Here is a 57,671-nt window from a genome sequence, read left to right as displayed (position 1 = left end):
CGCTGGCCAGGGCGGCGCGGTTGGCCGCGGCCAGTTTGTACTGCAGCTGCGCCAGATCATCCCCCTGCCCCAGCACCTTGCCGGCCGCGTCGGTGACGGTGAAACCGAAACGCAGGTGGGCCGGCAGGGCGGAGAAGTCGAATACCTCCGGATCCACCACGATGCCCCGCAGCCGGCGCAGCACCAGCGCCAGCGAGGGCGCCAGATCGTCGGTGTCCGCGTCGAAGTCGGACTCGAGCATCGCCAGCGCCTTGCCCGCCACATCCGGGGCGGGCACAAAGTTTTTGCGGATCGCCTTGGGCATGGAGCGAATCAACGCGGTGAGCAGTTCGTGGCGCAGCCCCGGGATCAGCCAGGCAAAACGCGCCGGGTCCAGCTGGTTGAGGAACACCACCGGAACGGTGAGGCTCACCCCGTCGCCCTCCGCGCCGGCCGCGGCCGGGTTGTACTCGTAACTCAGCGGCAGGTGGATCCCGCCCAGCGCCCAGCTGGTGGGGAAGGCGGTTTCATCCAGCGCCCGGGCGTCGGCGGCCAGCAACGCCTCGGGATCGAAATCCAGCAGTGCCGGCTCCGCGGTGCGGGCCTTTTTCCACCACCGGTCGAAGTGCCGCTCGGAGAGGATCTCTGCCGGCAAGCGGGCCTCGTAGAAGTTGAACAGGTCCTCATCGCTGATGCGCAAATCGTGCCGGCGCATGCGGGTCTCAAGTTGCTCGACTTCTTCGAGCAGGGCCCGGTTTTTCGCGAAGAACTTGTGGTGGGTTCTCCAATCGCCCTCCACCAGCGCATGGCGGATGAACAGCTCGCGGGCCAGCGCCTGGTCCACCCGCCAGTAGTGGAACTGCCGGCGCGGCACGATCGGCAGCCCGAAGAGCGTCACCTTCTCGTAGCCCATCACCGAGCCATTGCGCTTGGACCAGTGCGGCTCCGAATAGGTGCGTTTGATCAGGTGCGGGGCCAACTCCTCGACCCACGCCGGGTCGATCACCGCGTTGGTGCGCGCCCATAGCCGGGAGGTCTCCACCAGCTCGGCGGCCATCACCCAGGTGGGGGACTTCTTGAACAGCCCCGAGCCGGGGAAGATCGCAAAGCGGGTGCCCCGCGCGCCCACGTAATCGCGTTTGCGCTCGTCGTACAGCCCGATGTGCCCCAGCAGGCCGGACAGCAGCGCCTTGTGCACTGAATCCTCGTTCGCCGCCGGTTCGATCGGGGCGGCGGCCACGGTGATGCCCAACGGCTTGGCCAGCTGGCGCAGCTGGGTGAACAGGTCCTGCCATTCGCGCACCCGCAGATAGTTGATGTGCTCGGCCTTGCACAGCCGGCGGAACGCGGAAGAGGACAACTCGTTCTGCTGTTCGCGCACGTAGGCCCAGAGGTTGAGCAACGCGGTGAAATCGGACTTCTCATCGGCGAAACGTTTGTGCAGCTGCGCGGCGCGCTCACGCTGGCCGGTGTCCTGGCTGGGGCGTTCGCGCGGATCCTGGATGCTCAGTGCGGCGGTGAGCACCATCAGCTCCTTGGCCACCCCACGCGCCGCCCCCTCGACAATCATCCGGCCCAGCCGGACGTCCACCGGCAGCTGCGCCAGCTGGCGGCCCACCGCGGTGATCTTAGCCCGCTTGTCGCCTTCCAGGGCGCCGAGCTCACGCAGCAGGTTCACCCCGTCGGCGATCGCCCGCGATTCCGGCGGCTGCACAAACGGGAACTCGGAAACCTCAGCCGCCGAGGCCACCACCCCCATGGAGATCATCTGCAGGATCACGCTGGCCAGGTTGGTGCGCAGGATCTCCGGATCGGTGAATTCGGGGCGGGCCTGGAAATCGTCTTCCGCGTAGAGGCGGATCGCGATGCCTTCCGAGACACGCCCGCAGCGGCCCGAGCGCTGGTTCGCGCTGGCCTGGGATACCCGTTCGATCGGCAGCCGCTGCACCTTGGTGCGGTGCGAATACCGGGAGATACGCGCCGTTCCGGTATCGATCACGTACTTGATCCCCGGCACAGTCAGCGAGGTTTCGGCCACGTTGGTGGCCAGGATGATGCGCGGTGCGGACCCCGGGTGGAACACCCGGTGCTGCTCGGCCAGCGAGAGCCGGGCGAACAGCGGGAGCACCTCGTAGCGCGGCAGGCGTTTATTGGCGGCGACCAGGGCGCGCAGGGCGTCGGCGGCGTCGCGGATCTCGCGTTCGCCGGAGAAGAAAATCAGGATGTCGCCCGGGGCCTCGCCGGCCAGCTCGCGCACCGCGTCGGTCACCGCGTCCAGCGGGTCGCGGTCGTCTTCCAGCGAGCTGGCATCCGCATCGTCATCCAGTTCGTCCTGCGCCTCCAAGGGGCGGTAGCGCAGTTCAACCGGGAAGGTGCGCCCGGAAACCTCCAGGATCGGCGCGGGTTTCAGCTCGCCATCGGCATCCAGGGTCCCGAAGTGGGCCGCGAAGCGTTCGGGGTCGATGGTCGCGGAGGTGATGATGATCTTCAAATCCGGGCGCCGGGGCATGATCTGCTTGAGGTAGCCCAGCAGGAAATCGATGTTCAGGCTGCGCTCATGCGCCTCGTCGATGATGATCGCGGAGTACTTCTTGAGCAGTTTGTCGCGCTGGATCTCGGCCAGCAGGATGCCGTCGGTCATCACCTTCAACTTGGTCTGCCGGGAGACCTCCCCGGTGAACCGGACGTGGAAACCAACCTCGTCGCCGATGCTGGTGCCCATCTCCTCGGCAATACGCTCGGCGACCGTGCGCGCGGCCAAACGCCGCGGCTGGGTGTGGCCGATCATGCCCTTTTCGGCAAGGCCCAGTTCGATGAGCATCTTGGGCAGCTGCGTGGTTTTGCCTGAACCGGTTTCGCCGGCGATCACAACCACCTGGTTATTGGCCACGGCGTCGAGGATGTCCTCGCGGCGACCGGAGACGGGCAGGGCTTCGGGATAGGAAATGGTTAGCGCCATGATGCACCTATTCTATTCGCGCCGGCACCACCTTGTCCGCCGCGGCGCCGTCAGGGCTTGAGCACCGGGTCGACAGGCCCGGCGGCGCGGGTTCAACGCAAGTCAAGTTCGCAATTTGTCCACACAATCGTCGCCAGCTTGGGGCGCTCAAATACAAAAAGTGTGAATCTGATGGCGTTGAACATAAAAATGTGCGGCGATTGCGCCAATTCAACACACAAATGTCTGCGATACCGCGTTGATTGTAGTCAAGGTGAGGTCCTTCACATGTAAGATCGGTGGTAATCATCGTCATCTGGTCCGAATTGTTCCCTCAGCCGCACGCGCACCGCGTCGGCTCCCCGGAATCAGCGAAATCTCGGTGGTTATTACTCGCATTGGGAACTTTGAAAGGAAACTTCATGAAGCGCTTTACGGTTATGAAATTTGCGGCGATCGCCGCGACCGGTGCCCTGGCATTAACTGCCTGCGGCAGCAACGACTCCGGCAGCAACGACGCCGCCCAGAACGACGAGCCGGTCAAGATTGGCCTCGCCCAGTACGTTTCGCACCCATCGTTGGACGCGGTGGCGACCGGCTTCAAGAAGGGTATGGAAAGCGCGGGCTACACCGGGGATAAGATCTCCTACGATGAGAACAACGCCCAGGCCGACCAGGCCACCAACACCTCGATGATCGGCAAACTCGCCTCGGACACGGATATCGACCTGGTCCTTGCCATCGCCACCCCAACCGCTCAGGCGGCCGCCCAGGCAATCACCAGCATTCCGGTGGTCTTCTCCGCCGTCACCGATCCCGTTGATGCAAAGCTGGTCGCTTCCAACGAGGCACCGGGCGGCAACGTGACCGGCACCTCGGATAAGAACCCGGTGAAGGAGCAGCTGGAGCTGCTCAAGGAAATCTCCCCGGATGCCAAGGACGTCGGCATCGTGTACTCCTCGGGTGAGGCGAACTCCGCCGTGCAGGTCCAGTGGGCCAAGGACGCGGCGGCCGAGCTGGGCCTGACCATCAAGGAAGCGGCGATCTCCGCCTCGAGCGAGGTGCAGCAGGCCGCCAGCTCGTTGGACGTCGACGCCTTCTACGTGCCAACCGACAACGCAGTGGTCTCAGCGCTTGAAGGCCTGCTGCAAACCGCAGAGTCCAAAAAGGTGCCGGTCATCTCCGCCGACGGCGAGTCCGTCAAGCGCGGCGCCACCGCCACCTACGGCATCAACTACGAGAAGCTCGGTGAGCAGACCGCAGCGATGGCCGTGAAGATCCTCAAGGGCGAGGCCGAGCCTGCCACCATGCCGGTTGAGACCATCTCCGAGGTTGAGCTGTACCTGAATGAGACCGCCGCCAAGAAGATCGGCATCGAGTTCTCCGATGACATGAAGGCCAAGGCCGTGCAGACCTACTAGGGTTTGCCTGACACAACCTGCGGCACGAAGGCGGGGCGCGCACCATGCCGCCTCGCCTTTCTCGCGACCACCAACTTATTTTGACAACTCAAGGATCCGAACATGATCACCGCAGTTGAACTCGGGCTGATATACGCCATCATGGCGCTCGGGGTGTACCTGACCTTCCGTATTCTGGACTTTCCCGACCTGACCGTCGACGGCAGCTTCACCACCGGTGCCGCCGTGGCCGCGGTCAGCATCGTCAACGGGGTCAACCCCTGGTTGGCCACGCTCCTGGCCTTCCTCGCCGGCATGGCCGCCGGCACCATCACCGGCCTGCTGCACACCAAGGGAAAAATTGACGGGTTGCTGGCCGGCATCCTGACCATGATCGCGTTGTATTCGATCAACCTGCGCATCATGGGCAAAGCGAATACCCCGTTGCTGGGTGAAGAGACCCTCATCAGCCCCATGCGGGCCGCCGGCATCCTGGGCTCCTGGACGTCCATCGGAATATTCTTCCTGGTAGCCCTGGTGCTGGTGGCGGCCGTGGTCTGGTTCCTGCACACCGAGATGGGCATGGCCATGCGCGCCACCGGCGACAACCCGGAAATGATCCGCTCCTTCGGGGTGAGCACCGACAACCAAAAGATCTTGGGTCTGGCGCTGTCCAACGGCTTGGTCGCCGTGTCCGGTGCGGTGGTGGCCCAGTACCAGGGATTCGCCGATGTCGGCATGGGTATCGGCGTGATCCTGATCGGTTTGGCCTCGGTCATCGTCGGCCAGGCGATCTTCACGCAGCGCTACATTTGGCTAGCGGCCCTGGCCGTGGTGATCGGTGCGGTGCTGTACCGCATGGTCATCCAGCTGGCCCTGGTCGCCGGCCTGGAAGTGAATGACATGAAGCTCATCTCCGCCGTGCTGGTGGTTGTCGCGTTGCTGCTGCCCAAGTGGAAGGGCTTCCAGAAGATCGTGAAGTCCTTCAAACGCACCCCGGCTCCCGTCGTCGACTCCAAGGAAGAGGTTCGCTCAGATGCTTGAAATTAAGGACCTGTCCCGCACGTTCTTCCCCGGCACGGTGAACGAACGCAAGGCACTGCGCAACATCAACCTGACGCTGGATAGCGGCGAGTTCGTGACGGTCATCGGCTCCAACGGCGCTGGCAAATCCACCGTGTTGAACATGGTCGCGGGCAAGCTGCAACCGGATGTCGGCGCGGTCGTCATCGACGGGAAAAACGTCACGAAAATGCCGGATTTCCGACGCGCCAAGTACATCGGCCGGGTGTTCCAGGATCCGATGGCCGGCACCGCGCCGACCATGACGATCGAAGAGAACATGGCGTTGGCCTACGCCCGCGGACGATTCCGCGGTTTGGGCGCGGGAGTCAGCGCGAAACGCCGCGAGCTGTTCATCCACGAACTCAAGTCCCTTGAGCTGGGGCTGGAGAACCGTTTGAAAACCAAGGTTGGCCTGCTCTCCGGCGGTCAGCGGCAGGCGCTGAGCCTGCTGATGGCGACGTTCTCCGAGCCGAAGATCCTGCTGCTCGACGAGCACACCGCGGCCCTGGACCCTCAGCGCGCGGCGCTGGTCTCGCGGTTGACCAACCAGATCGTCGAGCGCTACCAGCTGACGACGCTGATGGTCACCCACAACATGGAGCAGGCACTGCAATTGGGTACGCGCCTGATCATGATGCACGACGGGCAGATCATCCTGGACCTGAACTCCGAGCAGAAGAGCCAGATGACGGTCAAGGACCTGCTCGGCGAGTTCGAAAAGATCAAGGGTGCCCAGCTTGATGACCGCACCATGCTGCAGTAAAACACCACACTGCAGCACTAACTGAGCAACATGATCACCCAGGCCTTGCCCCCAGATCCGTCGGGGCAAGGCCTGGGGTGGTTTAACACGTTGTTCAATCCAACATCGCCGTGCGGTGATGCCGCGGTGTCTGGCCTCGATCGTACTTGTACCCAGTTCGATGAAACTGCGCGATAGTGTCCTGCGACAACCAAGTCGTGAATCCGGCATCGGCAGTGCAGGCGTTTAATATGCGTGAAGATGCCGCTTTGCATCCAGAAAAGCTGAGCCGGACGATCTTGCGTGGACAGCATCCAAGCTCGTTCCCTGCAGTTCCCGGCGTACAGGCTGCCGAACCTAGAGAGGGATAACAACCGGTTCAACTAAGAGTGTCGTCAGGAATTTAAGTCATACAAAAAAGCGCTAAAAGCGTACACGCGCGACAAGCCAGACCGGTGGCGGATCAGTTCCAGGGAGGAACGGCTTCAAATGCAAATTTCGCAGACGCTTGCGTTCAGGGTCATGAATGAGGCGTAAGGTGACATCATCGAGAGTCGGCTCAGCCCTTACGAGCAAAAACGAGAAGGTGGTGACTTAGTGATGGGCAACGAGGTGGCAAGCCAAAACGCGAATCTTGTCTTGGACTTCAAAGACGGCAAATACTCAGTCATCGATGCTGCAACAGGGATACGGCATACGAAATGGATCACTCGCAGTGAGCTGAACCGCGCTATCGACAGATCGGCCACGGCAGTAAAAGTTGCGCAGGCCGTTGGCGAGGAACCTAATCCGATCCTCAAGATGGTTTCCGAGCAGCAACAGGTTTAGCATCCATCGGGCATTTCCTGATTGCACCGGCAGCGTGACCAGCTACCTTGTTGGTCAGGCTTATTTCGTGCGCCGGGTTAGGGTCTGGTGTTTTCCAGCGGCGGGACCTATATGCTGCAAATGTTTTGCTGCCGCTTCATGCCCTTGCGAGTGTCTCGCAGCTCGGTGAAGTGCAAATCCACGGGTTTTTGGGGCGCCCCCACACGTCACAGGGTTCGCGCGAGTGCAAAAAAGCCACAGGTCCTGGAAAAACCAGGACCTGCGGCTATTGGTGCCCCTGAAAGGAATCGAACCTTCGGCCTTCTGCTCCGGAGGCAGACGCTCTATCCACTGAGCTACAGAGGCGTGTTGCGAGGCAACGAAAAAATACTATCAGGTCGCCGGGGCAAATGCGCAATCCGCGTCAGGAGCCCGCGAGGCGCCCAATGCCTACATGATCACAGCCTGCAGCGTCATCAATGCCCGGCAGGCGCGCGAAAAACCGGTAGTCTTGATGCGTGACTCCTGAAGAACTCTCCGCAGCAATATCCGCATGCCTCACCCAGGCCGTAGCAGCCGGCGACATCGCCGTCGAGATCCCCGACGTTGTGCGAGTGGAGCGACCCAAGAGCCGTGAACACGGCGACTGGGCGACCAACATCGCACTCCAACTGGGCAAAAAGGCCGGCATGGCCCCGCGCGAATTCGCGCAGCTGCTGGCTGACCGCCTGCGAGAGGTCCCAGGAGTTGGCGCCGTGGACATCGCCGGCCCGGGCTTTTTGAACATCACCCTCGATGCCGCCGCCGCCGGTGAGCTGGCGCGCAGCATTGTCGAGGCGGGCAAGGCCTACGGCAGCAACAACTCCCTGGCCGGCCGCGTGGTCAACATGGAATTCGTCTCCGCGAACCCGACCGGCCCGCTGCATATCGGCCACACCCGCTGGGCAGCGCTGGGTGATGCGATCGCCCGCGTCTTGCGCGCTTCCGGTGCCGATGTCACCAGCGAGTACTACATCAACGACGCCGGCAACCAGATGAACGTGTTCGCCCGTTCGGTTTACAACCGCATGCACGGCCTGCCGGTGCCAGAGGGCGGCTACCCAGGCGAATACATCAAGGAGCTGGCCGATATCGTGGTGGCTCAGGCCCCCGAACTGGCGCAGCAGGACGAGGACACCGCCCTGCCGCAGATCCGCGAGCTCGCCTACAAGGCCCAGATGGCCGACATCAAAAAAACCCTGGCCGACTTCGGTGTCGGCTTCGATGTGTTTTTCTCCGAAACCTCGCTGCATGAGGGCGGCGCCGTGGCCGACGCGGTGGCGCGATTGCGCGAGCAGGGCCACATTTTCGACCAGGAAGGCGCGGTCTGGCTGCGCACCACCGACTTCGGCGATGACAAGGACCGGGTGCTTATCCGCGCCAACGGCGAGCCAACCTATTTCGCGGCCGACGCCGCGTACTACCTGTCCAAGAAGGATCGCGGTTTCACCGAGAAGATCTACCTGCTCGGCGCCGACCACCACGGGTACGTGAATCGCCTGAAGGCCATCGCCGCGTGCGCGGGGGATGGCAAAGAGCAAAACATCGAGGTGCTGATCGGCCAGCTGATCAGCGTCAACGGCGCGAAGCTCTCCAAGCGCGCGGGCAACATCATCGAGCTGCGCGATTTGATCGACTGGCTTGGCGCGGATGCGCTGCGCTACTCGCTGGGCCGATTCCCCGCCGATTCGCCGATCGCGCTGGATCCGGAACAGCTGAAAAAGAACACCAACGACAACCCGGTGTTCTATGTGCAGTACGCCCATGCCCGCTCTGCGGCTGCGGCGCGCAACGCGGCGGAGAAGAACGTGACCGGCGAAAACTTCGACGCGAGCCAGCTGACCGATCCCACCGAAAACGAGCTGCTGGCCGTGCTCGGGCAGTTCCCGTCGGTGGTTGCCGGCGCCGCGGAATTCCGCGAACCGCACCGCATCGCCCGCTACCTGGAGCAGGTCGCCGGCGCGTACCACTCGTGGTATGCCGCGACCCGCATCACCCCGATCGGCGAGGACACCGTGGTTCTTCCGGTGCACAACGCCCGCCTGTGGCTGAACAATGCAACCACCACCGTCCTGGCCAACGGCCTGGATCTGCTGGGCGTTTCCGCCCCGGAGAGGATGTAACCACCAATGACCGCTTCGCCGTTGGCTCCCGCCTGGCTGGACCACCCCGAGAATGTCAACACGCTGCGTCCCGTGCAATGGGCGGCCGGCGTCGCCCGCACCGCACACGGCGAGCTGGCGATGCAGGGGATCCCCGTCTCCGCGCTGGCCGAGCAATTCGGCACACCGCTGTTTGTGCTCGACGAGAACGACTTCCGCGCCCGGGCCGCCGGCTTCAAGACCGCGTTCGACGATGCGTTCCGGGGGCTGTGCGGCGGCGTGGACGTGTACTACGCGGGCAAGGCCTTTTTGTGCACCGAGGTCGCCCGCTGGGTGGGTGCCGAAGGCCTGCGCCTGGACACCTGTTCCGGCGGGGAGCTGGCCGTGGCCGCCGCCGCCGGGGTTCCGGGGGCGGACCTTTCGCTGCACGGCAACAACAAGTCGGTCGCGGAGATCACCCGAGCCATCCAAATGGGCGTGGGGCGCATCGTGGTTGACTCGCTGGACGAACTTGAACGGGTGATCCGCACCGCCGATTCGCTCGGACAGCGCGCCAACGTGATGCTGCGCATCACCCCGGGGGTGCACGCCTCCACCCATGAGGCCATCGCCACGGCACACGAGGACCAGAAATTCGGCCTGTCCATCCTGGCCGATCCTTCCGGAACCTCGCCGGCACTGGCCGCGGTGGACCGCGCCCTGGCGGCGGCGAACGTGAACCTGCTGGGCCTGCATGCGCACATCGGCTCGCAGATTTTCGAGGCCGAGGGTTTCGCCATGGTCGCCCGCACGATGCTCGGCATCTTGGCGCAGATCCGAGAGCTGCACGGCGTGGAACTGGGTGAATTGGATCTGGGCGGCGGTTACGGCATCGCCTATACGGAGCAGGATCACCCCTCCACCCCGGCCAAACTCGCCGCGCAGATGGCCGGCGTCGTGCAAGAGCAGTGTGCGCTGCTGGAGATTGCCTGCCCGCGCATCTCCATCGAGCCGGGCCGAGCCATCGCCGGCCCCTCGACCTTCACCCTCTACGAGGTCGGTGTGCGCAAGGACGTGCAGGTGGAAGACGAAGCCGGCGCCCTGCATCCGCGCCGTTACATTTCGGTGGACGGCGGCATGAGCGACAACCCCCGCCCCGTGCTCTACGACGCGCAGTACACCGCGGTGCTGGCCGGCCGTATGACGCAAAACGACGCAATTATTTCTCGCGTAGTTGGGAAACACTGCGAGTCAGGTGACATAGTCGTGAAGGACGTTTACCTGCCCGAGGATGTCACCGCCGGCGATCTGCTGGCCGTGCCGGCCACCGGAGCCTACTGCTGGGCGCTGTCGAGCAACTACAACTACCTCACCCGCCCCGCGGTGGTAGCCGTGCGCGACGGCCAAGCCCGGTTGATCGTGCGCAGGGAAACTGAAGCTGATTTGTTGGCCCGCGACATGGGAGTTTAATTGACCGCTGAAAAGAGCCTGAAGGTTGCCCTGCTGGGTTGCGGCACGGTCGGCGCCCAAGTGGCGCGGATCCTGCGAGAGGACGCCTCGGCGTTGGCCGATCGCAGCGGGAGCACGCTGGAACTGATCGGCATCGCCGTGCGCAATACCGCCGCCACCCGCGACGTCCAGCTGCCCGCAGAACTGTTCACCACCGATGCGAATGCGCTGATTGACCAGGCCGACGTGGTCATCGAACTGCTCGGCGGGTTGCAGCCGGCCGGGGACTACATCACCCGTGCGTTGGCCCGCGGAGCCAGTGTGGTGACCGGGAACAAGGCGTTGATCGCCGCCCAGGGAGCGCAGCTGAACGCACTGGCCGCCGCCAACGGCGCCCAGCTGCGCTACGAAGCCGCCGTGGCCGGAGCCATCCCGATCCTGCGCCCGATCGCCGACTCGCTGGCCGGAGACCACATCACCAAGGTCATGGGCATCGTGAACGGCACCACCAACTTCATCCTGGACGCCATGGATTCCACCGGCGCCGCGTTCGACGACGTGCTGGCCCAGGCCCAGGAACTGGGATACGCGGAGGCCGATCCCACCGCCGACGTGGGCGGGCACGATGCCGCCGCGAAGGCCGCCATCCTTGCCTCGTTGGCGTTCCACACCACGGTGTCCTCCGACCAGGTGTACACCGAGGGCATCACCGAGGTCTCCGCCACCGACGTGGCAGCCGCCGCGGACGCCGGCTACGTGATCAAGCTGCTGGCGATCGCCGAGCAGGAAGCGGCCGGGGTGTCGGTGCGGGTATACCCGTCGCTGATCAAACGCAGCCACCCGCTGGCCAGCGTGCGCGGCGCCTTCAATGCGGTGTTCGTCGAAGCGCACAACGCCGGGGACCTGATGTTCTACGGCGCCGGCGCGGGCGGAAACCCCACGGCCTCGGCCGTGATGGGAGACGTCGTCTCGGTGGCCCGCCAGCTGGCCGCCGGTGCACCGCTGCCCAACGGCTCGGCCGACCAGCCGGTGAGCCTGCTGGACTTCGCGGACATTACCACCAGCTACTGGATCGGACTGTCGGTGAAAGACCAGCCAGGCGTGCTGGCGAGCATCGCCACGGTGTTCGGGCAGCACGGCGTGTCGATCGAATCCATGAGCCAGCACAGCGACGCGGATTCCGAAGGTTCCGCGCTGCGCATCCTGACCCACCGGGGCACCGAATCGGCCCTGCGCACCACCGTCGACGCCGTCGCGGCGCTGGATGCGGTGCACTCTGTTACATCCGTTATGCGAGTTGAAGGAAACTAACGTGGCCCACCAGTGGCGCGGAGTCATCCGCGAATATGCCGACCGTCTGCCAGTAGACGAAAACACCAAGGTCATCACGCTCGGGGAAGGCGGCACCCCGCTGGTCTTCGCCCCGGCGCTCTCGGAGCTGACCGGCAATGAGGTCTACCTCAAGGTCGAAGGCATGAACCCGACCGGCTCCTTCAAGGATCGCGGCATGACCATGGCGATGACCGCCGCGGTCGCCGCCGGGGCCAAGGCCGTGGTGTGCGCGTCCACCGGCAACACCTCCGCCTCCGCCGCCGCCTACGCCACCCAGGCCGGGCTGAAGTGCGCCGTGCTGGTGCCGGACGGCAAGATCTCCATGGGCAAGCTCTCCCAGGCGATCGCCCACGGCGCGGACATCATCCAGATCGACGGCAACTTCGACAACTGCCTTGAGGTCGCCCGCAAACTGAGTGAAAACTACCCGGTGTTCCTGGTCAACTCGGTGAACCCGGCGCGTATCCAGGGCCAGAAGACCGGCGCGTTCGAGGTTGTCGACTTCCTGGGCGACGCCCCGGATTACCACGTGCTGCCGGTGGGCAACGCCGGGAACATCACCGCCTACTGGAAGGGCTACAACGAGTACGCCTCCGAGTTCACCAACCAGGCCGGCGACGTGCTCGCCCCGGTGTCCACGAAGACCCCGATCATGTGGGGTTTCCAGGCCGCCGGCGCCGCCCCGATCGTGCTGGGCCACCCGGTGACCGAACCGGATACCATCGCCACCGCCATCCGCATCGGCAATCCCGCCTCCTGGGCCCAGGCCGAAGAAGCGCGCGATGAGTCCGGCGGCCAGATCGATTCGGTGACCGATGAAGAAATCCTCGCCGCCCACCGCTGGCTCTCCTCCCGCGAGGGCGTGTTCGTGGAGCCAGGTTCGGCCGCAGGTGTGGCCGGGTTGATCAAGCACCACGCCGCGGGCAATGTGCCAACCGGCAAAAAGATCGTGATCACCGTGACCGGCCACGGCCTGAAGGATCCGGACTGGGCGCTGAAGCAGGCCGACGGCTCGGCCGTTGCCCCTACCAAGGTCGGTTTCGACGTGGTGGAAGTCGCCACCGCGCTGGGCCTGTCCTAGGCATTCTCAGCAGTTCCCCGGCCCGCCGCGCCCGCACCACTACCCGGTGCGGGTGCGGCGGGCCGTTGCCTGTTCACTCGCACCCGCGCCGCACCCCGGCCGCCGCGTTCATTGAACTCCTCGCGATAACTTTTCATCGTCCGTTCCTCACCGTCCGCGCACTACCTCAAGGAAGCCATGCAGCAGATCGCCCTGGGTCAGCACCTGATCGTCTCCCCGCCCGCCACCACCGCCAACCTGGGGCCGGGTTTCGACTCGCTGGGCCTGGCGCTCGAATTCCGCGACCAGCTGGAGATCCGAACCGCGGAGCAAACCGTGGTGAGCATCAGCGGTGACGGTGCCGACAGCCTGCCGCGCGACGAATCGCACCTGATCATCCGCGAGATGCACGCGTACTGGGCCGCACGGGGGTTCGCCCCGGCGGGGATCGAGCTGAGCGCGGTCAACAACATCCCGCACGCGCGCGGCATGGGATCCTCGGCGGCCGCCATCGTGGCAGCCTACGCGGCGGCCGACGCGTTGCTCCCGGAGGAGGCGCGCGGGGGACTGGACGCCGTATTCCAGGCCGCCGCCGCCTGGGAGGGCCATCCGGACAACGTGGCTCCGGCCGTTTACGGCGGGCTGAGCATCTCGGCCACCAACCCCGACGGTTCCTTCAGCTGCGCGCTGGTGCCGGTGCACGATCAGGTTCGCGCGGTGCTGGCGATCCCGTCCAACGGGCTTTCCACCGAAGTGGCCCGCGGGGTGCTGCCCTCGCAGATCGCCCACGCCGACGCGGCGGCCAACACCGCCTCCGGCGCGCTGCTGATTCACGCGCTGAGCAACGACCCGGCCTACCTGCTGGGCGGCACCATCGATTATCTGCATCAGTCCTACCGGGCCGACTCGATGCCTGAAAGCAGCGCCCTGATCGCGCAATTGCGGGAGCACTCGCTGGCCGCGGTGGTTTCCGGCGCGGGTCCGACGGTGCTCACGCTGGTGGCGGGCGACGAGCAGGCACGCCGCGCCGGGGAGCTCATCAGCGCCTTTTCGGCACAATCTTCGGTGTCCTGGCGTGCTGAATTTCCGCCGCTGGCCCTGAACGGTGTTACAGTAGAGATGCTGTAGCACTCAAGGCAGACCGGATCATGTGGGCGTCAGCCCCGTGATGAACCAAATGGCGAGTGCTGACGCGGACGCGATCGGCGAACCAAGCCTATTGCGATCGCCCGGCCGTTCCGGATTTTTCCTGCAGCTCGCAGCACCCTTGATATCCCACGTTCATGCACAGTCGTGCCGTCGAGATATCAGTTCTAAACCCACATTCCCGCCACCACCGGATAGACCCGACGGCGGGCGGGTTGCGGTGGAACAGCCTCTCATTCTGGGCTGCGCCACCTCCCATAACGGCACAGTGGACTGCCTTCAGGCAGCCCATCCTACGAGTCAGAAGGAACTTTCGTGACCGAAACCACGAGCCTGAACGAAGGCGTGGACACCAAGACTTCCGAGACCAAGAGCGCGGGCCTCGCCTCTTTGAAGATGACCCAGCTGCAGCAGCTGGCCTCGCAGCTCGGTATTACCGGGGGATCGCGGATGCGCAAGGCCGATCTGGTCTCCGCCATCAGCTCCCACCAGCGCGGCGGCTCGATCGCCGCCAAGGACGCCTCGGCCAAGGCCGCGGCGCCGAAGGCCGAAGAGTCACCTGCCCCAGCGGCCAAGGAAACTCCGGCGAAGACCACCCGTGCCCGTCGCGCGCCGAAGGCCGCCGAGGCACCGGCAGAGACGGCTCCGGCTGCTCCGGCCGCCGCGAAGCAGGCAGCTGCCGCAAAGGCCGAGACCCCGGCCCCGGCAGCCGACGCTCAGGCAGCAGAGCCGCAGGCACAGAAGCCGGTTCGCGCCCGTCGGACCTCGCGTCGGGTGACCGACTCGGGCAAGATCGCGGCCAAGAGCACCGCCACCTTGGAGAACGCCGCCCAGGATTCGGCTCCAGCGGAATCGAACACCGTGGAGTCCGGCAAGGGCGGCGCGGCCAAGCAGCGCAACGCCAAGCAGGGCGCGGCTCGGAACGCAGGCTCCAAGGCAGCGAAAAACCAGGCCGAAACCGCCCCGGTGCAGCCGGTGGAAACCGCGCAGCAAAACCCGGCAGAGGACAGCGATCCGGCACCGGCCAAGGAACGTGCGCCGCGTCAGCGCAGGAACACCCGCGCCGCGAAGGCCGAGCAGGGTACCGAGGCTCCCGTGCAGGAAAGTCCGGCACCGGTCGCCGAGGCCAAGGCCTCGGCTGCTGACCTCGATTCGGCACAGGGTGTTGCAACAGAGGCTGAGAAGTCCGGCGATCAGCGCGAAGAGCGTCGTGAGCGCGGCAACCGCCGCGAGCGCGGGAATCGCCGTGAGCGCACCGATCGTGCAGAGCGCACCGATCGCGCTCAGGATCGCAACGAATCCGCCGAGCAGGATGCGGCCGAGCCGTCCGAGGAGCGTCGCGAGCGCACCAACGAGCGCGCCGAGCGCAACAACAACCGCCGCGAACGCACCAATGACCGTGCGGAGCGCACCGAGCGTAACGACCGTGGTGATCGTGCAGAGCGTACCGAACGCAACCAGGATCGCAACGAGCGCGGCAACCGCCGCGAGCGCAACGACCGCAACGACCGAAACCAGGATCGCAACGATCGCAACAACCGCAACCGCCGCGGTCGCCGCGATGACGACGAGCCGCAGCTGAGCGAGGACGATGTCCTGTTGCCGATCGCCGGCATCCTGGACGTGCTGGAGAACTACGCGTTTGTCCGCACCGCCGGGTACCTGCCCGGCAGCAACGACGTGTACGTCACTCTGGGGCAGGTCAAGAAATACAACCTGCGCAAGGGCGACGCGATCGTCGGCGCCATCCGCGCTCCGCGCGAGGGTGAAACCCCGAACCCGCGCCAGAAGTTCAACGCGCTGGTGCAGCTGACTTCCGTGAACGGGCGCAAGCCGGAGGACAACCGCGAGCGTGTTGAATTCAACAAGCTTGTGCCGTTGTACCCCACCGAGCGCCTGCGCCTGGAAACCGACCCGAAGCTGGTCGGACCGCGTGTGATCGACCTGGTCGCCCCGATCGGCAAGGGCCAGCGCGGCCTGATCGTCTCGCCTCCCAAGGCCGGCAAGACCCTGATCCTGCAGTCAATCGCGAACGCGATCACCACCAACAACCCAGAGGTGCACCTGATGATGGTGCTGGTGGATGAGCGTCCCGAAGAAGTCACCGACATGCAGCGCACCGTCAAGGGCGAGGTTATCGCCTCGACCTTCGACCGTCCGGCCGATGACCACACCACCGTGGCGGAACTTGCCATCGAACGCGCCAAGCGTCTGGTGGAAATGGGCATGGACGTGGTGGTCCTGCTGGATTCGATGACCCGCCTGGGCCGTGCCTACAACCTGGCCGCCCCGGCCTCGGGCCGTATCCTCTCCGGCGGTGTGGACTCCGCGGCCCTCTACCCGCCCAAGCGTTTCTTCGGAGCCGCGCGCAACATCGAAAACGGCGGCTCGCTGACCATCCTGGCCACCGCGCTGGTGGAGACCGGTTCCAAGATGGACGAGGTCATCTTCGAGGAGTTCAAGGGCACCGGCAACATGGAGTTGCGCCTGAGCCGCCAGCTGGCGGAGAAGCGCATCTTCCCGGCTGTCGACGTCAACGCGTCCTCGACCCGTCGTGAAGAGCAGCTGATGAGCGCCGAAGAGGTGCGCATCATGTGGCGTCTGCGCCGGATGCTTTCCGGCATCGATCCGCAGCAGGCCCTGGAGGTGCTCACCGGCAAGATCCGCGAGACCCAGTCAAACGCGGAGTTCTTGATGCTGGTGAACAAAACCACACCGGACAAGCACTAGCGATCAAAAAACCCATGGCGTTCAGCCGGCCGGCACCCCTGCCGCCGGCTGGGCGCCATCGGTGCGTCAATCACCGCGACGCTTAAGACTTAGAATTTAACCCGGCCCAGTGTGGCCGCTGGCCAGAGCCGCGTGGCACCAACGCGGAGAATAAGGAAGAGCTGCCCCATGTTTGAATCCGTCAAGTCGCTACTTGAGGAGCACGCCGAGATTCAGGCGAAGCTCTCCGACCCGGCGGTCTACGCCGACCAGGCCCTGGCCCGCAAGCTCGGACGACGCTCCGCGCAGCTCAACGGCATCGTCGAGGCATACAACAAGTGGCACACCGCCACCGATGATTTGGAAGCGGCCAAGGAGATGGCCGACGAAGACCCGGATTTCGCCCAGGAAGTCGACGATCTCACCCAGGCGCTGCCGGTCCTGGAGGAGAAGCTGCGCCGCCTGCTGATCCCGCGCGATGAGAACGACGTGCGCGACGTGATCCTGGAGGTCAAGGGCGGCGAAGGCGGCGATGAGGCTGCGTTGTTCGCCGCTGACCTGTTGCGGATGTACACCCGCTTCGCGGAGGCCAAGGGCTGGAAGGTCGAGATGATCTCCTACAACGAGTCCGATCTGGGCGGCTACAAGGACGCCCAGGTGGCCATCAAGGGCAAGTCCAACGACCCGGCCGAGGGCGTCTACGCGCACCTGAAGTTCGAGGGCGGGGTGCACCGTGTGCAGCGTGTGCCGGTGACCGAATCCCAGGGCCGCATCCATACCTCGGCCGCCGGCGTGCTGGTGCTCCCCGAGGTCGACGAGCCCGAAGAAGTGGACATCCACCAGAACGATTTGAAGATCGACGTCTACCGTTCCTCGGGCCCCGGCGGACAGTCCGTGAACACCACCGACTCCGCGGTGCGCATCACCCACCTGCCCACCGGCATCGTGGTCGCCATGCAGAACGAGAAGTCGCAGATCCAGAACCGCGAAGCCGCCATGCGCGTGCTGCGCTCGCGCCTGCTGGCGCACCAGCAGGAGATCATCGACGCGGAGAACTCCGCTGTGCGCGCCAGCCAGATCCGCACCATGGACCGTTCCGAGCGCATCCGCACCTACAACTACCCGGAGAACCGCATCGCGGATCACCGCACCGGCTACAAGGCCTACAACCTGGACGCGGTGATGGACGGCGACCTGCAGCCGGTCATCGAATCGTGCATCCAGATGGATGAGGAAGAGCGCCTGGCCGCGCTGGGCGAGTAAGCAGCGCCCGCGTAGCCGTGCAGAATTCCGAACCTGAGCGTAAACTATCCGTGGCGCGCCGCGCGGGGCTGGCACAGCTGGCCGCCGCCGGGGTGCCCAGCCCCGGAGCCGACGCGGACCTGATTTCCTGCCATGTGCTGGGTATCAGCCGAGCCGAACTGAAACTGCGTGAATTACGCGGGGATGCGTTCACCGCCGCGCAGCACACCCGGTACCTGGATTTGCTCGCGCGCCGAGCGGCGCGCATTCCCTTGCAGCACCTGACCGGCGAGGGGCATTTCCGCTACCTGACCCTGAAGGTCGGGCCAGGGGTGTTCTCCCCGCGCCCGGAAACCGAGACAGTGGTGCAGCTGGGCCTGGATTTCCTGCGAGAGCATGGCATCCAGGCTCCGCGCTGCGTGGATCTGTGTTCCGGCTCCGGGGCCATCGCCGCGGCGCTGGCCAGCGAGGTCCCGCACGCGCAGGTGTGGGCCGTTGAACTCTCCGACGACGCCATCGGCTACACCCGGGCCAACTGCGAGCCGCTGGGCGTCACGGTATTGCACCGCGACGCCACCGACCTGCCGGAAGTGCTGCACGGCACCATGGACCTGGTCATTTCCAACCCGCCCTACATCCCGCCCAACGCGGTGCCTCGCGAACCCGAGGTGCGCGACCACGACCCACAGATGGCCCTCTACGGGCTGGGCGAGGACGGCCTGCAGATCCCGCGGGCCGTCGCCGCCCAGGCCCTGCGCCTGCTGCGTCCGGGCGGGCTGTTTGTGATGGAGCACGCCGAGGTGCAGGAAAACGCCGCCGCGCAGCTGTTGCGCGAGGCAGGCTTCGCCTATGTGGCCGGGCACCCGGATTTGTCTTCACGCCCGCGCTCCACCAGCGGCCGCGCGCCGCGCTGAACTATCCACCGACCACCCCACATGAAAGAATGATCCCGTGAGCACACGATTTTTGGTCAGCAACGAGCAGGAACACGCTGCCGGTATTCAAGCCGCGCGCACCGCGCTGTCGGCTGCGCGGTGCATCGTCCTGCCGACCGACACGGTGTACGGGATCGGCGCCGATGCGTTCAGCGCCCAGGGGGTGGCGATGCTGCTGGCCTCCAAGGGGCGCAGCCGCACCATGCCGCCGCCGGTACTGATCTCCCAGGCCGCCACCATGGACGGTCTGGCCCGCGACGTGCCCGAGGACGCTCGCAAGCTCGCCGACGCATTCTGGCCCGGCGCATTGACCCTGATCCTGCAGGCGCAGCCGTCGCTGACCTGGGATTTGGGGGAGACCCGCGGAACCGTGGCGCTGCGGGTTCCCAACGACGACACCGCCTTGGAGTTGTTGAAGGCCACCGGTCCGCTGGCGGTATCCTCCGCCAACCGCACCGGAAAGCCGGCGGCAACCACGGTGGACGAAGCCATCGAGCAGCTGGGCGAATCGGTGGATGTCTACCTGGACGGGGGCTCGCGCGCCTCGCAGGATGGCACTCAAAGCCTGCCCTCAACCATCGTTGACTGCACCGGTGAGCGGCTTAGGGTGGTGCGCGCCGGTGCCATCTCCATCCAGGAGCTGCGTGTGGTTGTCCCCGCACTTGTTGATCTGGGTCAGGATAGCTCCGGCCAAGGCGCATGAGAAGCTATGTCCTGCTGATCGCGTTCAGCTTCGCGGTTTCCTTTTTACTCACCCCGATCGTCCGCTCCGTGGGCGAGAAGTTCACCGGCAACCAAAAGGTGCGCGCCCGCGACCAGCACGAGAAGCCGATCGTCAAATTCGGCGGTGTGGCGATCATTGCCGCCTTCGCGCTGGGATTAGGGCTGGCCAGCCAGCTCAACTTCTTCCACGGGGTATTCTCCAACAACAAACCAATCACCGGGATCGTCCTGGCGCTGCTGGTGATCCTGATCCTCGGATTAGCCGATGACATGTACGACCTGCGCTGGTGGATCAAAGCCGGCGGCCAGGTGGGGGTCGGCGGCATCATCGTCGCCCATGGCATCGTCATCCAGTCCTTGCCCGTGGGCTCATGGCAGATCGAGCACACCTGGATCCAGGTTGCCATCACCATCTTCCTGATCGTGCTGACCATGAATGCGATCAACTTCTCCGATGGGCTTGATGGCTTGGCCGCTGGGTTGGCCGCCATTGGCGCCGCCACCTTCTTTGTGTACTCCTACATCCTGGCAACCCATGTCAGCGCCGATGATTACGCCAACATGGGTGCGCTTTTGTGCTCGTTGCTGCTGGGGGCTTGTTTGGGCTTCCTGCCCCATAACTTCAACCCCGCCAACATCTTCATGGGGGAGAGCGGGGTGCTGGCCATCGGCATGATCCTCTCGGTGGCCACCATCGCTGTCACCGGCGACGTGCAGGGGCTGGAAGCCCAACGCTTCCGCAACATCCCGGCCTACATGCCGATGCTGCTGCCCATGGTCGTCGTCTTCCTACCAGTTCTAGACCTTGTGCTCTCGGTCCTGCGACGCCTGGCCAACAAACGCTCACCCTTTTCGCCGGATGCCAAACACATCCATCACAAGATGCTCGCCCAGGGGCATTCGGTACGCCGCGCGGTGATCCTGCTCTATCTGTGGTCCGGGTTCATCGCCGTGTCGGTGGTCTCGATCGCATTTATCCCGGTGGTTTTGATGGCGCCGATCGCCATATTGCTTTTTCTTGGTGTGGGTCTTGCCACGTGGAAGCCGCTGGTGGTCGACCGCATCCGTGCGCTACGGGCGAAACTGGCCAAGTAGCCAATCTCAATGAGATGAGCCTCAGCTAAAGCAAACTGTTTCTATCTCGTGTAGAATTCAATGTGGATCTACTCCCCGAACAGTTTGTTTGCTGGGGGTTTTGAGTTTCATCAGCATCGATAGGTGCATCATGGGTCATCGATTTAGGCAAAGAAAGGATGCGGACTTGGCTTCTAGTTCTGCCCGCGTCGCTCTTTCGTCTGGTTCGAGATCCATTTGGTTGCCGATTTTGGGCCTTTCCTTGGTGTACTCGATCATAGCGACAGCCGTCTTTTTCCTGATTTCTTGGCTTGTCGCCGATCTTGAGTACGCGCTATCTGGCGCGCTTGCCGCCGGTGTGGTTATTGGCTTTTTTGCTATTGGCATTCTGATCGCTGAAGCTGCAGGGCGAGTTCGCCGCTCGTGGGCCATGCCCGCGTTTTTGGCAACATTCGTCATAAAGGTGTTCGGCGTCGCCTTCGTTCTGTTGAACCTGGGATTGCCCGATTGGGTAAATCGTCAGGGTTTCGTACTTGCTGCAGCCGTATCCCTTGTTGCCTGGCAGATTGGTGAGGTGCGCGCCTTCATGAAGGCACGCCTTGCCATCTACAACGAGGAATAGGACTTAGAGCTCTGACTCTTATGTCAGAGAGATGCTGTGAGTTTGATAAGCTTACTAACGGGTCATTTTCGGCCGTGCGCGTAATCGCACGCGGGTGAATCGGAATCATCCTCAGGGGAACCTGTGGATGCCACTTGTCAAAGTTGACGCCATCGGCGGCAGCTGTGGGAAGTACCCGTTTGATCTTTTCTTCACACGGTGAAAGGCAGTTACCGCCAGTCACCGCCTTTTGCCCGTGACCGTTACTGCAGAGAGGACAGCGCGTTGTTCGCGTTTGCGCTCCCAATGGCCTCAGAAGAAGGCGGATTTATCCCGCCAACCGTGTCCGATACCCACCTTCCAGAGATTTTCCCTTGGTTGGCTGAGTACGGTACGGGTTTCGGCAAGCAGATGCTCATGATCGTACTCTCGATCGTGCTCATCACTTGGTTCTTCACCGCAGCTATCAAGAACCCTAAATTGGTTCCAGGCAAGATGCAGTACCTCGCTGAATCCGGCTACGCCTTTGTGCGTAACGGCATCGGCCGCGACATCATCGGCGAAAAGAACTTCCGTCCTTGGATTCCGCTGCTGTTCGCGACGTTCTTCTTCGTCTTGCTGAATAACCTCTTCGGCGCCATCCCGTTCCTGCAGCTTCCATCGTTCTCACACGCTGGTTCTGCATACGCAATGGCAATCATCATCTACGGCACCTGGATTGCCGTGGGTCTGAAGAATCACGGTATTCGTTACTTCAAACTGGCAGTTACTCCAACGGGCGTGAGCCCGGTGATGCTGATCCTGCTGGTGCCTTTGGAAATTATTTCGAACTTCATCGTCCGCCCGCTGACGCACTCGCTGCGTTTGATGGCGACGATGCTGGCAGGCCACATCATCGTGATGCTGGCAGCCTCGGGTGCACGCCACTTAATCGTCGTTCAGGATTCGTTGGCACTGAATGGTGTTGGCGTTCTGGTGATCGTCGGTTCGGTAGCTATGTACTTCCTCGAACTGTTGATCATGGTTCTGCAGGCGTTTGTGTTTACGCTCCTGACCGCGATCTACATCCAAGGTGCGCTTGAAGCCGACGCCCACTAAGGCCATTTCTTCTTTACTCAAACCCAATAGTTCTTCCTTGGTTCAGTCAAGGAAAACCTCACAACCTACCGGCAACAAGCACGGTATCTTGAAAGGAATAATCGCATGAGCGGCTCCCTGAATATGATCGGTTACGGTCTGGCAGCAATCGGTTCGGCTATCGGCGTTGGTCTGATCTTCGCTGCTTACATCAATGGCGTTGCACGTCAGCCAGAAGCACAGCGCATCCTGCAGCCAATCGCAATGCTTGGCTTCGCACTTGCTGAAGCACTGGCCATCTTGGGCCTGGTTTTCGCCTTCGTTATCAAGTAAGTCCTTCCCGGCTGTAGTGGCCTCGCCACTATCGCGAGGCATACACACAAGTGGAAACTAATAGATAAGGAATGGTGAGTATGAATAGCACTGACTTCATCCTCGCTGCGGGCGAATCGGCCAATCCGCTGATGCCAAATCCGTGGGAAATTCTCGTCACGGGTGTTGGTTTCGCGGTCCTTCTGTTCATCGTCATCAAGGTAATTGCTCCGAAGTTCGAGCAGTCCTACGAAGATCGCGTCACCGCGATCGAAGGTGGCCTGGAGAAGGCCGAGGCAGCACAGAAGGAAGCAGAGGAGACCTTGGCACAGTACAAGGCCCAGCTTCTGGAAGCTCGCACCGAGGCCAATCGCATCCGCGAGGAAGCTCGCAGCGAAGGTGCTCAGATCCTTGAGGATCTGAAGACCAAGGCAACCGACGAGGCTACTCGCATCAGTGAGCAGGCTCAGCGTCAGATCCAGGCCGAGCGCACCGCCGCTCTGTCGTCGCTTCGCACCGATGTGGGCACTTTGGCCACTGAACTTGCAAGCAAGATTGTTGACGAAGCTCTGAAGGACGATGCCCGTGCCCAGCGCGTGGTTGATCAGTTCCTGAACGATTTGGAAGCTCAGCAGAACGCAGGTGCATCGAACTAATGGCAAGTGTATCGAGCGAGTCATTGGCAAAGGCTTTGGAGTTCCTGGAACCCAAGCTGGCACCGGCATCTTTGGAGCTGCCGAAGGAACTGTTCGCGGTCCTGGAAGTACTGGATGCAAATGCCGGTCTTCGCCGAGCATTGACTGATCCAGCCCGTGAAGCTGCCGAAAAGGCAAGCCTGTTGGCGCAGCTGCTGCGTGGGAAGGTGTCGGCTGATACCGAGGCCACCCTCGCACAGCTGGCTTCCACCCGCTGGAGCTCGGAACGCGACATTAGCGATGCGCTCGAAACGCTGGCTGTCACTGCGGTGACCGCAGTGGCCGAGCAGCAGGACGGCGCTTCGGGGCTGGCCAAGCTGGAGCAGGATCTGTTCTCCTTCATCGAGGTGGTTCGTTCTAACCACGAACTACAGCGTGCGTTGGATGATGCGCAGGCCCCAGCCGAGGCAAAGAGCGCTTTGGCGCTCAATCTCGTGCCCAACGCGTCGCGGACCGCGCAGGTGTTGATCTCCCAGGCAGTTTCGGCCCCTCGCGGGTTGAAGCCCATTGCTCTGATCGAGCGTTTCGTTGAGCTCGTGGCTAAGCGCCAGCAGCGCTGGATCGCTTCGGTGACCAGCACTGTGAAGCTTTCCGAGGCCCAGCTTCAGCGCTTGGAGACCAGCCTGAATAAGGTTTACGGTCGCCAGCTGAAGCTTAACGCCACTACCGACCCGTCGTTGATCGGCGGCCTGGTAGTCAAGGTGGGCGACGAAGTCGTCGACGCTTCCGTGGCATCTCGTGTGGCCGAGTTGCGCCGCGCCCTGGCCAGCTAGGACTTTTGCCAGGGGCTGACCCCTGGCAAAAGTTCCGGCTAGCCGGGACCAACACAGACTTCATTCACATCGATCCGCCATTGATTTGCGGTGGATCACAATTTAGGAGAGCAGGGACTGCAGATGGCCGATTTGACCATCAATGCCGACGACGTCCGTAATGCCCTAAACGAGTTCGCATCTTCCTACGAACCGGGTAAGGCAGAGCGCACCGAGGTGGGACGCGTTGTCGCAGCAAGCGACGGCATCGCCAAGGTGGAAGGTCTTCCTTCCGTCATGGCCAACGAGCTGCTGAAGTTCGAAGACGGCACCCTGGGCCTGGCCCAGAACCTCGACACCCGTGAAATCGGCGTCGTGGTGCTCGGTGACTTCACCGGCATCGAAGAAGGCCAGAAGGTCGAGCGCACTGGCGAGATTCTCTCGGTTCCAGTAGGCGACGGCTTCATGGGCCGCGTGGTTGACCCGCTGGGTGAGCCACTGGATAACCTGGGCCCGATTGAGGCCGAAGGGCGCCGTGCACTGGAGCTCCAGGCACCTGGTGTTACCGAGCGCAAGTCGGTTCACGAACCGCTGCAGACCGGCATCAAGGCCATCGACGCCATGATCCCGATCGGCCGCGGCCAGCGTCAGCTGATCATTGGCGACCGTCAGACCGGCAAGACCGCAATTGCTGTCGACGCCATCCTGAACCAGCGCGCCAACTGGGCCACCGGCGATCAGACCAAGCAGGTTCGCTGCATCTACGTTGCAGTGGGCCAGAAGGCTTCGACCATCGCAGCCGTGCGCCAGACCCTCGAAGAGCAGGGCGCCTTGGAGTACACCACCATCGTGGCCTCCCCGGCATCCGACCCTGCCGGCTTCAAGTACCTGGCACCATACGCAGGTTCGGCCATCGGCCAGCACTGGATGTACGGTGGCAAGCACGTTTTGATCGTGTTTGACGACCTGTCCAAGCAGGCTGAAGCCTACCGCGCCGTGTCGCTGCTGCTGCGCCGTCCGCCAGGACGCGAAGCTTACCCGGGCGACGTTTTCTACCTGCACTCCCGTCTGCTTGAGCGTTGCGCCAAGGTTTCGGACGAGCTGGGCGCAGGTTCGATGACCGGTCTGCCGATCATCGAAACCAAGGCCAACGACGTCTCGGCCTTCATCCCGACCAACGTCATCTCGATCACCGACGGCCAGATCTTCCTGCAGTCGGATCTGTTCAACGCCAACCAGCGCCCAGCTGTCGACGTGGGTGTCTCGGTTTCCCGCGTGGGTGGCGCCGCTCAGGTCAAGGCCATGAAGAAGGTTTCCGGTACCTTGAAGCTTGAACTGGCTCAGTACCGCGACATGCAGGCCTTCGCCATGTTCGCCTCGGACCTGGATGCCGCTTCCAAGCAGCAGCTGACCCGTGGTGCACGCCTGATGGAACTGCTCAAGCAGGGCCAGTACCAGCCGTACGCCGTCGAGGATCAGGTTGTTTCCGTGTGGGCCGGCACCAACGGCTACCTGGATGATGTTCCGGTCGAAGATGTACTGCGCTTCGAGCGCGAGTTCATCGACTACCTGCGTCACCGCACTGAGGTGCTGACCGTTCTGGCTCAGACCGGCAAGCTGGAGAACGAGACCGTCGACGCCATGAAGGCAGCTATCGCTGACTTCAAGGCCGGTTTCTTCGGCCAGGGCGATGACCAGCTGGTTGCTGCCGGACACGAAGAGCACGATGCTCTGGATGCCCAGTCCGTCGACCAGGAACAGATCGTCAAGCAGAAGCGCTGACAATTTCCATAACGTTTAGGGGTACGGTGCCGGATTCGGCGCCGCACCCCAAACGTTGGGAATAAGGAAAGGACACACATGGGAGCCCAGATTCGGGTCTACCGCCAGAAGATTGCCTCGACCTCGTCGATGCGCAAGATCTTCAAGGCGATGGAACTGATCGCTGCATCCCGCATCGGCAAGGCACGTAGCCGTGTTGCGGCTTCGCTGCCGTACGCCAATGCGATCACCCGTGCAGTTACCGCCGTCGCGTCCCAGGCCGATGTTGAGCACCCGCTGACCACCGAGTCGGACAATGTCCGTCGCGCGGCAGTGCTGGTGATGACCTCGGACCGTGGACTCGCCGGGTCCTACTCCGCCAGCGTTCTGAAGCAGGCAGAGCACCTCGTGGAACTCCTGCGTGAGGAAGGCAAGGAAGTCAAGACCTACTTGGTCGGGCGCAAGGCCCAGGCTTACTTCGATTTCCGTTCGCGCGAGTACGCCCGAGTGTGGACCGGGAATACCGATTCCCCGCAATTTGAAACCGCACGCGAGCTGCGCGAAATCCTCCTTGAGGACTTCGCTAACGATTACGAGCAGGGCGGCGTGGATGAGATCCACGTTGTATACACCCAGTTCAAGTCGATGGTCACGCAGGAACCGACGGTTATCCGTCTGTTGCCGTTGGAGGTTGTCGAGGGTGAAACCGAGACTCCTACCGACGAGTTGTTGCCACTGTACGAATTCGAGCCATCGCCGGAGGAAGTGCTGGATGCACTGCTGCCGCGTTACATCGATTCGCGTCTGTTCAACGCCCAGCTGCAGGCCGCAGCCTCCGAGCTCGCTGCCCGTCAGCGCGCCATGAAGGCCGCGGGCGACAACGCCGGCGAGTTGATCAAGAAATACACGCGACTGCGTAACAACGCCCGTCAGGCTGAAATCACCCAGGAGCTTTCGGAAATTGTTGCCGGCGCCGACGCGCTGAACGACTAATTTCCCAATCGCTCCGACCAGACAAGAAGTGAGAAAGATGACTGCCCAACTCAACGAGCAGGTTACCGCAGGGGCCACCGGTCGTATTGCCCGCGTGATTGGCCCGGTCGTGGACGTCGAGTTCCCTGCCGATGCACTGCCTGCAATCTACAACGCACTCACCGCTGAGCTGACCCTCAATGGTGTAACCAAGACCATCACCTTCGAAACCAGCCAGCACCTCGGTGACGGTCTGGTTCGCGCCGTATCGCTGCAGGCCACCGATGGCCTGGTCCGCGGTGCCGCTGTGAAGGACACCGGCGCTTCGATTTCCGTCCCAGTTGGCGACGGCGTCAAGGGCCACATCTTCAACGTGCTGGGCGATGCCCTGGACGTTGACAACTCGGAGATCCAGGTCACCGAGCGCTGGCCAATCCACCGCCAGGCACCGAAGTTCTCGGATCTTGAGGGCTCGACCGAGATGCTGGAAACCGGCATCAAGTCGATCGACCTTCTCACCCCGTACATCAAGGGTGGCAAGATCGGTCTGTTCGGTGGTGCAGGCGTGGGTAAAACCGTGCTGATCCAGGAAATGATCACCCGTGTGGCACGCAACTTCGGTGGTACCTCGGTATTCGCCGGTGTGGGCGAGCGCACCCGTGAGGGTAACGACCTCTGGGTCGAAATGGACGAGGCAAACGTTCTGAAGGACACCGCCTTGGTGTTCGGCCAGATGGATGAGCCACCAGGAACCCGTCTGCGCGTGGCACTGTCCGCTCTGACCATGGCGGAATACTTCCGCGATGTGCAGAACCAGGACGTGCTGCTGTTCATCGACAACATCTTCCGCTTCACCCAGGCCGGTTCCGAGGTTTCGACCCTGCTGGGCCGCATGCCTTCCGCCGTGGGTTACCAGCCGAACTTGGCCGATGAAATGGGTCTGCTGCAGGAACGCATCACCTCGACGAAGGGCCGCTCGATCACCTCGATGCAGGCAGTTTACGTCCCGGCCGATGACTACACCGACCCGGCACCGGCAGCGACCTTCGCCCACCTGGATGCAACCACCGAACTGTCGCGTGAAATCGCCTCGCGTGGTCTGTACCCGGCAATCGACCCGCTGACCTCGACCTCGCGAATCCTGGATCCGCAGTACATCGGTCAGGCTCACTATGATACGGCCATCCGCGTGAAGGCCATCTTGCAGAAGAACAAGGAACTGCAGGACATCATCGCGATCCTGGGTATCGACGAACTGGGCGAAGAGGACAAGGTCGTCGTGGCACGTGCACGTCGTATCCAGCAGTTCCTGTCGCAGAACACCTACACCGCAAAGCAGTTCACCGGTGTCGAGGGTTCGACCGTTTCCATCAAGGACACCATCGAGGGCTTCACCGCCATTTGCGATGGCGACTTGGACCACATCGCAGAGCAGGCGTTCTTCAACGTCGGTGGTTTGGACGACGTAGAGCGCCAGTGGGCTGAGATCCAGAAGGCCAGCAAGTAACCATGGCCGAACTTCAGGTCGAAATCGTCGCGGCCGACCACTTTGTGTGGTCGGGCCCGGCGAAGCTGGTCAAGGCTCGTTCGGTAGACGGCGAGATCGGAGTTCTGCCCGGTCACGTTCCGATGCTGTCGGTGCTTGCCGCTGGGGATCTGGAAATCGATCCGGTTTCCGCGTCCCGCTTCACGGTCCAGATCGATGGAGGCTTCTTCTCGGTTGACTCGGATCGTGTTGTGATCGTTGCCGACAACGCTGTGCTTCACGACGCAGCGTAGGCGATGAATTGATTGAGATTACCGCACCAGTTCTCATAGCGCTGCTGGTTCTAGCCGGCATCGTGCTGTTTTTTGGTGCCATGGCGGTACGCCGCATTCAGTTGCGGCGTACGCTAGGCACCTTCGACGCCTCCATCCTCACCCCTGCGGGCAAATGGATGATGGTGATCGGCCGCTACGGCGGCGGACATGTAGACCTGTTGCGGTTTTTCTCTGTCTCCCCGATCCCCAGTTTTGTGGTTGAACGCCGCGGACTGGACGTCACGGGGTGGCGACGGGCGGACGAGCACGAGGCCCAACGGATCCCTCCGGGTTTTGTGATCGTGCAGCTCACCCGCAACGGTGAGCCCCTGCTGCTGGCGATGGACTACCGGGATTACACCGGTTTCTCCTCCTGGATCGAAGCAGGACCGATCGCCGGTTCCTGGCAGATCTAAATACTTTTGCTCCCGCCTCGGCGCGGCTGTTCCCTCGCGGAACGGCAGCGCCGGGGCGGGAGTTTTTCTCGTTAAGACGGCGGCAGCCCGCCGCGCCGGAACGTTCCAGCGCGGCAGGCTTGGGGCTGCTCGGCTTGCGGGTTAGAGCAGTTCTCCCTTGCGGAAGGTCTGCACCAGCTGCAAGTGCTCATCAAGCACCAGCACGTCGGCGGCGAAACCATAGTGCAGGGAGCCGACCTCGTCGGCCAGGCCGATCTGGGAGGCCGGATTGACCGTGGCCGCGTAGACTGCCTGGACCAGGGGAATCCCGGTGGACACCGTGGCCTGGAGAATTTGCAGCAGGGTGGCCGTTCCGCCGGCCAGCGATCCGTCCTTGGCCAGGCGGGCTTGCCCGTCGGCGACGATCACCTCCTGCGGACCCAGCGTGTAGCTTCCATCGGCCAACCCGGTGGCGGCCATCGAATCGCTGACCAGCAGGATGTTGCGTGCACGCACCAGGTTAAACATCAGGCGCACGGTGTCGGGGGACAGGTGCACCCCGTCGGCAATCAGCTCAACGTAGGCGTCCGAACGCTGCGCGGTTTCCAGGCAAGCCCCCACCGGGCCCGGTTCGCGGTGATGCAGCGGCGGCATGCCGTTAAAGAGGTGGGTGACGGTTGGTTTCTCGGTAAAACCGTCCACCCCGGCGCTGCGCAGCTGCTCGCGGGCGAACAGCAACGAATCTGCGGTGACTTGCGCGGAGGCATCGGTATGGCCCAAGGACGGCACAATGCCGTAGGAGACCAGCTGGCTGATGAGCTCGTCGGTTCCCTCAAGCTCCGGCGCGTAGGTCATGGTGCGCAGCTGCCCCCGGGACGCGGCGAAAAGCTCGTCGACGAACTCCGGGTCGGGGTTGCCCAGGTAGCGCGGGTCCTGGGCGCCGCAACGCGCCGCGGACAGGAACGGTCCTTCGGCGTGGATTCCGGCGATCTGTCCTGCCTCGGCGAATTCTGCAAGGATCTCCGTGGCCTGAATCATGGCACCGCGTTCGGCGGTGACCAGGGAAGCCAATAGGGTGGTTGTTCCGGCCTTATGCAAGAATTCCAGGGCCGCGGTCACGGCCTGATGCTCCGGAGCGGCGAAATCCGCACCGAGCGCCCCATGGCAGTGCAGGTCGATCAGGCCGGGGATCAATACCGCACCCTCGGGGACCGGGTGTTCGGGAAATTGCTCGGCATCCTCCCGCAGCAGGAAGTCGTCGCGGTTGCCGGCGAAGGCGATGCGGTCATCTTCGATGGCCAATGCGCCGTCGGTGACCTTCATACCGTCGGAGACCAGGGTGGCGAACATTACTAAGCGCGAAGCAGTCATGCTCCTAGCTTAGGCGTGTTTCACCCGGAAATTACGGAAATTGCCAGAAGTTCGGCCCCCGCGATGTCTGGGCGCGGCGGGCCCGGAGTCCTGAGGCCGGAACCGGCCCTGGGCGGCCTTTTCGCAAAACTCTCGTGCCGGTGCAGCGCTGCACTCTCTGGTGGCACCGCCACGGCACTCAGGCTGTTCCAACGGCGCGATTGTTAAGCCTGATGAACTTGCCTGTTCGCCCTGGATGAAATCTGGAGCGTTCGGTGCAAGCCCACCCGGAGGATCAAGGGGCTAAAAAAGCCGGCCTTCGGAGTCGTCCACTCCGCGCATGGCGTCGTAATCTAGGGTGAGGCAGCGGATACCGCGGTCCTCGGCCAGGGTGCGGGCCTGCGGTTTGATCTGCTGCGCGGCAAACACCCCGGACACGGGTTTGAGCAGCGGATCGCGATTGAGCAGCTCGAGGTAGCGGGTGAGCTGTTCCACACCGTCGATGTCTCCGCGGCGTTTGAGTTCCACCGCAACACTCGCTCCGTGCCCGTCGCGGGCCAGGATGTCCACCGGGCCGATGGCGGTCATGTACTCGCGGCGAATGAGCTTGTGCCCGGGCCCGAGCAGATCGATCTGTTCGGCCAGCAGGCGCTGCAGATCGGCCTCCACGCCGTCCTTGATCAGGCCCGGATCGTTGCCCAGCTCATGGGCCGAATCGTGTTCGATCGAGTGGAAGTGGATGGTCAGCCGGTCATCGGTTTTGGCGCTGGCAACACTCCAGGTGTTCACCGCGCCCAGGGCCGCGGCGTCCTCATCGGGGGCGACCTCGCGCAGCGTCAGCGGCGGGTTCATCCAGTTCAGGGGCTTGTAGCTGCCGCCATCGGAATGGATCAGCACCGAGCCGTCGGCCTTAACCATAATCAGGCGGGTCGCCAACGGGAGGTGGGCCCGCAACCGGCCTTCGTAATCTACAGAACACTTCGCAACCACTAAACGCACCTGACACACTCTACTAGGGATATGAGCTCGGCGCCCGCGCAATACGGCATGATTAAAGACATGCCACGCTCTAACCGCCCCCGCCGCAGCTCCAATCCCCGAGGAAACTCCAGGGGCCCATCAGGTGGGGGATCGCGGTATAGCCAGGATTCGGATGATGAGTACGGCGCGGGAAACCGCGAGGATGAGTGGATGCAGCGGGCGCGGTACGGGGTGGTGATGCTGCAGGACGCGCCGGACGGGCAATGGCATGTGCGCAAGATTTCGGCGCTGAATGCCCAGAAGACCTACACCTGCCCGGGGTGCCACCGGCAGATCACCGTGGGGGTGGCCCACCTGGTGGCGTGGCGGGCGGATCACTGGTCTGGCGACGACGCTGCGGCGACGGCCCGGCGGCACTGGCACCCGCGGTGCTGGGAGACCCGTTCGTACAAGTACTGACCGCGCCGAAGGGCAACACACCTGGCAGCTGATTCTGCCGGCCGGCGACGGCGTGTGGTGCTACAGCCGATCCTGGCGGGCGATGAATACCTCGCGCAGCAAAATCATCGCACTGGCGGCTACCGGAATGGCCATCAGCGCCCCGGTGATCCCGGCCAGCGTTCCACCGGCGATCACAGAGATCACCGCGACGGCTCCGGGGACCGCCACCGCCCGGCGCATGATGCGCGGCGACACGAAGTAGGCCTCCAGCTGCAGGTAACCGAAGTAGCACAGGGCGTAGATCAACGCGGTCTGCCAGCCCAGGGAGAGTGTCACCAGGGTCACCAAGATTCCGGCGATGACGCCTCCGACCAACGGGATGAACGCGAGGATCGCTACGGCCAAGGTGAGCAGGGCCGCGAATGGCACCCCGAGGATGGACATCAGGATCAGCGCGACCAGCGAGTTCAAGAAGGCCACGGTGGCCTGCCCCATCACGTAGTTGCCCACGGAGCGGGTAATGCGCACCGCGAGCTCGCCGACTCGTTCGCGTTTGGACCGCGGGGCCAGGCGCAGGCCGAAGGACATGATGGTGGGCAGCGAGGCCAAAAAGTAGATGGCCAGCACCAATACGATCAAGATGCCGAACATCGACTGGGCGACGGTTTGCGAGACGCCCAGCACTCCGCCGAAAACATTGGTGATCGCTCCGGAATCTCCGAAAAACCGATTCACCTCTTCGTCCAGGCGCTGCGTCAGGGCATACTGCCGGTCGATCTGCACTAGCCATTCGCTGTTCAGGAAGTTGTTGATGATGGTTGGAGCATCGGTGATAAAGGAGGTGATCTGGGTGACCAGCGTCGGGATGATCAGCGCCATGAACCCGCCAAACAGTGCCAGGATGCCAAACATTGTGGCGGTGACAGCCAAGGGGCGGCTCAGGCCCTTGGAAACCATCCAGCGCACCACCGGGTCCAATCCCAGGGCGATGAACAGCGCGATCGAGATCCACGTGATCAGTGAGCCGACGTTGGTCAGGACGTAGTAGCCGCCCAGGGCCAGGCCTACCCCGATGGTGCCCAAGAACCCCATGGAAATCGGGTGCAAGGCGGCGATCGGATCCGGGGCGTCCTGATCGTCGTGCGGCTCCTCGCCAAGCGCATCGCTGCGCCGCGGGGTGTTGAGCATGGAGGCCAGTCGCCGGGAGAATCGTCGGCGCAAGGATGCTCGCGGTTTGCCGGGCGCCTCGTCGTCTTCGGCTGGGTGCGGCGCGTGCTGCTCGCGGTAGCTGGGATGGGGCCCGGCGCCACCGGGCTCGGGCGAACCTGGTGCATGCGGGTGCGCCTGTTGCGGGGTCGGGAAGGACGCCTGCTCATGATTCTGGCGCCGCGTGTGAGGGTGCAGCGGATCGGCCGGGGACGGAGAACGTCGTCCGCCCGATTCCCCCGGTGAGGAGGAGATCGGCCCGGTGCGCTCGGCTGGTTCGGAGGGCTCGTGCGGCTGATCTGACTGCATGGCACTGAGCATACCGCGCCCAGGGCAATTCCGGTGTGCCCAAAGACACCGCGGACTTGGGTAATTGAGCCAGTTCACAGGTGCTGTGAGGAACCATGCGGCGGTACAACTCGTTAGACTGGGGATAGTACAGCTGTGAGACGTAGGTGAATAGGTGAAATCGTGCGAAAAGTAATCTCCGTGATTGCGATGTTGCTCGGGGCGGCGGCCCTGGTAGTAGGCATCGGACAGAAGACCTTTTGGGCTCCGCCCGAAACCGTGACAGCCAGCATGCCGCAGTTTGATTCCCAGGCTCCGCTGACGCTGATCGAATCCAGCGTGAACTCCGCGGATCTCGCCCCGGTGGAGCTGGTGATCACCGGCGAGGGCGAATTCACCGCTTCCCTCGGTCGCAGCTATGACGTTCAGGCGTGGGTCGGCAAGACCGCTCATGCCCAGGTGACCGGAATCGATACCGTCAACCACCAGATGCAGGCGACCTTCGTCGAGGGGGATGCCAGCGCGCCGGATCCGCAGACCTCTGACATCTTTTTCGACTCGCAGACCGCTGACGGAACCATGACCTACCGCTGGACCGCCCCGGATACCGGAGATTGGTCCCTGCTGCTGGCCGCCGGAGGCAAGGACGCCGCCCCGGTTGACATCTCCGTCACCTACGCGAACGATGAAGCCATGCCATTTGCCCTCCCGCTGATCATCGTTGGTGCCCTCTTGCTGGTCTTCGGGCTGGCTCTGTTGGTGATGCGCACCGGCAAGCCAGGTACCGCCGCGCCGGCCAAAACCAAAACCACCACCCAGAACTCGGTGGCTGGGGTTGCGGTGCTCGCGTTGGCGGTTTCCGGGGTTGCGTTGCCGATGGCACCGTCTGACGATGCGTCGTCCTCGCCGATCTCAAACACCACGCAGAGCGCTTCGCCGAGCGCCAGCGACACCGCTTCGCCGAGCGCGAGCGACACCACTTCGCCGAGCGCGACCGAAAGCTCCACCGCGACCGCTACCGATCAGGCCAGTGAAACAGCCGAAGAATCGGCGGCAACCGATTCCGAGCCAAACGCCTTCCCGGTCGTCACCGAGGAGCAGCTCACCCGGATCTTGGCCGATGTGCAAAAGCAGGTCGGTGCAGCCGATGAAAAACGTGATCCAAAACTGCTTGAATCCCGGGCTGCCGGCGCCTTCAAATACATCCGCTCCAGCCGCTACGACATCCTGAATGATGACATCAAGGTCGCGAAGCCGCTGGCCCTGAACACCTCCGTGATCCGCTCGGCCGCCGTGCCCAACACGTCGGATGCAAGCTTCCCGCGGGTGATCACCGTGGTGACCGCGAAGGACTCGGACGCCGCGACCCTGCCGCAGGCGCTGACCCTGGTGCAGGCCACCGCGCGTGATAACTACCAGGTGATTTTCGCCGAGCAGATGCTTCCCGGAGCGAGCTTCCCCGGGATCGCGGTCGGAGACCCGTCGATCAAGCAGCTGGAACCGGACGCCGAGGGGCTGCAGCAGACCCCCGAGGCGGCGCTGAAGTCGCTGGCGGACGTGCTGACCAACGAGAAGTCCAAAAACGCGGACCAGTTCGCAGAGTCCGAATTCATCAAGGCGATCCACGCGGGGCAGAAGTCCGAGTCGGAAAATGCCAACGAGGCGAAGGTCAAGTACTCGCGGACTGTGACCGCAGGGGATACCCGTGTGCTCTCCACCCCGGACGGCGGAGCGATCGTGACCGGGAAGCTGAACCAGCGTGCGGTCTTCGAGCGCACAGAGGACGCGGACCCGCTGGAAGGCACCGACGAACTGACCAAAAAGCTGCTGGGCAAGTCCAGCTCGACCGGCGATGTTGAAATCAACTACGCCGAACCGGTGATGTTCTACCTGCCTGCCGAGGGCTCAGAGGATAAGATTCAGCTGATTGCGGCCGAGGTAGTGCTGCTGAACGTGAAGGAAGTGAAGTAACCGTGAGCGAAGAACCAACGATCCCGTCCTCCCGTGGCGCCGTAGACCTCAGCGCGTTGTCGTCGCACCGTTTGCAGCCCACCGATACCGACACGCCGCTAGCCGGCGCGAGTTGGACGATGGAGCTGGACGAGGCCGCCTTCCAGCAGTTTGTCGCCCTCTCACAGCGGGTTCCGGCGATCGTCTCCCTGGGCTCGCCCCGGGTAGCGGCCTCAACCGAGCTGGACGCCTCGCTGCGCAAACTTGTTGATGCGCGCGGCGGTAAGTTTGTGCTTGGCCTGGTGGACGCCGAAGCGCGCCCGCAGATCGCCCAGGCATTCCAGGCCCAGCAGATCCCGCTGGTGGTGGCCCTGATCAACGGCCAGCCGGTGCCGCTGTTCCAGGGGCCTGCGGGCGAGGAACAGATCGAGCAGGTGTTCGGCCAGCTGGAAACCCTTGCCGCGCAGCAGGGTCTGGGCGGCACCGTGCCGCCGTTCGCCGGGACCGCGCAGGAGCCGGCTCTTCCTCCATTGCACCAGAAGGCGATCGACGCGATCGAACAGGGCGACTACGCCGCGGCGGAAGCCGCCTACATGCAGGCCCTGAATGAGAAGCCGAACGACCACGAAGCGCAGGTGGGCCTGTATCAGGTGCGTCTGCTCTCGCGCACGCAGAACCTGGATTTGAATCAGGCCCGCGAGCAGGCGGCATCGAACCCGGATGACCTCAACGCCCAGCTGAACGTCGCTGATCTGGACATCGTCGGCGGACATGTGGAGGATGCGTTCTCTCGCCTGGTTTCCTTGGTTGCGCGTCTGGCTGACGAAGACCGCGAGCGGGTTCGTCGCCGGTTGATCGAGCTTTACGCGGTGATCGGCACCAACGATCCACGGGTCGCCGCCTCCCGGCAGAAGCTGGCGCGAGTGCTTTTTTAGGAGTTGTTTCCGCCATCGGCCACTGCGCTGTTCGAGATTCGCCATAGGATTCGGGCAGCGCAGTGCTGTATCTGGACTCCAGCGATTTGGCCTCAGCTGAGTGCTGGTGCCACTGCGGATCACTGCGAATCTTCCCTATGCCCCGCACTTAGCGATGGTGTTGAATTGGTGTACAACTTCGGGCAGTGAGGCGGGAAACAATGGCAGGTAATCCAGATCGGCCATGGTCGCAGGACAGCAGTGACGAATTCGGCCGCGAAGCCACGAGATCGATATTTTATGAAATTGAGGCGACCCAGATTCGCTTTTGGGGTACGTGCCCGGCGTGCACCCACGAATTCGAATACTTCTGGCCGCTTCAGCTGGTTATCGCGCTTGACCAAGAACCTAGCGACCCCGTGGTGATGTGCCGTTGCAAGGCCAATACGCACGCAGGGAGGCTGCCCGGCGAATTGTCCGGTTGCGGCGCTTACTGGAAATCACGGGTAGTGACGTGAACGGGGCTCGACATCCTGGATCGGGATCTGGCGCCAGCCCCGAGGAATTGGATTATGCCAAGAAGACGCTTCAAGCTCGCAGCGTGGCGTTGGAAACGGTTCGAAGCAGCGCGGCAAAATGGCATGCCGGACTCTCTGGACTGCTCGGCGGTGTTTTTATCGCCAGCGGTGTAGGGCTGCGCAGCACCTTGGCCGAGTTGGCCCATCCTTGGCCGGTTATTGTTGCACCTTTGCTACTTGTGGCTCTTGGCACCGCATTCGCCGGCCTCTACCTTGCCTTGCACGCCGCCGGGGGTGCACCCCGGCTGATTTCTACCGCTCGGTGGCGGGACAATGACGGTCATCTGGCTGCGGCCAAGGCCGTAAGGCAACTGCGTATGGCGAGATGGCTGACTGCATTGTCAATCGCTGCATTTCTTATTGCGTTGTTGACGACCTGGTTTGCGCCTCCGCGAACGGAATTGGTGCTGGTCGATACCGTCGGTACCGAACAGTTCTGCGGTGAGGCGGAACTGACCGATTCGTTGCTGATTGTCGCTGACTCAGCCGGTGCGGTGCGAGTGTTCCCACTGGAAACCCTCGCACGGTGGCAGAGTGTGGATTCATGCCCAACGCCGTGAGCGCATGAGTTGCCCAGCTTTAAACCTAGTACCTGATGCGCCGTGCCTGTTCGGGCTGGCGTGGACCCGCGGATCAGTCACAAGGACTGCCAGCTTGCAGGGTTAATTCAAAAGGATGATGCCCGATGACTTGGGGCGTTGCTAGGCTCGAGTCATGAATCCGATCGCATTAGATATCCGCTCCCTAGCCAAGCAGTTTGGTTCCAAGGTTGCCGTGAACAACGTCAGCCTGCAGGTTCCTGCCGGCTCCTTTTACGGGCTGGTCGGGCCCAACGGCGCCGGCAAAACCACGATGCTTTCCATGGCCACCGGCTTGTTGCGCCCCGATGCCGGGTCCGCGCTGGTCAATGGGATCGACATATGGCAAGAACCGCATGCGGCCAAGGCTACCTTGGGTGTGCTAGCCGATGGCGTCCGCCAATTCGACCGGCTCACCGGCAGGCAGCTGGTGACTTATTCCGGATTGCTGCGCGGTATGGACCGTGACGAGGTGGCCGGGCGTACCGAAGATTTGTTGCGGGTCATGGACCTGGTGCAGGACGGCGACAAGCTGGTGGTGGACTACTCCGCAGGTATGACCAAAAAGATCTCGCTGGCCACCGCGATGATCCATTCGCCGAACCTGTTGGTGTTGGACGAACCGTTCGAGGCGGTTGATCCGGTCTCCGCGGCCAACATCCGCGACATCCTGAACGGCTATGTGCAGCTTGGCGGCACGGTGATCGTCTCTTCGCACGTGATGGACCTGGTTCAGCGTATGTGTACCCATGTGGCGGTCATTGCCGAGGGTGTGCTCAAGGCCCAGGGGACCGTCGATGCGGTGCGTGAAGGGAAGTCCTTGGAGGAACGCTTCGTGGATTTGGTTGGCGGACGAGGTACTAATGAGGGGTTGTCATGGTTGCGCACATCCTCAAACTAAAACTTCGGCTGCTGGGCAACGGGTTCAAACGTTCAACCGCTCAACTGGTCGGCGTGATCATCGGCGGACTGTACGCCCTGGGGATGATCGTGCTGCTCACCGGCATCAGCTGGTTCTCGGCGGAGCAGAATCCGTTTCCCGGGCAACTGACCGTCATCATCGGCTCGGCCGTGGTGCTGGGCTGGGCGATCATCCCGCCGCTCCTGACCGGTGTGGATTTGACGTTGGAACCGGCGCGTTTTGTGCACTTCGGGATTCCGACCAAGGTCCTGGCTCCCGCGTTGGTGCTCGCCGGTTTCATTTCTGTGCCGGCGCTGCTGACGTTCCTGGGATTGCTGGGCGCCTCCATGATGTGGCGGACGGATCCGGCAGCGCTCATTCTTGCGCTGATTGCGGCGGTTGCCACGGCGGTGATGGCGGTGTTGGTGTGCCAGTACCTGACGATCATGGCGACCGCGTTGCGGGCCAAACGGCGGTTCCGCGAACTGACCTTCGCCCTGTTGTTCCTGCTTTTGGTTTCGGTTGGTCCGCTGCTGTCCTCCGTCTTCGCGGCCGCGGAAAGCATCACCGACTGGATCAACCCGATTTCCGCGGTGCTCGTCTACACCCCGTTGGGTGCGTTCGCGGCCCTGCCCGGCGCGTGGGCGGCGGGAAACTACGCGCAGTTGGCGCTGTGTGCGGTATTGGGCGTGGTGTACCTTGCGGGGCTTTACCTTTTGCTGGTGCGGGCCACCGGGGCCGCTACCGTGGCACCGCCACCACAGCAACGCGCGGCAACCGCCCGCGGATTGGGAGTTTTTAAGGTCGTCCCCGCGACTCCTACCGGTGCAGTGACTGCCAGGGCGTTGGTTTACTGGCTCAAGGACCCGCGGTACGCCATTGGGGTATTGATGGTGCCGATGCTGCCGCTGATTTTCTGGTTCGTCGGGCGCCAATCTGGCGACTACACGATGATGTTCCTGCTGGGCCCGTTGATCGGGATCTTGCTCGGCTTTTCGATCTCCGCGGATATCTCCTACGACAACACCGCGTTTGCGCTGCATGTGCTGACCGGGGTGTCGGGACGGGCTGATCGTGCCGGGCGTGTGGCAGCGTGTTTCAGCATCGGTATTCTTCCGTTGCTGTTGGCCGCGGTCCTGCCACCGGTGTTATCCGATCAGCTGTGGAGACTGCCGGGCGATTTGGGGCTGTCGTTGGCCGCGTTCATGATCGCTTTGGGTGTCGCTTCGGTGGCTTCGGCCCGCTACACCTATGCGGTGCCGCTGCCGGGGGACAACCCCATGAAAACCCCTCCGGGCAACGGGTTGCGGATCGCGCTGACGCAGTTGGGCACCATGGGTGTTATGGCCGTGCTGCTGATTCCGGTGGTGATTCCATATGTCATCGCCTGGGCGCAACAGTCCCAGGGCGCCGGATTCATCGCGTTGGGAGTGGGATTGCTCCTTGGATCAGGCTTGCTGATCGGCGGGATTGTCCTGGGCGGCAAATGGTACGAACGCCGCCAACCAGAGCTTATGCAAGCGGTCATGATCAATCGCTGACCGCGCCAAAGGGTAGGGGCTGCACAACGAATACTCGTTGTCCGGCTCCTACCCTTTTGCTGTGAGCCAGAGTCAACCGGTTGAGAATTCCTCGGGTAACTCAATACTCGTCGGCACCCCCGGCGGACTGTAATTACGCCGCAACCGCTGCACCGGATCCCGATCCCTCGGCAACAACACCCACGGCAACCCCCTCACCCACACAACCTTCACCACCCCATGATCAAACTCAATATGATGGCTCTTGCACCCCGGAACGATCCGATCCAACCGGGTATGCCCACCCAACGCATACGGATCAGTATGGTGGAACTCCAGCACTTCAACCTTCGCCAAACACCCCGGCACCAGGCAATACCGGTCCCGCGCCAACACCGCACGCTGCAGCACCTTAGGCACAAACCGTTGCGCCCGCCCAAAATCCAGTAACACGCCCTCGGCGTTGAATACCGCAGGAATCAGATCCGCCTGGCACAACAACTCTCGTAACGCCGCCGGAGGTAAATCCACCCCATGAGCGGTCTGCGCGGTGGACCTGGCCAAATCTTTCAGGTCATCGATCATCATGTGGGCGACCACGACCGGGCGCAGCCTCGACGACTTCCGCGGCGGCGGGGCAGGGGGTGCCCCATCCACAGGTCCGGTGTCCGGATCAGTTTCCTGGTCTGGGTCTGGGTCTGGGTCGAAAAGTGAACCTTGGACCGGCACGCCACCCTGGACGCTCACGCCACCATCTTTGACGGGGCCGCTAGCGGGGTCGTTCGCGTCCAGCAGGATCTCCAGTAACGCGTTCAACGCCCGTTCGGGCGGGGTCGCTTCGGGAATGAACAGGTCATCATCATCCCAGGAGAACGGTTCCGCGTCGTCTGGGAGCAGGTCTTGGATGGACCAGGCTCCTTGACCGTCGGGGCCTGCTCCGTGAACCGATCCCGGTTCCGTCTCAGTGGTGCCAGCGGTCGAGTCAGTCCCAGTCTCAGTCGTGTTATTTCCGGTGCTCGCACCGGACTCAGCGCCGGTCGTGCCGGTTCCGCTAGTGGCCGTGCTGTTTTCAGCCTCCGTGGCCTCTGCGGTGCTGCATTCAGCATCACTCGTACTGCCGTTGGCTGAACCGGCCTCAGAGTCGGTGGTTCCGGTCTCAGAGCTGGCCGTGCCGGTCCCGGCACTGTTCGCAGTATCCGTAGTGCGATTATTGTTGCTGTCTATGCCGGTCTCGGCTTCCGTAGCGTCTGCAGTGCTGTTATTCGCTGAACCGGCCTCAGAATCACTCGTGCCGGTCTCAGAACTGCTCGTGCCGCTGGCGGCCGTGCCGTTTTCAGCCTCCGCGGCCTCTGCGGTGCTGTTCCCAGCTTCTGTAGTGTCGTTGGTGGCTGGGGCAGCATCATTCATGCCGCTGGTGGCTGAGCCGGCCTCAGAATCACCCGTGCCGGTCTCAGAGTTGTTAGCCGTGCTGGCGTTACTCACATTGCTCGCGCTACCGGTCGTGCCAGCATCACTCGTGCTCGTGCTGGTGTCGGGGTCCTGCGGACCCGCAGCGCCAGCCGTGCCCGCAGTACCAGCAGGAGGCTGGTTCGGATTATCCGCCGGATCCCTGAAAAACGAATCACCCGGCACCGGAGCACCAGACCGGCCACCCTTCCCGGTGCTCGACCCGGCAGGCGGGGAAGGAGCAGCACTGGCAGGATTCCTCCGCGCCGCCCGACCCGCCCGCGTACTGGCCTTACTCGCCGAAGCACACCACGAATCCACCCACGCCCCCTCCGCCGTCGACAACCGCAGCAAAAACTCCCGGAAATACGGGCTACGAATCGGCAACGCGAACAGCCCCCGCCGCAACGACGCCGGAGGAACCGGACCACCCTTGTTAATCGCCTCCAAAATCAGGGTCGAAACCTTCTTCACCGCCGCCATCGGAATGAACTCATCCGCAAGGACCTCAGCAGCGTGTTCCTCCACGGTACGCCCATCAGCATGCCTCAACGTCGGAGACGTCGCAGCGCCTTCAAAGGTCAGATCCGCGGGTTCCACCTTCGCCAGTTTCCGGCTCACCGCCCGCACCGCGGCCGGGTCCATGCCCGGGGTGAACAACAATACGGACAAATGCTCAAACCGTGGGGGCACCCTGGCGCCGGTGAAGTCTTTGCGACCCACCAAATCCAACGCGTCAGCCACCATCCGGTGGGTGTGGGCGTAGGGGATGCGGCCCCACGCGGCAAGGAGTTCCTCGGGGTTGCGGTAGCAGTTACGCCCGGTCGAACGCACCGGGGTGGTGCTGGTGTCTGCCGGGTGCTCCCGGAGGGTGTCGAGCTCACGTTGGGCCAGGGTGTGGGCGGCGGTCGCGTTGGCTCGTTCGGCGGCGACCAGTTCCATGCGGGACGCTTCGAATCCGAGGTGTTGCGCGGTGGACGCCAGTTCCAGGGCGAGCCTGGGGTCGGTGGTGGTGGCCAGGGATTCACGCAGCAGGGCGAGGGTGTCGAGCAGGGTGGTGGCTAGGGTGCGCAGGCTGGTTCCGGACAGGCAGAGGCCATCGAGGGACGGGTCCAGGTGTTCGAGGACCTCGTTCAGGGTGTTCAGGCCTTGGGCCAGTGCGCTGTTCATGACTCTAGTGAACGATGCCCAGGTGGTGGGTGTGGTGGGGTGGGTGCGGATTGTGGACAAACACCAAAAACTTTTTTGTGAAAGCTGAACCGGACGTGGATGTGGGACACGGCACTGACCGGAAAGCCACGGTGGGCGGCGACGGCTTCGAAGTGGTCGAACGCCGGTCAAAGGGTGCATGACTAGGTGGAATCGAGGGCCGGGGTGGCGTCGAAGTACGGGGAAGGGGCAGGTGATGTGGACAAGCTCCCACGGCTGGGCGCCCCACGAAAGCGTCGTACGTATTAGACTGGAAGGCATGGTGGAACAGTCTGAAGAAACCCGCGGTGGCACGGCCACGATCGAACGTACCGAGACTACTCAAAGTGTTGAGGCCGGCGATCATGAGCGTTTTGCGCACTATGTGCAGAAGGACAAAATCATGGAGTCGGCGTTGTCCGGCGAGCCGGTGATTGCCCTGTGCGGCAAGGTCTGGACCCCGGGCCGCGACCCGAAGAAGTTCCCGGTGTGTCCGGAATGCAAGGAGATCTACGAATCCTTGATGGGGTAGTTGCGGCGTTCGACGCACGCACTTGCTCACAGATCTGTACGCGGCCGGGAAAAGGGTAAATGACCGAGACACTTTTTGACTTTGGTGACAAACTTCCACTGGAAGACAAGCTGCCGGTAGCGTATCCGGAACGTGCGGCCTGGGGAACCGGGCCGAAACTTCGCGCCTGGCAGGCAGAAGCGCTGGCCAAGTACTTCGAGTCCGAGCCCAGGGACTACATGGCTGTGGCTACCCCCGGCGCGGGTAAAACCACGTTCGCGTTGCGCCTGGCCAAGGTGCTGATCGACTCCGGCAAAATCAACCGGATGATTGTTGTCGCGCCCACCGACCACCTGAAAAAGCAGTGGGCCGATGCCGCCGAACGGGTGGGCATCGCACTGGACCCGAATTACAAGAATTCCGACGGACGCCATGGCTCGCACTACATGGGTATTGTGGTGACCTACGCCCAGGTGGCGCTGAAACCTGCGGTGCACCGCGCGAAAACCGAAAACGCGCGCACCTTGGTGATCATGGACGAGGTGCACCACGCCGGTGACGCCTTGAGCTGGGGCGACGGCATCCGCGAGGCATTCGAGCCGGCCACCCGGCGCCTGGCGCTGACCGGTACCCCGTTCCGCTCCGACGCGGCCCCCATTCCCTTTGTGCAGTACGTCGACGAGGGTGACGGCATCCGCCGCTCCAAGGCGGACTACACCTATGGCTACGGCAACGCGCTGGCAGACCACGTGGTGCGCCCCGTGCTGTTCATGGCGTACTCGGGCAACATGCGCTGGCGCACGGCGGCCGGCGAGGAAATGGAAGCGAACCTCGGCGAGGGTTTCACCAAGGACGTCACCGCGCACGCTTGGCGAACCGCGCTGGACCCGCACGGGGACTGGATCCCCTCGGTGCTGCAGGCGGCGGATCGACGTTTGTCCGAGGTTCGGCGCACCGTGAAGGACGCCGGGGGCCTGATCATCGCGACCGACCACGAGGATGCGCGCGGGTACGCTACCCAGCTGGAGGCGATCTGCGGGGAGAAGGTCACCACGATCCTCTCCGACGACCCGAAGGCCTCGCAGAAGATCGACGAATTTTCCGCTTCCGACTCGCGCTGGATGGTTGCGGTGCGCATGGTGTCCGAAGGTGTCGACGTCCCGCGCCTGTGTGTCGGGGTGTATGCCACGAGCACTTCCACGCCGCTGTTTTTCGCGCAGGCCGTTGGGCGTTTTGTGCGAAGCCGCAAACGCGGCGAGGTGGCCAGCGTGTTCCTGCCCTCGGTGCCGGTGCTGATGGCGCTGGCCAATGAGATGGAAGTCGAGCGCGACCACGCGTTGGACCGGGAGGGCGAGAAACCCGAGGACGGCCTGGACGACTCTTTGCTGGAAGAAGCCAACAAGGAGGACAAGGCCAGCGACGAGCTGAACCGCAACAAATTCGAGGCGCTGAATTCGCAGGCGTCCTTCGACCGGGTCTTGTTCGATGGCGGCGAATTCGGGACCGGGGCGGACATCGGCAGCGATGAGGAACTCGGCTTTTTGGGTATCCCGGGCTTGCTGGACACCGAGCAGGTTTCCGAGCTGTTGCGCGCCCAGCAGAACAAGCAGATCAGCCGCGGCGCCTCGAAACCGGCACCGGTCTCCGATCACCGCCGGATGATGGACCTGCGGGCCAAGCTGTCCAAAAACGTGTCCGCCTGGTCGGCGCGCACCGGCACTCCGCACGCGCAGATACATACCAAGCTGCGTACCGTGTGCGGCGGGCCGGCCGTGCCGCAGGCAACCGCCGACCAGCTGCAGGCGCGTCTGGACAAACTCTCCGACTGGTTCGTCGGGCGCAGCTGAGAGCTGCCGCGGGCAGCCGGGCCGGATCCGGCCCGGCTGGAGCCTAGCCGAGGGTCAGCACGGTCACCCCGGCGGCGCGCAGTTCGTCGTTGATGGCCGGCATGTTCTCCGGCGAGACCGCGGCCGTGAGCGGGCTGAGCACGGTGGTGGCGAAACCTTGGGCGGCACCGTCCAACGCGGTGGCGCGTACGCAGTGATCGGCCGCCAGCCCCACCACATCCACCGCGGTGATGCCGTGCTGGCGCAGCCAATCGCCCAGCAGGATGCCCGACTCGTCGGCGTGCGGGGCGGCCGGGTCCAAGAAATGCGCCTCGAACCCCGAGTAGGCGGCGGCGAACCGCCCCTTGGCGAATCGGGCATCCGGCTTGAGCCCGGCCAGCTGGGGGTGCAGGGCGGCGCCGGGGCTGCCGGCCACACAGTGCACCGGCCAGGAATCGACATAGTCCGGGGTCTGCGAGAAGTGCGTTCCGGGGTCGATATGCCAGTCTTGCGTGGTGAGAACCGCGGTGTAGGCTTCCCGCCGGGTACGCACATCCTGGGCAATGCCGGCCGCCACAAGGTTCCCGCCGGTCACGGCCAGCGCACCGCCCTCGCAGAAATCCGGTTGCACGTCGATGATCAGCAGGGCGCGGTTCATGGCAGCCTCCTTGGGGATGTGTCGATCGATGGGTGAAATGCTAGCGCACACCGCTGTGAACTCGGTGGGTGGCCGGTGCGGGTCAGCTTCGCACCATGATGGTGGGAATCACCGGCTCCCCGCGCTGCAATTTACGGGCTTCGCCGGGCATTTCCTTGATCGATTCTTGGTGCCGGACCACGGCCTTGGCAACTCCGTCGGCGCCGACGAATGACTGGTCCACCTCGCCATTGACCACCAGTGGAACCATCAGGTCTCGTTGGGGGCCGCCGGTGGCGTACTCGGTGGTGGAGATGACCTCGCTGACCGCGCGGCCACGCTCGTTCAGCTCGCGCACCGCGTATTTCCGCCCGCCCACGCTGGCCTTGTTGGCCGCGGCCTTGGCCACCGGGATCCAGTCGCCGGCATCGTTCTGCCGGGCGACCAACTTGTAAACCATCGAGGCGGTTGGGTGCCCGGAACCGGTCACCAGGGCCGTGCCCACCCCGTAGGAGTCCACTGGGGCGCTGGCCAACGCCGCGATGGCGTATTCGTCCAGGTCGGAGGTGACGGTGATTTTGGTGTTCCAGTTGCCCAGATCGTCAAGCAGGGTGCGGACCCAGCCGGCCTGTTGCACCAGGTCTCCGGAGTCCAACCGGACCCCGCCGAGCTCGGGGCCGGCCACCTCCACCGCGGTGCGCACCCCGTTTTCCACGTCGTAGGTGTCCACCAGCAAAATGGTGTCGCGCCCCAGCGAATCGACCTGGGCTTGGAAGGCCGCGCGCTCGGTGTCATGCAGCAGCGTGAAGGAGTGGGCGGAGGTGCCAACGGTCTTCAGCCCGTAGCGGGCCCCGGCCTGGAGGTTGGAGGTGGAGGCGAACCCGGCAATGATCGCCGCGCGGGCCGCGGCGACGGCGGATTCCTCATGGGTGCGCCTCGAACCCATCTCGATGCACGGCCGGTTGCCGGCCGAGGCGATCATCCGCGAGGCCGCGGAGGTGATGGCAGAGTCGTGGTTCATGATCGACAGGAGGTAGGTCTCGATCACGCAGGCCTCGGCGAAGCTGGATTCGACTGTGAGAAGCGGTGAGTTCGGGAAGTACAGCTCGCCCTCCGCGTAGCCGGTGATAGTGCCGGTGAACCGGAAGTTCTCCAGGTACTTCAGGGTTTCGGCGTTCACCACCTTGTGATCGCTGAGGTGTTTCAGCTCGTGATCCTCGAAGTGGAAGTCGGCCAGCCCCTCCAGCAGGCGGCCGGTGCCGCCGACCACACCGTAACGCCGGCCCTCGGGCAGGCGGCGGGCGAAAGCTTCAAACACGCTCGGGCGGTGCGCCGCGCCAGAGGCCAGGGCGGCCTGCAACATGGTCAGCTCGTAGTGGTCGGTGAAGAGGCTGGTGCGCATGAACGCTCCTGAATCGTGGATGTGCTGTGGCTAAGTGGCGGCACCCGATGAGGTGAACCACTTTGTACTGTATAACGGCTGGTGGCCGTGCCGTGATTTGTGCACTTCCGCGTGGCGCTGCGCCAGCGGGAGTAAAATGGGGTTATGACCGCAATGCCCGACGTCCTTTCCACCCCGCAGATCCGTGAATCCACCGAAAACCCTTGGCGTTTGATCGTGTGGAACGATCCGGTGAACCTGATGAGCTACGTATCCTACGTATTTCGCTCGTACTTCGGTTTCAGCCCCGACAAGGCCGACAAGCTGATGCTGCAGGTGCACCACGACGGGTTCTGCACCGTACGCAGCGGGGCGCGCGAGGCAATCGAGTCGGACGTGCAGGCAATGCACGGCTTTGGCCTGCAGGCCACCATGACGCAGGGGGCCTAGGCGTGGCGAAGCCTTTTAAGCGCGGGCCGCGGGGAATTACCGGGTCGCTGAATTCCTCCGAACGCAAGCTGCTGCGCGAATTGTTCGCAGATATCATCCAGATGCTCGACGAGCGTGCCGAGGTGCACGAGCTCCCCGAGGATATCGACCCGCTGTACGCGCTGACCGGGATCCGTCCGGCCGAACTGGAGCTGCCGCCGATCGAGGATCCCGCCTTGGCGCGGTTGCTGCCCGATGCCAGCGCTGACCCGAAGCTCGCCGCGGAGCACCGCCGGTTGACCGAGTCGGATTTGATCACCCAAAAAATCGGTCGGCTGCGTGAAGCCCAGTTCCTGCTGGAAACCGAGAAGATCGTGCTTGACTCCGCCGGGGCCCAACGGTTTGCCCAGGCCCTGAATGATGTCCGGCTGGTGCTTTCCGAGCGCTTGGAGATCCGCAGCGCCCAGGATTCCGAACGAATTGCCCAGGTTAATGACGCTCGCGATGTGGATACGCCGCAGAAATACCTGGCCCTGGTTTACAACCTGGTCTCTTGGGTGCAGGACACCTTGATGCACGCGCTGATGGATGCGGAGTACTAGAACACGTGAATTCTTTTTTCGCCACCGGGCAGGTTTCCGCGCCGGATGCAGATACCCCGATCGGCATTTTCGACTCCGGTGTTGGCGGGTTGACCGTCGCCCGAGCGATCATCGACCAGTTGCCGGGGGAGTCGCTGATCTACGTCGGCGATACCAAAAACTCGCCTTATGGTCCGCTGCCCATCGCCCAGGTGCGTGCCAATGCACTCGGTGTGATGGATGAGCTGGTTGATTCGGGGGTGAAGCTGCTGGTGATCGCCTGCAACTCGGCCTCCGCGGCGGTGCTTCGCGACGCCCGTGAAAGGTACACCGCCCGGTACGGCATCCCGGTGGTTGAGGTGATTCAGCCGGCCGTGCGCCGCGCGGTGGCGGGCACCAAAAACGGGAAAATCGGCATTATCGGAACGCAAGCCACCGTGGGGTCGCGGGCCTATGAGGATGCGTTCGCCGCGGCGCCTAACCTCGAAGTGACCTCCGTGGCTTGCCCGCGTTTTGTCGAATTTGTTGAATCGGGCATCACCGCGGGGCCCGAACTGCTGGGTATTGCCGAAGAGTATTTGGCACCGTTGCAGGACAAGGGGGTGGATACGCTGATTTTGGGCTGTACCCACTACCCGCTGCTGACCGGTGTGATCTCCTATGTCATGGGAGATTCGGTCACCTTGGTGTCCTCCGCGGAGGAAACGGCCAAGGATGCGTTCAGGGCGTTGACCCGGCACTCATTAGTACGTGAAGACGGTGCAACGGCGCGTCACGAATTCCTTGCGACGGGCAACGCTGATAGCTTTGGGGTACTGGCACGCCGATTCCTCGGTCCCGAGGTACTTCAGGTGCGTCATGTGGACCATGTGGCCGCCCACTATCCGACAGGAGCCATTGCGCGGATTACCCCGCAAATGGTTGCCGCGTCGAAAGCGAGAACCGAATGAAGCTGACCATCATTGGATGCACCGGGTCGTTTCCGGGGCCGGGATCTCCTGCGTCCTGCTACCTGGTGTCGGCTTTTGATGGAACACGCGACTGGAAGATCCTTTTGGATCTGGGGTCCGGCGCGCTGGGTGTGCTGCAACGCTACACCGACCTAAAAGACATTGATGGGATCATGATTTCCCACCTGCATCCGGATCACTGCATGGATTTGTGCGGCCTGCACGTGGCGATCCGCTGGGATCCGGCCGGTTGGGGCCGCGAAAAGATGCTGGTGCACGGTCCGGCCGACACCGCGAACCGCATTGAAACCGCCTACGGCCTGCCCGAAGGCGACACCATGCACCAGGACTATAACTTCCAGGTCTGGGAACCGCTCAAGCCGGTACACCTGGGGCCGTTCACCATCACCCCGTACCCGGTGCGCCATCCGATTGAAGAGGCGTACGCGCTGCGGGTGGAAGCCCGCGAACCAACCCCGGAGGGCGAGACGCTGACCAGTGTGCTCACCTATTCGGGTGATACCGATACCTGCCAGGGGCTGATCGACGCGGCGCACAATGCCGATATGTTCCTGTGCGAGGCCGCGTTCGAAGAAGGGCGCGACGACAACATCGACGGGGTGCACCTGACTGGCAAACGTGCCGGGCAGATGGCTACCGCGGCCAAGGCTGAACGTATGCTGTTGACCCACATTCCGGTATGGACCGACATCAACAAGGTTGTTGAGGAAGCCAAGGAAACCTATGACCGTGGGATCGCCGTGGCCGTTTCGGGTGTCACCTACGGGGTGTATTCGGGCAGCTTGAAAGACGGCAAGGACCCGGAGCTGTTTAAGGGCGACCTCGGGACCGACTACGTGGCCACCCCCACCGGCACGCTGCCGACGATCAAATACGAGAAGACACGCAAATTTCCGCTGCTTAAACGCAAAAAGTAGCCAGCCTTCCTACCTATCGCAAACCCGGCCTTGTGCCAGGTTTGTGTTGGTTAACCGGTAGCTGGTGAGCTTAATAACCAGTTGATGCCACCGTGCGCGGTGCGTGCTAGCCTAGGGTGAACAGGCCAAGATGCAAACCGTTGCCTTGCCTGGCATATTCATCGACCATGGACGCGAAACCTCGTAGAGGACTTCCTGTGGCAGCTACTTTTTGGAGAGATTTTCGTGTCCGCCATGCTTCGCAGGGTCATTTACGTACTCAGTTATGAACTGATCGCCATTCTTGCCACAACTTTCGGCCTGTCGCTTCTGGGATTTTCCGGCGCCCATTCATCCACCGTCGCCGTGGTTTCTTCGGTGGTGGCGCTCATCTGGAACTACGTGTTCAACATGCTTTTTGACGCGTGGGAACAGCGGCAAAAGAACACCCAGCGTACACTGCGCCGCCGAATTGCCCACGCATTGGGTTTTGAGGGCGGGCTGGTAGTGATTTTGGTTCCAATCCTGGCATTCATCCTGGGGGTCACGATCCTGGAGGCCTTGGTCCTGGAAGCGGGCCTGCTGCTGTTCTTCTTGATCTACACCTTCGTGTTCGCCTGGGTTTTCGACAAGCTCGTCCCGCGTGCCGTGGTGAAGCTGCCGGCAGCTGAGGATCAGTCACAGGCCGCCGGCTCCTAGCGGTGTGGCCGAAAACCCGGCAGAAGATTCTTGCCTCGCGGTGCCAGTGTCTGGGGCGAGCGCGGCTAGTGGATAGGATGGAATCATGACTTTACGTGCCGACGGCCGAGGTGCCGCGCAACTTCGAGACATTACCATCACCCGCGGCTGGTCCGCCCAGGCCGAAGGTTCGGCTCTGATTGAATTCGGCAACACGCGTGTGCTGTGCACCGCGTCGTTCACCGAAGGGGTTCCGCGCTGGTTGAAGGGTGAAGGGACCGGCTGGGTCACCGCTGAATACGCGATGCTTCCACGCGCCACCAACACCCGCAACTCGCGCGAATCGGTCAAGGGCAAGCTTTCGGGTCGCACCCATGAGATTTCGCGGTTGATCGGCCGCTCGCTGCGTGCGGTGGTGAACACCAAGGAACTGGGTGAAAACACCATTGTGTTGGACTGCGATGTCTTGCAGGCCGACGGCGGGACCCGGACCGCGGCGATCACCGGAGCCTACGTCGCTTTGGCGGAAGCCATCGAATGGGCTCGTGGTGAAGGAATTCTGAAGAAGGGCGCCAAGGTCCTGACCGACTCGGTGGCCGCCATTTCGGTGGGGATCATCGACGGTACCCCAATGCTCGATCTGCCGTACGAGGAAGACGTGCGCGCGGAGACCGATATGAACGTTGTGGTCACCGGGGCCGGAGACTTTGTTGAAGTCCAGGGAACCGCCGAGGGTGTGCCGTTCAAGCGTGCAGAGCTGGACGCGCTGCTCGACCTGGCGCTGGCCGGCACCAACGAATTGGCCCAGATCCAGCGTGAAACCCTGCGGGCTGCCCAGTGAGTGCACCAGTCCTGGTTCTGGCCTCGCACAATGCCGGCAAGCTGCGTGAACTGCGCGAGCTGCTGAGGGGCAAGGTGCCGGGCCTAGACGTTGACACCCAGGTGATCGACGCGGCTACTGCTGGGGCCAGCGACCCGGTGGAAGACCAGGTGACATTTGCCGGCAACGCACTGAAGAAGGCTCGCGAGGTTGCCGCGTCCAGCGGCCTGATCGCGCTGGCCGATGACTCAGGTTTGAGTGTTGACGTGCTGGGCGGGGCTCCGGGGATCTTTTCCGCCCGGTGGTCCGGGGTGCACGGCAATGATGAGGCGAACATCGACCTGTTGCTTGCGCAGCTGGGGGATATTGGCAGTGAGCATCGTGCGGCGCAGTTTGTGTGCGCCGCCGCCCTGGCGACTCCGGCAGGTGCCGAATTTGTCGAGTTGGGCAGTTCTGCCGGCGTATTGCGTACCGAGCGTGCCGGATCGCACGGATTCGGGTACGACCCGATTTTTGAACCCGAGGGTTCTGGGAAAACCATGGCCGAGCATACCCCGGCGGAGAAAAACGCTATTTCTCACCGTGCCCGCGCCTTTACCGCGTTGCTGCCGGTGATCATCGACGAGGTGAGCAAGGCGCTCGCTGCCCGGTAACGTGCGGCGGTGAAAACCGAAAACCGAAAACCGGCACCCGCGATGCGCAAGGCGTTGGGGGTGCCGGTTTTTTGTGGGTGGAACTTGCCATTCACGCGTGTGGTGCACGCGGTGCGGCGATTAGGACTGCTCAGGGGTGCTAGGGGAGGCCGAACCTTCGGTGGATTCTTCCTCCTTGGTGCCGCGCCCAGGGGCCTGGCCTGGCACTTGGCCCGTGGACTGGTCAGCTCCGGAAGTTGAATCCGCGGTGAAGAAGGCGCTGATCTTGGCCGCCTCCGTGCTCACGGTGTCGGCGTCAACCATGTCGCCAGCTTCGCTGGTGAGCAGTGCGCTCCAGGTATCCAAGATCTTCTGCGCGGTTCCCGAATCATAGAGTTTCGCGGTGAGATCGGTTTTGGCCTGTTCGTATTGGGCCTTGAAATCTTCATTGGCCAAGAACCTGGTGACCAATGCGTTGCTCTTTGAGCCGCCGCCCATGCGTCCACCCTGGGCTTCGGTGCCGGTATTCGCATCTGTGGTGCCCTCCTCCTGGGTGGTGCCATCGGCCTGCGTATCCGGGGTGCCGGTTCCCGCATCGGCGCCAGGTGCCTGGCCTTCTGGCATCTGCGGCATGTCACCGCCCTGAGCCGGTCCTTGGCCCATCATTCCCTGTATGTTCAGCCCGGTGGGCATCTCGCCCTCGGCCAACTGTTTCAGCACGTCCAGCAAGGTGGTGCCATCGGCGAGCGTGGTGCCTTCGGGCAGGGCCGCCCCCTCTGGGAGCTCACCTTTGGCAATCAGGGTTTTGGCCGCGTCGAGGTCCGCATCATCGGGAAGAAAGCGTTCGAGCATCGAATCGGTGTCGAAGCCGCGGCCGCCGCCTGCGTTATCGCCGCCGGGTGCGCCGCCCTGGCCCCCGAAGCCGCCGGCCCCCATGCCTCCGCCGCCCATGCCGCCGTAGGAGAGATTCTGGTCCCAGGCGACCACGGTCATGGTGCCGCTGGCGGTGTCGTAACGCAGGAACGAATTGTTGCCCGGTCCGTCGATGTCATCTGAGTTGGAGACCAGATCCTGCATGGCCAGGTAGGTGGCGAATTGGTCGACGTCCAAGTGCTCGGAGAGTTGCGCCGCGAAATCCTCATCCGAGGAGTTGTTCACGAAGTCCAAAAATTCGGCGATGGGGGTGAGGTCATCGGCGCCGGCTTCCACACTGAATGCGGTTGCGTAATCGCTGCCGTTTTCGCCCCGGTAGGAGTAGTCGCCGGTGGAATCGGCCTTGTAGGTGATGCCCTCGCCGCTGAACATTTCTGAACTGTAGTACTCATCCGAGGGGTTATCGATGACCAGCCGCAGTTGGGCATCGGAGCCATTGAGGGTGAAGCGGGTGGCGGCGGCGTGCTCGGTGGCCAGTCCGGCCTCACCTAGAAGTGCCAGCGCTACCGCCTCATTCAGCGAAGTTTCCGAGGTGTTGGTGCGGATCACAAACTGTGAACGTCCAGCGTAGCTCTGCCCGTCGACAAACTTGTCCAGCCGGATTTGCCAAGGCAGATCCTGCGGATCGGAGCTGGTGTCGGCCTGGCGCAGGGTGGAGTTTCCCTTCAGCCGCAGGCCAACATTTTTGAAGGTCTGTCCGTCGATGGTGACGTTGACGCTGATCCATTCTTTGGATTGATCGGACTCGTAGGCTTCCAGCAGGCTCTGTAGTTCGTCTTCGTCTGCCTCGACGCTGATCTCGTGGACCTTGTCGCTGTTGAAGAAGCTTGCGGTTTCGGCGCTGATCTCCGTGTTGATCACGCTGCTGGATGCCGCGGCGCCATTGATTGAGCTGCATCCGGCCAGGGCCATAGCGGCGATGGACAGCGTGGCGGCCATGGTCATCAAGCTGCGGGTGTTGCGTCTGGGGCCGTCGGGTGCCGAACGCGTGAATTTATCGCGGGGATACATGTGCCGTGCTCCTAATCCTGAAGGGAAAACTCGGTGGTGATTTTGTGTTTGGTGGTGCGATGCCAGCGGTTGGCCGGCAAATGTGTCTGCAAGAGGCTCAACCCGGTGGCGAACTTCGAGATGCGTGAGGGGCGAACATTGTGACGCCACAGCAGGCGGTCGACTTCACCGGCGTTGAGGGCGGACTTGGTCTCCAGCACCACCTCGTTGCAGTGAAGCAGCGAACCGGACCTCGGGTCGGCCCAGACGAGATTCTCATCCACGGTCACCCGGCTGTTGGTCTCCGCCCGGTAGAGGGTGGTTCGCCGGTAGGAGGATTCGAGGACCGGGGCCAGCTCGGTGACATCGATGGGGCAGTCGCCCAGCTCGTGGGCGAGGGTCTGCTCGACGTAGTCATGGGATTCGGCGTTCAGCGTGCTGCGCTCGCCGAGGTTGTGTTCGATCCGTTCCTTGACGGTCTGCTCTCGGGCGCCTTCGGTTTTCACCTCAAGAAAACATGCACCGGTATCGAGGTAGCTGCGGGTGCGGATCTTGAAACGGCGCCTGCGTGGATGGGCCGCGAGGTGGTAGCTGGTCAGCTCCGGGGTGTCGAAGTAGACGGAGGAGTAGTTGAATGAACGCAGCTCATCGATCTGGAGTACCTGGGCTCCGGAAGCCAGCTGCGGCAGCAATACCTGTGCCTGGTCTGCGGAGAGGATGTATTTGCGGTCGACCCGGGTCTGCAGGGCCGCGCTTTCGTTGAGTTCTTCGAGCGAGATGCTTGGCAGGTGCTGGGTCCAGTTCATCGTGACTCCTGGGAAATGACTTCGTGGTTTTCTGCGGTCAGCGAGTTGGTGGCTGGAAGCGCGCCGGTCCGGGATAGTGCGGTGTTCTCCATTACCGGGCTATCCACTGCGGAGAAGCGAGCGCGGACGATGGTTTTGTCGTTGACCAGGTCCACCTGCTGGACCGTGCACTGGTGGATTTGTGCGCCGTTGAGCGCCGCGGAAAGGTAGGCGTGCAGCTCTGCCTCGTTGGTCAGCGCGCGGTCCAGAATGACTTCCTGATGACGGTAGCGGGGCAGCACCTTGGAGCTGTCGGCCACAAACATGACCGCGAGGATCAGTGCGATCAGGGCGATCGGAAGCCAGAGCGGGCTGGGGGCCATGCCGGCGATCAGGCCGATGGCCAGGGCCGAGAAGTAGTAGGCGATTTCGTGCTGTTCAAGTTCGGTCGAACGGAGTCGGATGATCGACAAAACTCCGAACAGCCCCATGCCCATGCCGATTCCCACGGTGCTCCCGGACAGCGCGGTGGCTACGGCGAAAACGCCGATGTTGATACCGAAGTAGGAGACCACCAGATCGCGACGGCGGTGGCGGGGGAGGTACAGGCAGATGGTCAGCACCGCGATGGCAAGCAGGTCCACCACCGCAAAAAGCAAGATGTTCATGAGGGTCAATCCTTGGAGGAAGTAGTTCGAAAAGGGGGTTGTCTTTAGCTTTGTAGCAGTGTCTGTGTGAAATCTTTGGTGTCTGAGTGAATCGGCTAAGGCGCAAGTCAGAACCGGTAATTGAAACCTCCACGGGAGGAGTTTCCTGTGAGCGAAATCGTTGAAGTTCCGCGGATTTTTGGGGTTCGGCCGATTTTGCTTGAGCGATTAGTTTGAAAATTCTTAGAATCCCTGCGCCTTGGACTCTTGCGCGTTGGGTGCATTGGTTCTATGGTTAGTTACATGAGTAACGAACCCACTAAGCAACGAACGGGTTCGAGTGTGGAGAGGAGCAAAGGTGATCGATGATTCCAGACCGATCTTCATGCAGATTTCCGAACTGATCGAGAATGACATCATTTCCGGAACCCTGGCCGAAGATTCGCAGGTTCCATCCACCAATGAGTTCGCCGCCTTCTATCGAATTAATCCGGCCACCGCAGCCAAGGGGATTAATCAATTGGTCGAAGAAGGACTGCTATACAAAAAAAGGGGTATCGGGATGTTTGTCTCCCAGGGGGCGCCGGCCAAACTGCGCAGCAGCCGCCGTGAACACTTCGCCAATCAGTTCATCACCCCCTTGACCGCCGAAGCGGCCAAGCTCGGCATCGAGATGGATGAACTAATTGCCATGATCAAATCAACCTCGGTCGGCTAACGCCGCCGGCGAGAAAAGCTACAGGCAGGAAATGAGCAATGAGTGAAACACCAGCCATTACCACCCGGGACCTGACCAAAACCTACAGGGATGTCAGGGCACTGGACGGTGTCAGCCTGAGCCTGGCGCCGAATCGAATCTACGGACTGCTCGGACGCAATGGGGCCGGCAAAACGACGCTGATGTCCATCTTGACCGGACAGAACTTCGCCGACCAAGGCTCTGCTGAAATTTTCGGGCACACACCGTTTGAACACGACGCGACGCTGTCCCGGCTGTGTTTCATCCGTGAATCGCAAAAATACCCGGATGACTTCAAGGTTCTTCAAGCCTTCCGCGCAGCCTCGCTCTTTTTCGAAAACTGGGACGAAGAGTTTGCCCAAGAACTGGTGCGAGCCTTTAACCTGCCGGTGAAACGACGCATCAAAAAGCTTTCGCGCGGCCAGCTCTCGGCCGTGGGGGTAATCATCGGGATGGCCTCACGCGCCGAGATCACCTTTTTCGACGAGCCGTACCTCGGATTGGATGCGGTGGCCCGGCAGATCTTCTATGACCGCCTGGTTGAAGACTTCGCCGAGCACCCTCGCACGATCGTGTTATCCAGCCACCTCATCGACGAGGTCGCCAACCTCCTGGAACACGTGATCGTGATCGATCAAGGAAAGATCATTGTCGATGCAGAAGCCGAAGAGCTCCAAGGCGCGGCCTTCACCGTCACCGGCGGAGCGCAAAAGGTTGAGGAATTCATTTCCGGGTACCCGGTCATCCACCGCGACTCCTTGGGCTCCTTGGCCAGCATTTCGGTTCGCGGCCGCCTGACCGCCGAGCAACGCGAGCGGGCTCACATCCTGGGCCTGGAACTCAGCCCGGTATCACTCCAGCAGCTGGTGGTCCGCAGCACGCTGAATTCAGACATGGACCAGGCACAGACTACCGAGAGGCAGGCCATCAAATGAGCCGCATCATCAAGGTCGCACGCATGCAACTGATCAATAAGTGGACCTTCATCGGAATCCCGCTGATCGTGCTGGCAGGATCATTTCTTTTCACCCTGGCCATCTGGTACCTGGTGCGTCGCGGCGGAGCCGAAGGGGTACTGTATGGCGGAGGTGCGCAGGCACCCATGTGGTACTTCCTGGCCTTGGGCATCCAAGCCCTGACCCTGACTTTCCCCTTCGCCATGGCAATGAGCGTCTCCCGGAGAAGCTTCTACTTAGGGACCTTGGCGTTGTTTGGAAGTTGCGCGCTGGTCCTGGCGGTGTTCTACTACCTGATGGGCCTGCTTGAAGTAGCCACCGGCGGCTGGGGTGTGGACGGACAGTTCTTCGCCTTGCAATGGATCGCCGATAACAACTGGCTGATCCAGATCCTGTTCTACTTCATCCTGATGGTATTGCTCTTCATGGTCGGCTTTTTCGCCGCAACACTGTACATGCGCTGGAGGACCACCGGCGTCTTGGTATTCTGCATCGGTCTGGGGCTGCTGATACTCGGTGCGATCGCGCTGATTACAATGACCGAAACCTGGCCACAGGTTGGGCGCTGGCTGGCCGCCTGGACCGCGGCCGGGGTGACGGCCCTCGGCGCCGGCCTCGCCGTCATCTTGGCTGGCTCTTCCTACCTGACCCTGCGCAAGGCAACCGCCTAGAATACGTCGAGCACAACAAAACACCTCGGGGACCTGCTGTAAACAACAGCAGGTCCCCGAGGTGTTGCTGATAGCGTCAGCTCCTGGCGATTCAAAATGTGAGATGTCTTGCGTCTTGAAAGGGCGTAGAGCGCGATTCCGCGCCTTGATCGACTGCGGCG

At 62.8% G+C, this 57,671-nt stretch carries 51 protein-coding genes, 1 tRNA gene and 1 pseudogene (1 of these 53 cut by a window edge); 42 read left to right on the top strand and 11 right to left on the bottom strand.

Features of this window, described 5'->3' with window-relative positions:
- Positions 1-2,938: the 5' portion of an ATP-dependent RNA helicase HrpA gene (gene hrpA / locus ACIOWL_RS02255; RefSeq protein WP_400381158.1), read on the bottom strand. Its footprint begins 1,049 nt before the window's first position; 2,938 of the gene's 3,987 nt are visible here — the first part of the coding sequence; the start codon lies at positions 2,936-2,938; its stop codon lies off the left edge, out of view.
- Positions 2,939-3,339: 401 nt separating this feature from the next.
- On the opposite strand from hrpA, the gene ACIOWL_RS02250 reads away from it, so the two are divergent.
- From ACIOWL_RS02250 to ACIOWL_RS02235, 4 genes are all read left to right on the top strand, one after another.
- On the top strand, positions 3,340-4,338 hold the full coding sequence (locus ACIOWL_RS02250) for an ABC transporter substrate-binding protein (protein WP_400381155.1): 999 nt from the start codon (positions 3,340-3,342) through the stop codon (positions 4,336-4,338).
- A gap of 102 nt (positions 4,339-4,440) precedes the next feature.
- Complete coding sequence (locus tag ACIOWL_RS02245; RefSeq protein ID WP_400381152.1) at positions 4,441-5,361, top strand: ABC transporter permease; 921 nt, start codon at positions 4,441-4,443, stop codon at positions 5,359-5,361.
- Positions 5,354-6,145: an ABC transporter ATP-binding protein gene (locus ACIOWL_RS02240; protein ID WP_400381149.1), complete on the top strand. Its 792-nt coding sequence runs from the start codon at positions 5,354-5,356 to the stop codon at positions 6,143-6,145. Before ACIOWL_RS02245 ends, ACIOWL_RS02240 begins: the two co-directional genes overlap by 8 nt.
- Positions 6,146-6,724: 579 nt before the next feature.
- A complete protein-coding gene (locus ACIOWL_RS02235) occupies positions 6,725-6,952 on the top strand; it encodes a hypothetical protein (RefSeq protein ID WP_400381146.1) in 228 nt (75 codons plus the stop codon).
- A 269-nt stretch (positions 6,953-7,221) separates the two neighbouring features.
- On the opposite strand, the gene ACIOWL_RS02230 is transcribed toward ACIOWL_RS02235, so the two are convergent.
- Positions 7,222-7,297: transfer RNA gene (locus tag ACIOWL_RS02230), tRNA-Arg, on the bottom strand.
- A 152-nt stretch (positions 7,298-7,449) separates the two neighbouring features.
- Between ACIOWL_RS02230 and argS the strand changes: the two genes are divergently transcribed.
- From argS to ACIOWL_RS02130, 20 genes are all read left to right on the top strand, one after another.
- Positions 7,450-9,093, top strand: coding sequence for an arginine--tRNA ligase (argS, locus tag ACIOWL_RS02225; RefSeq protein ID WP_400381143.1), 1,644 nt, complete (start codon positions 7,450-7,452; stop codon positions 9,091-9,093).
- 6 nt (positions 9,094-9,099) lie between these two features.
- Positions 9,100-10,521 (top strand): diaminopimelate decarboxylase, encoded by a 1,422-nt coding sequence (gene lysA, locus ACIOWL_RS02220; RefSeq protein WP_400381140.1) that lies wholly within the window; start codon positions 9,100-9,102, stop codon positions 10,519-10,521.
- The gene (locus ACIOWL_RS02215) at positions 10,522-11,811 is read left to right on the top strand and encodes a homoserine dehydrogenase (protein WP_400381137.1); all 1,290 of its coding nucleotides are present in this window, start codon (positions 10,522-10,524) and stop codon (positions 11,809-11,811) included. It begins immediately after the preceding gene.
- 1 nt (position 11,812) lies between these two features.
- Positions 11,813-12,913: a threonine synthase gene (gene thrC, locus ACIOWL_RS02210; protein WP_400381134.1), complete on the top strand. Its 1,101-nt coding sequence runs from the start codon at positions 11,813-11,815 to the stop codon at positions 12,911-12,913.
- Positions 12,914-13,090: 177 nt separating this feature from the next.
- Positions 13,091-14,020, top strand: a complete 930-nt coding sequence (gene thrB, locus ACIOWL_RS02205; protein WP_400381131.1) for a homoserine kinase — start codon at positions 13,091-13,093, stop codon at positions 14,018-14,020.
- A gap of 333 nt (positions 14,021-14,353) precedes the next feature.
- A complete protein-coding gene (gene rho / locus ACIOWL_RS02200) occupies positions 14,354-16,768 on the top strand; it encodes a transcription termination factor Rho (RefSeq protein ID WP_400381128.1) in 2,415 nt (804 codons plus the stop codon).
- A 168-nt stretch (positions 16,769-16,936) separates the two neighbouring features.
- On the top strand, positions 16,937-18,010 hold the full coding sequence (prfA, locus tag ACIOWL_RS02195) for a peptide chain release factor 1 (protein WP_400381125.1): 1,074 nt from the start codon (positions 16,937-16,939) through the stop codon (positions 18,008-18,010).
- A gap of 17 nt (positions 18,011-18,027) precedes the next feature.
- On the top strand, positions 18,028-18,903 hold the full coding sequence (gene prmC / locus ACIOWL_RS02190) for a peptide chain release factor N(5)-glutamine methyltransferase (RefSeq protein WP_400381122.1): 876 nt from the start codon (positions 18,028-18,030) through the stop codon (positions 18,901-18,903).
- A gap of 37 nt (positions 18,904-18,940) precedes the next feature.
- Positions 18,941-19,627: an L-threonylcarbamoyladenylate synthase gene (locus tag ACIOWL_RS02185; protein WP_400381119.1), complete on the top strand. Its 687-nt coding sequence runs from the start codon at positions 18,941-18,943 to the stop codon at positions 19,625-19,627.
- Positions 19,624-20,742: an MraY family glycosyltransferase gene (locus ACIOWL_RS02180; RefSeq protein WP_400381116.1), complete on the top strand. Its 1,119-nt coding sequence runs from the start codon at positions 19,624-19,626 to the stop codon at positions 20,740-20,742. The genes ACIOWL_RS02185 and ACIOWL_RS02180 overlap by 4 nt, the downstream gene beginning before the upstream one ends.
- 166 nt (positions 20,743-20,908) lie before the next feature.
- On the top strand, positions 20,909-21,343 hold the full coding sequence (locus ACIOWL_RS02175; protein WP_400381114.1) for a hypothetical protein: 435 nt from the start codon (positions 20,909-20,911) through the stop codon (positions 21,341-21,343).
- Between the two features lie 285 nt (positions 21,344-21,628).
- A complete protein-coding gene (atpB, locus tag ACIOWL_RS02170) occupies positions 21,629-22,420 on the top strand; it encodes a F0F1 ATP synthase subunit A (protein ID WP_400381111.1) in 792 nt (263 codons plus the stop codon).
- A gap of 105 nt (positions 22,421-22,525) precedes the next feature.
- A complete protein-coding gene (locus ACIOWL_RS02165) occupies positions 22,526-22,732 on the top strand; it encodes an ATP synthase subunit C (RefSeq protein WP_022876338.1) in 207 nt (68 codons plus the stop codon).
- 80 nt (positions 22,733-22,812) lie between these two features.
- Positions 22,813-23,367 carry a F0F1 ATP synthase subunit B gene (locus ACIOWL_RS02160; RefSeq protein ID WP_400381108.1) on the top strand — a complete coding sequence of 185 codons (555 nt, stop codon included), beginning with the start codon at positions 22,813-22,815 and terminating at the stop codon, positions 23,365-23,367.
- Complete coding sequence (locus ACIOWL_RS02155; protein ID WP_400381105.1) at positions 23,367-24,179, top strand: F0F1 ATP synthase subunit delta; 813 nt, start codon at positions 23,367-23,369, stop codon at positions 24,177-24,179. The genes ACIOWL_RS02160 and ACIOWL_RS02155 overlap by 1 nt, the downstream gene beginning before the upstream one ends.
- 123 nt (positions 24,180-24,302) lie before the next feature.
- Positions 24,303-25,940 (top strand): F0F1 ATP synthase subunit alpha, encoded by a 1,638-nt coding sequence (atpA, locus tag ACIOWL_RS02150; protein ID WP_400381103.1) that lies wholly within the window; start codon positions 24,303-24,305, stop codon positions 25,938-25,940.
- Between the two features lie 78 nt (positions 25,941-26,018).
- The gene (locus ACIOWL_RS02145; protein ID WP_400381100.1) at positions 26,019-26,912 is read left to right on the top strand and encodes a F0F1 ATP synthase subunit gamma; all 894 of its coding nucleotides are present in this window, start codon (positions 26,019-26,021) and stop codon (positions 26,910-26,912) included.
- A 37-nt stretch (positions 26,913-26,949) separates the two neighbouring features.
- A complete protein-coding gene (gene atpD, locus ACIOWL_RS02140) occupies positions 26,950-28,398 on the top strand; it encodes a F0F1 ATP synthase subunit beta (RefSeq protein ID WP_047118751.1) in 1,449 nt (482 codons plus the stop codon).
- A gap of 2 nt (positions 28,399-28,400) precedes the next feature.
- Positions 28,401-28,670: a F0F1 ATP synthase subunit epsilon gene (locus ACIOWL_RS02135; protein ID WP_400381096.1), complete on the top strand. Its 270-nt coding sequence runs from the start codon at positions 28,401-28,403 to the stop codon at positions 28,668-28,670.
- An 8-nt stretch (positions 28,671-28,678) separates the two neighbouring features.
- Entirely contained in the window at positions 28,679-29,107 is a 429-nt protein-coding gene (locus tag ACIOWL_RS02130) for a DUF2550 domain-containing protein (RefSeq protein WP_400381094.1), read from the top strand.
- A 141-nt stretch (positions 29,108-29,248) separates the two neighbouring features.
- On the opposite strand, the gene nagA is transcribed toward ACIOWL_RS02130, so the two are convergent.
- The gene (gene nagA, locus ACIOWL_RS02125; RefSeq protein WP_400381092.1) at positions 29,249-30,457 is read right to left on the bottom strand and encodes an N-acetylglucosamine-6-phosphate deacetylase; all 1,209 of its coding nucleotides are present in this window, start codon (positions 30,455-30,457) and stop codon (positions 29,249-29,251) included.
- Positions 30,458-30,739: 282 nt separating this feature from the next.
- A complete protein-coding gene (gene nucS / locus ACIOWL_RS02120) occupies positions 30,740-31,435 on the bottom strand; it encodes an endonuclease NucS (protein WP_400381090.1) in 696 nt (231 codons plus the stop codon).
- A gap of 60 nt (positions 31,436-31,495) precedes the next feature.
- On the opposite strand from nucS, the gene ACIOWL_RS02115 reads away from it, so the two are divergent.
- Positions 31,496-31,876 carry an ATP/GTP-binding protein gene (locus ACIOWL_RS02115; protein WP_400381088.1) on the top strand — a complete coding sequence of 127 codons (381 nt, stop codon included), beginning with the start codon at positions 31,496-31,498 and terminating at the stop codon, positions 31,874-31,876.
- 60 nt (positions 31,877-31,936) lie between these two features.
- On the opposite strand, the gene ACIOWL_RS02110 is transcribed toward ACIOWL_RS02115, so the two are convergent.
- Positions 31,937-33,373: an AI-2E family transporter gene (locus tag ACIOWL_RS02110; protein WP_400381085.1), complete on the bottom strand. Its 1,437-nt coding sequence runs from the start codon at positions 33,371-33,373 to the stop codon at positions 31,937-31,939.
- A gap of 162 nt (positions 33,374-33,535) precedes the next feature.
- On the opposite strand from ACIOWL_RS02110, the gene ACIOWL_RS02105 reads away from it, so the two are divergent.
- From ACIOWL_RS02105 to ACIOWL_RS02085, 5 genes are all read left to right on the top strand, one after another.
- Positions 33,536-35,323, top strand: coding sequence for a hypothetical protein (locus ACIOWL_RS02105; RefSeq protein WP_400381083.1), 1,788 nt, complete (start codon positions 33,536-33,538; stop codon positions 35,321-35,323).
- 2 nt (positions 35,324-35,325) lie between these two features.
- Positions 35,326-36,237, top strand: a complete 912-nt coding sequence (locus tag ACIOWL_RS02100; RefSeq protein ID WP_400381080.1) for a co-chaperone YbbN — start codon at positions 35,326-35,328, stop codon at positions 36,235-36,237.
- A 580-nt stretch (positions 36,238-36,817) separates the two neighbouring features.
- Positions 36,818-37,354, top strand: coding sequence for a hypothetical protein (locus ACIOWL_RS02095; RefSeq protein WP_400381077.1), 537 nt, complete (start codon positions 36,818-36,820; stop codon positions 37,352-37,354).
- 154 nt (positions 37,355-37,508) lie between these two features.
- The gene (locus ACIOWL_RS02090; RefSeq protein ID WP_400381075.1) at positions 37,509-38,273 is read left to right on the top strand and encodes an ABC transporter ATP-binding protein; all 765 of its coding nucleotides are present in this window, start codon (positions 37,509-37,511) and stop codon (positions 38,271-38,273) included.
- Positions 38,249-39,814: a transporter gene (locus tag ACIOWL_RS02085; RefSeq protein WP_400381072.1), complete on the top strand. Its 1,566-nt coding sequence runs from the start codon at positions 38,249-38,251 to the stop codon at positions 39,812-39,814. The genes ACIOWL_RS02090 and ACIOWL_RS02085 overlap by 25 nt, the downstream gene beginning before the upstream one ends.
- 72 nt (positions 39,815-39,886) lie before the next feature.
- Here the strand turns inward: ACIOWL_RS02085 and ACIOWL_RS02080 are convergent, their stop codons facing one another.
- Entirely contained in the window at positions 39,887-42,409 is a 2,523-nt protein-coding gene (locus tag ACIOWL_RS02080) for a hypothetical protein (protein ID WP_400381069.1), read from the bottom strand.
- Between the two features lie 298 nt (positions 42,410-42,707).
- Here ACIOWL_RS02080 and ACIOWL_RS02075 point away from each other — a divergent pair, with 298 nt between their 5' ends.
- Together ACIOWL_RS02075 and ACIOWL_RS02070 are read left to right on the top strand one after the other, a co-directional pair.
- Positions 42,708-42,959 (top strand): DUF3039 domain-containing protein, encoded by a 252-nt coding sequence (locus ACIOWL_RS02075; protein ID WP_047118761.1) that lies wholly within the window; start codon positions 42,708-42,710, stop codon positions 42,957-42,959.
- A gap of 59 nt (positions 42,960-43,018) precedes the next feature.
- On the top strand, positions 43,019-44,785 hold the full coding sequence (locus tag ACIOWL_RS02070) for a DEAD/DEAH box helicase (protein WP_400381067.1): 1,767 nt from the start codon (positions 43,019-43,021) through the stop codon (positions 44,783-44,785).
- 43 nt (positions 44,786-44,828) lie between these two features.
- On the opposite strand, the gene ACIOWL_RS02065 is transcribed toward ACIOWL_RS02070, so the two are convergent.
- Together ACIOWL_RS02065 and ACIOWL_RS02060 are read right to left on the bottom strand one after the other, a co-directional pair.
- A complete protein-coding gene (locus ACIOWL_RS02065; RefSeq protein ID WP_400381065.1) occupies positions 44,829-45,422 on the bottom strand; it encodes an isochorismatase family protein in 594 nt (197 codons plus the stop codon).
- Between the two features lie 82 nt (positions 45,423-45,504).
- Positions 45,505-46,803: a nicotinate phosphoribosyltransferase gene (locus ACIOWL_RS02060; protein ID WP_400381063.1), complete on the bottom strand. Its 1,299-nt coding sequence runs from the start codon at positions 46,801-46,803 to the stop codon at positions 45,505-45,507.
- A 144-nt stretch (positions 46,804-46,947) separates the two neighbouring features.
- Here ACIOWL_RS02060 and clpS point away from each other — a divergent pair, with 144 nt between their 5' ends.
- From clpS to rdgB, 7 genes and pseudogenes are all read left to right on the top strand, one after another.
- The gene (clpS, locus tag ACIOWL_RS02055; RefSeq protein WP_400381060.1) at positions 46,948-47,232 is read left to right on the top strand and encodes an ATP-dependent Clp protease adapter ClpS; all 285 of its coding nucleotides are present in this window, start codon (positions 46,948-46,950) and stop codon (positions 47,230-47,232) included.
- Between the two features lie 2 nt (positions 47,233-47,234).
- Complete coding sequence (locus tag ACIOWL_RS02050) at positions 47,235-47,813, top strand: DUF2017 domain-containing protein (RefSeq protein WP_400381058.1); 579 nt, start codon at positions 47,235-47,237, stop codon at positions 47,811-47,813.
- A gap of 5 nt (positions 47,814-47,818) precedes the next feature.
- Positions 47,819-48,742, top strand: a complete 924-nt coding sequence (murI, locus tag ACIOWL_RS02045) for a glutamate racemase (RefSeq protein WP_400381055.1) — start codon at positions 47,819-47,821, stop codon at positions 48,740-48,742.
- Positions 48,739-49,533 (top strand): annotated as a pseudogene (locus tag ACIOWL_RS02040) (MBL fold metallo-hydrolase); the annotation flags it as partial. The gene murI and the pseudogene ACIOWL_RS02040, both read left to right, overlap by 4 nt.
- A 381-nt stretch (positions 49,534-49,914) precedes the next feature.
- A complete protein-coding gene (locus tag ACIOWL_RS02035; RefSeq protein WP_400381530.1) occupies positions 49,915-50,358 on the top strand; it encodes a PACE efflux transporter in 444 nt (147 codons plus the stop codon).
- Between the two features lie 85 nt (positions 50,359-50,443).
- On the top strand, positions 50,444-51,178 hold the full coding sequence (rph, locus tag ACIOWL_RS02030) for a ribonuclease PH (protein WP_400381052.1): 735 nt from the start codon (positions 50,444-50,446) through the stop codon (positions 51,176-51,178).
- The gene (rdgB, locus tag ACIOWL_RS02025; protein ID WP_400381049.1) at positions 51,175-51,810 is read left to right on the top strand and encodes an RdgB/HAM1 family non-canonical purine NTP pyrophosphatase; all 636 of its coding nucleotides are present in this window, start codon (positions 51,175-51,177) and stop codon (positions 51,808-51,810) included. Before rph ends, rdgB begins: the two co-directional genes overlap by 4 nt.
- A 120-nt stretch (positions 51,811-51,930) precedes the next feature.
- On the opposite strand, the gene ACIOWL_RS02020 is transcribed toward rdgB, so the two are convergent.
- From ACIOWL_RS02020 to ACIOWL_RS02010, 3 genes are read right to left on the bottom strand one after another with little or no spacing between them, the layout of a single operon-like run.
- Positions 51,931-53,733 (bottom strand): CotH kinase family protein, encoded by a 1,803-nt coding sequence (locus tag ACIOWL_RS02020; protein ID WP_400381046.1) that lies wholly within the window; start codon positions 53,731-53,733, stop codon positions 51,931-51,933.
- A gap of 11 nt (positions 53,734-53,744) precedes the next feature.
- Positions 53,745-54,518: a polyphosphate polymerase domain-containing protein gene (locus ACIOWL_RS02015; RefSeq protein ID WP_400381043.1), complete on the bottom strand. Its 774-nt coding sequence runs from the start codon at positions 54,516-54,518 to the stop codon at positions 53,745-53,747.
- A complete protein-coding gene (locus ACIOWL_RS02010) occupies positions 54,515-55,165 on the bottom strand; it encodes a DUF4956 domain-containing protein (RefSeq protein WP_400381040.1) in 651 nt (216 codons plus the stop codon). Before ACIOWL_RS02010 ends, ACIOWL_RS02015 begins: the two co-directional genes overlap by 4 nt.
- Positions 55,166-55,529: 364 nt before the next feature.
- On the opposite strand from ACIOWL_RS02010, the gene ACIOWL_RS02005 reads away from it, so the two are divergent.
- From ACIOWL_RS02005 to ACIOWL_RS01995, 3 genes are read left to right on the top strand one after another with little or no spacing between them, the layout of a single operon-like run.
- Positions 55,530-55,862, top strand: a complete 333-nt coding sequence (locus ACIOWL_RS02005; RefSeq protein WP_400381037.1) for a GntR family transcriptional regulator — start codon at positions 55,530-55,532, stop codon at positions 55,860-55,862.
- A 38-nt stretch (positions 55,863-55,900) separates the two neighbouring features.
- A complete protein-coding gene (locus ACIOWL_RS02000) occupies positions 55,901-56,818 on the top strand; it encodes an ABC transporter ATP-binding protein (protein WP_400381034.1) in 918 nt (305 codons plus the stop codon).
- A complete protein-coding gene (locus ACIOWL_RS01995) occupies positions 56,815-57,510 on the top strand; it encodes a hypothetical protein (protein WP_400381032.1) in 696 nt (231 codons plus the stop codon). Before ACIOWL_RS02000 ends, ACIOWL_RS01995 begins: the two co-directional genes overlap by 4 nt.
- Positions 57,511-57,671: the final 161 nt, after the last annotated feature.

It is taken from the genome of Glutamicibacter sp. NPDC087344 (genome assembly GCF_044744225.1).
In the GTDB taxonomy this organism is placed as follows: Bacteria; Actinomycetota; Actinomycetes; order Actinomycetales; family Micrococcaceae; genus Glutamicibacter.
This window is presented reverse-complemented; position numbering and strand designations above follow the sequence as displayed.

Bases quoted from the DNA above. Each gene is read 5' to 3' on its own strand.
- ACIOWL_RS02250 (WP_400381155.1), top strand. From the start codon at position 3,340: ATGAAGCGCTTTACGGTTATGAAATTTGCGGCGATCGCCGCGACCGGT.
- ACIOWL_RS02245 (WP_400381152.1), top strand. From the start codon at position 4,441: ATGATCACCGCAGTTGAACTCGGGCTGATATACGCCATCATGGCGCTC.
- ACIOWL_RS02240 (WP_400381149.1), top strand. From the start codon at position 5,354: ATGCTTGAAATTAAGGACCTGTCCCGCACGTTCTTCCCCGGCACGGTG.
- ACIOWL_RS02235 (WP_400381146.1), top strand. From the start codon at position 6,725: ATGGGCAACGAGGTGGCAAGCCAAAACGCGAATCTTGTCTTGGACTTC.
- lysA (WP_400381140.1), top strand. From the start codon at position 9,100: ATGACCGCTTCGCCGTTGGCTCCCGCCTGGCTGGACCACCCCGAGAAT.
- thrB (WP_400381131.1), top strand. From the start codon at position 13,091: ATGCAGCAGATCGCCCTGGGTCAGCACCTGATCGTCTCCCCGCCCGCC.
- prfA (WP_400381125.1), top strand. From the start codon at position 16,937: ATGTTTGAATCCGTCAAGTCGCTACTTGAGGAGCACGCCGAGATTCAG.
- ACIOWL_RS02180 (WP_400381116.1), top strand. From the start codon at position 19,624: ATGAGAAGCTATGTCCTGCTGATCGCGTTCAGCTTCGCGGTTTCCTTT.
- atpB (WP_400381111.1), top strand. From the start codon at position 21,629: ATGGCCTCAGAAGAAGGCGGATTTATCCCGCCAACCGTGTCCGATACC.
- ACIOWL_RS02165 (WP_022876338.1), top strand. From the start codon at position 22,526: ATGAGCGGCTCCCTGAATATGATCGGTTACGGTCTGGCAGCAATCGGT.
- ACIOWL_RS02160 (WP_400381108.1), top strand. From the start codon at position 22,813: ATGAATAGCACTGACTTCATCCTCGCTGCGGGCGAATCGGCCAATCCG.
- ACIOWL_RS02155 (WP_400381105.1), top strand. From the start codon at position 23,367: ATGGCAAGTGTATCGAGCGAGTCATTGGCAAAGGCTTTGGAGTTCCTG.
- atpA (WP_400381103.1), top strand. From the start codon at position 24,303: ATGGCCGATTTGACCATCAATGCCGACGACGTCCGTAATGCCCTAAAC.
- ACIOWL_RS02145 (WP_400381100.1), top strand. From the start codon at position 26,019: ATGGGAGCCCAGATTCGGGTCTACCGCCAGAAGATTGCCTCGACCTCG.
- atpD (WP_047118751.1), top strand. From the start codon at position 26,950: ATGACTGCCCAACTCAACGAGCAGGTTACCGCAGGGGCCACCGGTCGT.
- ACIOWL_RS02135 (WP_400381096.1), top strand. From the start codon at position 28,401: ATGGCCGAACTTCAGGTCGAAATCGTCGCGGCCGACCACTTTGTGTGG.
- nagA (WP_400381092.1), bottom strand. From the start codon at position 30,457: ATGACTGCTTCGCGCTTAGTAATGTTCGCCACCCTGGTCTCCGACGGT.
- ACIOWL_RS02115 (WP_400381088.1), top strand. From the start codon at position 31,496: ATGCCACGCTCTAACCGCCCCCGCCGCAGCTCCAATCCCCGAGGAAAC.
- ACIOWL_RS02110 (WP_400381085.1), bottom strand. From the start codon at position 33,373: ATGCAGTCAGATCAGCCGCACGAGCCCTCCGAACCAGCCGAGCGCACC.
- ACIOWL_RS02090 (WP_400381075.1), top strand. From the start codon at position 37,509: ATGAATCCGATCGCATTAGATATCCGCTCCCTAGCCAAGCAGTTTGGT.
- ACIOWL_RS02085 (WP_400381072.1), top strand. From the start codon at position 38,249: ATGGTTGCGCACATCCTCAAACTAAAACTTCGGCTGCTGGGCAACGGG.
- ACIOWL_RS02080 (WP_400381069.1), bottom strand. From the start codon at position 42,409: ATGAACAGCGCACTGGCCCAAGGCCTGAACACCCTGAACGAGGTCCTC.
- ACIOWL_RS02075 (WP_047118761.1), top strand. From the start codon at position 42,708: ATGGTGGAACAGTCTGAAGAAACCCGCGGTGGCACGGCCACGATCGAA.
- ACIOWL_RS02070 (WP_400381067.1), top strand. From the start codon at position 43,019: ATGACCGAGACACTTTTTGACTTTGGTGACAAACTTCCACTGGAAGAC.
- ACIOWL_RS02065 (WP_400381065.1), bottom strand. From the start codon at position 45,422: ATGAACCGCGCCCTGCTGATCATCGACGTGCAACCGGATTTCTGCGAG.
- ACIOWL_RS02060 (WP_400381063.1), bottom strand. From the start codon at position 46,803: ATGCGCACCAGCCTCTTCACCGACCACTACGAGCTGACCATGTTGCAG.
- clpS (WP_400381060.1), top strand. From the start codon at position 46,948: ATGACCGCAATGCCCGACGTCCTTTCCACCCCGCAGATCCGTGAATCC.
- ACIOWL_RS02035 (WP_400381530.1), top strand. From the start codon at position 49,915: ATGCTTCGCAGGGTCATTTACGTACTCAGTTATGAACTGATCGCCATT.
- rph (WP_400381052.1), top strand. From the start codon at position 50,444: ATGACTTTACGTGCCGACGGCCGAGGTGCCGCGCAACTTCGAGACATT.
- ACIOWL_RS02020 (WP_400381046.1), bottom strand. From the start codon at position 53,733: ATGTATCCCCGCGATAAATTCACGCGTTCGGCACCCGACGGCCCCAGA.
- ACIOWL_RS02015 (WP_400381043.1), bottom strand. From the start codon at position 54,518: ATGAACTGGACCCAGCACCTGCCAAGCATCTCGCTCGAAGAACTCAAC.
- ACIOWL_RS02010 (WP_400381040.1), bottom strand. From the start codon at position 55,165: ATGAACATCTTGCTTTTTGCGGTGGTGGACCTGCTTGCCATCGCGGTG.
- ACIOWL_RS02005 (WP_400381037.1), top strand. From the start codon at position 55,530: ATGCAGATTTCCGAACTGATCGAGAATGACATCATTTCCGGAACCCTG.
- ACIOWL_RS02000 (WP_400381034.1), top strand. From the start codon at position 55,901: ATGAGTGAAACACCAGCCATTACCACCCGGGACCTGACCAAAACCTAC.
- ACIOWL_RS01995 (WP_400381032.1), top strand. From the start codon at position 56,815: ATGAGCCGCATCATCAAGGTCGCACGCATGCAACTGATCAATAAGTGG.